Consider the following 55,749-nt stretch of genomic DNA (forward strand, 5'->3'; position numbering starts at 1 on the left):
CCAACAACCCGATGTGGTGCTCACCGCCATGGACGCCGATGTGATCAAGACCTATGTGGAGTTGGGCATGGGTGTGGGCATCGTGGCCTCCATCGCGCTGGATGACAAGCAAGAGGCGCTGGAGTACATCGACGCGGGGCATTTGTTCCAAGTGAACGTGACCCGGCTAGGCCTGCGCAAAGGCGCATGGCTGCGCAACTACGCCTACGAGTTCATCCAAACCTTTGTGCCCACGCTCAAGCCCGAGGTGGTGCGCCAGGCCCTGCAAGAGGCCAACAGCGGCGATGGAGCCGATGGCGAAGACGCCCTAGAAAACGCGCTGGCGATTTAGCCTTGGCATACACGCCGCCTATTAGCAAAGGTACGACTCGGTAAACCGTGCCTCTGGTGCGGTGCGCAGAACCATGTTGCTGGCTTGCCACTGGCACTGCACGCCATGGGCTAGCTGCAATTGCAGTAGCAAAGGGCCTTCTGTCTGCACGCTACCGCCCAGCACCAAAGCGCACGCTTGCGTGTGCTGCGATGGCTCGCTGTGTGACAGCACAGTCAGGCTGCCTTGCGCCACGCGCCCCAAGCTATCTGCATCCACCTATTGGCTGTGCACGCCGTGCAGCAGTAGCTCTACGCCTTGCACAAAACCATCTTGCGGTGCGGCCATGCTGTGCTGGCGTACAGCGGCAACGGCAAAGCGCACCAGCACGCTGCCAGCCTGCGGGGTGATGCTGGCTAGTTCAGAGTCGGCAAACAGCAGGGTGTAAAACACTGCAGCTACACCCGCGCCAACCTCTGCACCGCTTGCTGCAGCGTACTATCTTGCTTGGCAAAGCAAAAGCGCACCACGCGCATGCCCTGCGGTGGCTGGGCATAGAACACCGACACGGGGATGGACGCCACGCCGTGCTCGGTGGTCAGCCAGCGGGCAAAGGTCACGTCGTCCATGTCCGGTTGCAGCGCGCTGTAATCGGCCAACTGGAAGTACGTGCCTTGCGATGGCACCAAGCCAAAGCCCGCTTGGCTCAAGCCCGCCGCCAGCAAGTCGCGCTTGGGCTGGAAGAAAGCGCTCAGCCCTTGCCAATGGCTGGCATCGGCCAAATGTGCGGCCAGCGCATGCTGGGCCGGTGTGCTGACCGAAAACACCAAAAACTGGTGCAGCTTGCGCAACTCGGCTGTGATGGCCGCCGGGGCCACCATATAGCCCACCTTCCAGCCCGTGGCGTGGAAGGTTTTGCCAAACGAATAGACCGCCACGCTGCGCTGGCGCAGTGCGGGGTGGGCCAGCACGCTGTGGTGCTGCAGGCCATCGAGCACCAGATGCTCGTACACCTCGTCGGCCAGCACCAACAGGTTGTGGCGCTCCGCGATGGCGGCCAGTTGCGCCAGGTCTTGTGTGCCCCACACGCTGGTGGACGGGTTGTTGGGGTTGTTGACGATGATGAGCCGCGTGCGCGGTGTCACCGCAGCCTCCACACGCTCCCAGTCCACGGCAAACTGCGGCGGCAGTATCGGCACGCGGATGGCTTGCGCACCCTGCGCAGCAATGGCGGGGGCGTAGCTGTCATACGACGGATCGAGCACGATGGCCGCATCGCCTGGGTGCAGCACAGCGGCGATGGTGGTGAACAGCGCCTGCGTGGCCCCGGCGGTGACGGTGATCTCGGCATCCGCATCGAACGCACTGCCGTGCTGCAGTTGCAGCTTGGCCGCTATGGCTTGGCGCAGTGCTGGCAGGCCGGGCATGGGCGCGTACTGGTTGTGCCCCAGTTGCGCCGCTTCGCCCAAGGCTTGGGTTAAACGCGGGTGACAGGGGTAGTCCGGGAAACCTTGCGACAGGTTGATAGCGCCATGTTGCTGCGCCAACGCGCTCATGACGCTGAAGATGGTGGTGCCCACATCGGGCAGTTTGGAGGTGAAAGGGAGCTGGCTCATGGTTCTTGGGTTGTGCTGGCTTGGCTGCACCTAGTCTAGCGGGGCCGCCAAAGACACCATCCTCATATGCAAACAACAATTTATTCGTTGTTCAAATAACAAGCCTTGTCGACAATCCGAACCCATCTTGTTTGGAGGCCCCATGAATTTCCATAAAAAATGCCAGCTAGCCCTTGTGCTGCTTGCCGCAAGCGCTAGCAATTTTGCAGCAGCACAAAGTCTGCTCAATGCCTCGTACGACGTGGCACGCGAGTTTTACAAAGACATCAACACCAGCTTTGTGGCCAGCTACAAAAAGAGCACAGGCAAAGACGTGAAGGTGGAGCAATCCCATGGCGGCTCCAGTGCGCAGGCGCGCGCCGTGAGCGAGGGCTTGGACGCCGATGTGGTGACCTTCAACACCAGCACCGACATCGACTTTTTGGCCAACAACGGCTTGGTAGCCAAGGATTGGACCAAGAAATTCCCCCACAACGCAGCCCCCACCAGTTCGACCATGCTGTTTTTGGTGCGCCAAGGCAACCCCAAAGGCATCAAGGACTGGGATGACTTGGTCAAACCCGGCGTGCAAGTGGTGGTAGTCAACCCCAAACTGGGTGGCAATGGCCGCATGGCGTATTTGGCCGCTTGGGGCCAAGTGCGCAAGAAAGGCGGCTCCGATGCCCAAGCAGCGGACTATGTGCGCAAGCTTTACGCCAATGTGCCGGTACTGGCCAAGGGCGGGCGCGATGCCACCACCATCTTCTTGCAGCGCAATATTGGTGACGTGCTCATCACATTTGAGTCGGAAGTGATCAGCGTGGATCGGGAGTTTGGCACTGGCAAAGTGGACGCCATCCACCCCAGCACCTCCATCGTGGCGGAAAACCCCGTGGCTGTGGTGGAGCGCACCGTGGCCAAGAAAGGCACCGGCGACCTGGCCCGCGCCTACCTGAACTACCTGTACAGCGACGAAGCACAAGAGATTGCGGCCCAGCACGCCATTCGCCCCAGCAACCCTGCGGTGCTCAAAAAATACGCCAGCACCTTCAAGCCCATCACGCTGTTCCGCGTGGAGGACTACTTTGGCTCACTGGCCGAAGCGCAAAAAGTGCACTTTGCCGATGGCGGCCAGTTCGACAAGCTCTACACGGTGAAGTAAGTCCACGCGCCAGCGTGGGTTGGGGTGCTGCGGCTATGCTGGCACCCCTATGAAACATTCTTTCTTTCGCACCGCTCTGGTATTGGGCCTGCTCTCTGCCACAGGTCCTTTTGCCATCGACATGTACCTGCCCGCCCTGCCCTCTATTGGGCAGCATCTGGGTGCCTCCATTAGCCAAGTGCAGGCCAGCCTGATGGCTTTTTTTGCCGCCATCGCTATTGGCCAAATCATCTATGGCCCGGCGGCCGACATGCTGGGCCGCAAGCCTCCGCTGTACTTTGGTTTGCTGCTGTTTGCATTGGCCAGCGTGGGCTGCGCTTTGGCTCCCAACATCGAAACTCTGGTAGCGCTGCGCTTTGTGCAGGGCTTGGGAGCCTGTGCGGGCATGGTTATTCCACGCGCCGTGGTGCGCGACTTGCACACCGGGCATGAGGCGGCGCGCCTCATGTCGCTCTTGATGCTGGTGTTCAGCGTGTCGCCTATCTTGGCGCCACTGACTGGCAGCTTGTTGATTGATGTGGCAGGCTGGCGCAGCGTGTTCTGGGCCGTGGGCTTGGCCGCCGTGCTGGGCTTGGCACTGGTAGCCACCAGCTTGCCCGAAACCCGCAACGCCGCCCAGCGGTTGGAGAGCAGCGTGGGCAGTGCTCTGCGTGGCTACGGTGTGTTGCTGCGCGATAAACACTTTTTGGGCTTGGTGTTCATTGGCGCATTTGGCATTTCCAGCTTTTTCGCCTACTTGGCCAACTCGTCCTTTGTATTGATTGATCACTACGGCCTCAGCCCGCGCCAGTACAGCGTGGCCTTTGCAGCCAATGCAGCCGCCTTTATTGGCATGTCGCAGCTCGTGGGCAAACTGGCCAAGCGCTTTGGCCTCGCCCCGCTGGTGCGCGTGGCCATGGTGGGCAATAGCACGGTTATCGGCTTGCTACTGGTTGTGCAACTGCTGGGCTTCACACAGTTGCCTGTTTTGTTGGTGTTGCTGTTCGTGGGCTTTGGTTTTTTGGGCTTGGTCATCCCCACCACAGCAGTGCTGGCGCTAGACAAGCACGGTGCTATTGCGGGCACCGCATCGGCGCTGATGGGCACGCTGCAGTTCGTGACCGGGGCACTGGTCATGGCCTTCACGGGCTTGTTTGTGGACGGAACAGCACTGCCCATGGTCGCGGGCATTGCAGCTTCGTCTGGCATTGCACTGGCGTTTGCCCTCAAAACTTTGCGTTCTGAATTGCACCCAAAACCACACTAGCTAGTAATAAGCAAACAACTAGAAAGTAGTTTGCGACCATGGGCAGGCTACGGACAATGCGCGCTTCCATCGAATTGAAAGTTCACTCTGTCCATGTCTGCCCCTGCAACGGCCCGTCGGCCGTCCCAACGCGTACTGCCCGGTTTCGGGCTCACACTGGGCTACACCTTGTTTTACCTGAGCGTGATCGTGCTGATCCCGCTCTCGGCCCTGTTCTTCAAAACCTTTAGCCTGAGCTGGGAGCAGTTCTGGGCTGCAGTGGCCAGTCCCCGCGTAGTGGCTTCCTACAAGCTGACCTTTGGCGCATCGTTCATCGCCGCCGTGGTCAACGCGTTTGCAGGCCTGCTGGTGGCGTGGGTGCTGGTGCGCTACCACTTTCCGTTTAAAAAGATAGTGGATGCACTGGTGGACTTGCCCTTTGCCCTGCCCACTGCCGTAGCGGGCATCTCTCTCACGGCTCTGCTGGCCAGCAATGGCTGGGTAGGCAGTTTGCTAGAGCCCTATGGCATCCAACTGGCCTACAACCCCAAGGGCGTGGTCATCGCGCTCATCTTCATTGGGTTGCCCTTTGTGGTGCGCACGGTGCAGCCGGTGCTGGAAGACATGGAAAAAGAACTGGAAGAAGCCGCCACCTGCTTGGGTGCCAACCGCTGGCAAACCTTTCGGCATGTGATCTTTCCGGCCATCTTGCCCGCCCTGACCACTGGCTTTGCCATGGCGTTTGCGCGCGCTTTGGGAGAGTACGGCTCGGTCATTTTCATTGCCGGCAACATGCCCATGATTTCCGAAATCACGCCGCTCATCATCATCAGCAAGTTGGAGCAGTTTGACTACCCCGGTGCCACCGCCGTGGCCGTGGTCACGCTCTTGTTCTCGTTCACCATGCTGCTGGTCATCAATGCCTTGCAAGGCTGGCAACGCAAACGCGCAGGAGGAGCTTCCGCATGAGTAGCAACAACACCCTGCGCACAGTGCGCAGTGGCACCACCGAGCCCCTGTGGGTCAAGTGGACGCTGATTGGCATCGCGCTGGCCTTTTTGGGGCTGTTCTTGGTGCTGCCTTTGGCAGCGGTGTTCACCGAAGCGCTGCGCAAAGGCTTTGACGCCTATTTTGCCGCCCTGCGCGAGCCCGATGCCTGGTCGGCCATTCGCCTGACGCTGATCACTGCGGCCATTGCCGTGCCACTCAATTTGGTGTTTGGCGTAGCGGCGGCTTGGGCTGTGGCCAAGTACGAATTCCGTGGCAAGGCTGTGCTCATTACCTTGATTGACCTGCCCTTCTCGGTCTCGCCCGTGGTGGCTGGCCTGACCTATGTGCTCCTGTTTGGCTCGCGCGGCTGGTTTGGCCCTTGGTTGGAGGAGCACAACCTGAAGGTGATTTTTGCCGTGCCCGGCATTGTGTTGGCTACGGTGTTTGTGACCTTCCCCTTCATCGCCCGCGAGCTGATTCCGCTGATGCAAGCCCAAGGCACCGACGAAGAGCAAGCCGCCCAGGTGCTGGGTGCTTCGGGCTGGAAAACCTTCTGGCACGTGACGCTGCCCAACATCAAGTGGGGGCTGATCTACGGCGTCATTCTGTGCAACGCCCGCGCCATGGGCGAGTTTGGTGCGGTGTCGGTGGTGTCGGGCCACATCCGCGGCCAGACCAACACCATGCCCTTGCACGTGGAAATCCTCTACAACGAATACCAGTCCGTGGCCGCCTTTGCGGTGGCGTCTTTGCTGGCTTTGCTGGCCTTGGTGACCTTGGTCATCAAGTCGGTGGCCGAGTGGCGGTTTGAGCGCGAAAAGCAAGCCGCCGCCAACCTGCCGCCCGAGCGCCCCATCACGGCACCCTGAACACCGACCCCCTTCTTAGAAAGCCTGCCATGAGCATCGCCATCCGCAACGTCAACAAACACTTTGGTGCTTTTCATGCCCTCAACAACGTCAACCTGGACATCGCCTCCGGCGAACTGGTGGCGCTCTTGGGCCCATCGGGCTGCGGCAAAACCACGCTGCTGCGCATCATCGCCGGGTTGGAAACAGCCGACGCGGGCAACATTCTGTTCAGCGGTGAAGACACCACCGACGTGCACGTGCGCGAGCGCAATGTGGGCTTTGTGTTCCAGCACTACGCCCTGTTTCGCCACATGACGGTGTTTGACAACGTGGCCTTTGGCCTGCGCATGAAGCCACGCAAGCTGCGCCCCAGCGAAGCGCAGATCAAAACCAAGGTGATGGAGCTCTTGCAGCTGGTGCAGCTGGACTGGCTGGCTGACCGCTTTCCAGCTCAGTTATCCGGTGGGCAGCGCCAGCGCATCGCCTTGGCCCGTGCCTTGGCCGTGGAACCCAAGGTGCTGCTGCTGGATGAGCCGTTTGGCGCGCTCGATGCCAAGGTGCGCAAAGAGCTGCGCCGCTGGCTACGCCGCCTGCACGACGAGCTGCACGTGACCAGCATCTTCGTGACGCACGACCAAGAGGAAGCCTTGGAAGTGGCCGACCGCGTGGTGCTGATGAACAAGGGCAATATCGAGCAAATCGGCACGCCGCAAGAGGTGTGGGACAACCCCGCCAGCGCCTTTGTGTACAGCTTTTTGGGCGATGTGAACCAGTTTCGCGATGGACAAACCACCACCTTTGTGCGCCCGCACGACGTGGACATTTGGCCTGTAGGTGCCAACGCCCCCAGCACAGCCTCAGCTTCCACAGGCTTTATCGCCACACTGAGCCGCGCCATTGTGGTGGGGCCAATTGCCCGCTTGGAGTTGCTGCCTAGCGATGGCGGCGCGCTGGTGGAAGCCCACCTGTACGCCGAGGAATACCGCAGCCGTGGTCTGCAAGAAGGCCAAACCGTGCACTTTGCCCCGCGCAAATCACGCGTGTTCGTGCAATCGGACAGTGACCCTGCATTGGCGATTTGACCATGTATGCAGCAAGGTGATGCGGCAGCGCATCACCCAAGCGACACAGCCAGTGCATAGATAGCATCGTTTGGTGCACAATTTGTCGTCTAACCAACCGTACACCGGAGATACCCAATGAAAAAGCTCGTCGTCGCTGCTGGTATTGCAAGCGCTGTTCTGTCCAACTCTGCTTTCGCTCAGGCAGAAAAGTTTGCAGGCTTCCAGTTGGGGGCTAGTTTGGATCTGGTGTCAGCCCGAAGCGAAGGCACAGTTACGGGCAACGATACAACCTCCAACCAGTCTAGCGGCAATGCATCGTTGATTGCGCAGTTCAACTTTGCACTCGGTTCTGAGTGGATCTTGGGCCTTGGCGGCTCTTACCAACTGGGTGAAAACAAGGCCGGTAACTGGAACATTTCCGGTGTAACGAATACTCTGAAAAACCTGTACAGCGGCTACGCTGTTGCTGGCTATGCAGTCGATAGCAATGGACTCCTGTACACCAAACTTGCTGGTTTGGGAGCAGACAGCTACGTTACTTCGTCCAGCAGCTCAACAACTTCGGTAACTGGCCGCGGAATTGGTATTGGCTATCAAGGGTTTATTGGCACTAACACGACCTTTACAACCGAGTTGATGTACAACAAATACCATGAATTCACCCCCAAGGGTTCAAGCAATACAGTCACGCCTCAATCAACCGTACTGTCGTTTATTGTTGCTCACAAATTCTAAAAATACGTTGAAACGCAGGCTTAGAACATAAGCCTGCGTGTTGTCTACAAGGGCTTGATCAGTCCAACCACGCTTTGATGCGGCCAGACAATGCGCTGGTACTGATCCCGTAGCGATCATGCAGTGTGGGCAAAGCGCCGGCATCCAAATACGCATCGGGTAACCCGGCCAATCTGAAGCGTGTTGGTTGCACACCGTTTTGCAGCAGACAGCTCGAAACGGCTTCACCCAGCCCCCCAATGACCGAGTGGTTTTCCGCTACGACCACGAGACGCGGTTTCGCCGCCACCTCGGCCAAGACAGCGGCCTCGTCAAGCGGTTTGATGGTGGGGCAATGCAGCACCGCCACTCCAATGTTGTCGGCTTTGAGGGCTTGGGCTACTTCAAGAGCACGCATGGTCATGAAACCGCTGGAAATGATGAGCACCGCATCGCCATCGACCAAGCGCTTGGCTTTCCCCAACTCAAACTGGTAATCGTATTCATCCAGCACCAATGGCACGTTGCCGCGTAGCAAGCGCATGTACACAGGGCCGTTGTGCGCTGCTATTTGCGGTACGGCCTGCTCAATGTCGAGCGCATCGCAAGGGTCCACGATGGTCAAACCCGGAATGCCACGCATCATGGCCAAATCCTCGGTTGCTTGGTGGCTAGGGCCATAACCGGTCGTCAGTCCGGGCAGTGCGCAGCACATCTTGACGTTGAGGTTTTCTTCGGCAATGACTTGGTGGATGAAGTCGTATGCGCGGCGCGTTCCAAACACGGCATAGGTGGTGGCAAACGGAACCAAGCCTTCCTTGGCCATACCGCCAGCCGCCCCCATCAGGAGTTGCTCAGCCATGCCCATCTGGTAGAAGCGCTCCGGGTAGGCTTGGGCAAACAAATGCAAGTCGGTGTATTTGGCCAAGTCGGCCGTCATCCCAACAATCTCAGGCCGATTGGCCGCTAGTTCTACCAGTGCCTTGCCAAACGGTGCCGCCTTCACACGCTGGCCTTCGCCAGCAATGGAAGCGATCATGGCAGAGGTGGTCAGGCGTGGTTTCTTCTCGGTTGCGGTGCTCATGCAGTGGCTCCTTGTGGTGCCGATTGGTCAAGAATGGCGAGGGCTTGCTGCCACTCGGGGGGATCAACCCGTATGAAGTGGTTCTTCTCGCGTGTCTCTAAGAAAGGGACTCCCTTGCCCATCAAAGTCTTGAACAAAATCACGCGGGGTTTGGGCTCTTTCAAGGCGCGTGCCGCATCAAATGCAGCCAATACAGCGGGCAGATCATTGCCATCCACCCGTTGCACATGCCAGCCAAATGCAGCCCACTTGTCATCCAAAGGCTCAAAGCCCAGCACCTTGCTGCTGGGGCCGTCGGCTTGCTGGTTGTTGATATCGACCAAACAAATCAGGTTGTCCAACTGGTGGTGAGCGGCTGACATAGCAGCCTCCCAGGTAGAGCCCTCATCGAGCTCCCCATCGCTCATGGAGTTGTAAACAAAAGCGGGGTTGCGCTTTTGTTTGAGGCCTAGCGCCATACCCACACCAATGACCAGTCCTTGGCCTAAGGAGCCACCGGAAATTTCCATGCCGGGTGTGTAGCTGGCCATTCCACTCATGGGCAGACGGCTGTCGTCGCTGCCGTAGGTTTCCAACTCTTCCTGCGCAATGATGCCCGCCTCGATCAAAGCGGCGTAATGGGCGATGGCGTAGTGACCGTGTGACAGCAAAAACCGGTCACGCCCTTCCCACATCGGGTCTTCAGGTTGGAGGTTCAGCGCGTGACCATAGGCTACGGCCAGCACATCAGCCCAGCCCAAGGCTTGTCCTATATAGCCTTGGCCTTGAACCTCGCCCATGCGCAACGCGTAGCTGCGAATGCGGTGGGCGCAAGCCTGTAGTTGTTCCAAATTACTCATTGAAATACTCTCCTAGATACTGCTTAGTGGATCGTGAGCCAAGGCAGGTAGGCAAAGCCCAGCAGCAAACCAATAGCGACGATGTAGAAGGGAATCAGCTCCATCACGACATCGCCAATGCGTACCTTGGCAATGGTGCTGGTGATAAACAGCGTGGTGCCGATGGGCGGGTGGTACAGCCCGATTGATAGGTTCACGATCATCATGATGCCCAGCTGGATGGTGTCCATGCCCACAGCCGATGCCAAGGGCACGAACATCGGTGTCAGCAGCAACACGGCAGCGGGCAGATCAATGAACATGCCGGTAGCTAGCATGATCAGGTTCATGGCCAAAATGATCAACCAAGGTGACTGCAGGGTTTCCGTGGCAAAGCGGGTGAACGCCGCAGGTAACTGCTCGTATGTGACGATCCAGCCCACAATACTGGATGCCATGATGATCAGCAGCACCACACCGCTAGAGATGCCAGCCTCTACCGCAGCATGTTTGAGCTTGGTGAGTGTCAAATCACGATAAACCAACCCCGACACCACCAGTGCGTACAAGGTGGACATCACGCTCACTTCGGTAGGGGTGGCAATGCCAAAGCGCAGAAAAATGATGATCAACACCGGCATCAGAAGGGCTGGCCCGGCTTGCAATAACTGTTGGCCTAGTGCCCCCCACTCGAAAGGCGTGGTGTCGCGCGGAAAATTGCGGCGACGCCCTTGTATGTAGCACACCAGCATGAATCCACCGCACATGAGAAGACCTGGGAGAATGCCTGCTACAAAGAGTGCACCAATCGACGCACCAGAGACCAAGGCATACACAATCATTGGGATGGAAGGTGGAATCAAAATGTCTATCGTGGCCGCTGCGGCCAATGTGCCAGCAGCAAACGGTGCCGGATAGCCCAGCTTCTTGAGCCAAGGTATCAGCATGGAACCAATTGCAGACGCATCCGCTACAGCTGAACCGGATACACCTCCAAAGATGGTGGAGGACAGTACCCCCACCTGCGCAGGCCCTCCGTGTATGCGACCTATGAGCATGCTCAGCAAATTGACCAAACTTTGGCCCAGTTTTCCGCTCACCATCAATGCCCCGGTCAGCATGAAAAAGGGGATGGCAATGAGTGGAAAACTCTGTACTTGCGCAATCATCTGTTGAACCGCTAAATCAACAGGAATGCGGCCAAGCATGAGCAATGCCCCTACCGAGGACAACACAAGCGCATGAGCAATCGGTATGGAAGCGAGTGCGGCAATAACGAACAATCCAATAATGAGTACGGTCATGGCGTAGCTCCTTGCGCATCGGTTGCGACTCCATAATTTCGCCATAACACGGGTATCTGGATCAGGGTAACGACCGCCATCAGCACAAAGCCCAGCATCAAACAAACGACCGTGACGGAGCCTGGCACTTTGAGAATGGGGGTGTATTCATCCGCCGAAATTTCCATCAGTGGCAGCGTGGCCCATGTCAGTCCGAGGTAAAGCAAGGCCACGATGGCAGCACCACCAGCAAGCACCCAACGGCGGCTAGCGCCTAGGCGTTGGGTGAGCAACACCCCCGCAATGTGGGAACCGTGCTGTGCTGCCAGCACCACGCCCGACATGATGATCCAAGGGAACATCAACTCCGGCAGTTCGGATGCCCAAGCGAGACTGGTACCGGACATGTAGCGCAACGCCACATTGATACTCAAGATAAGAAATGTGAGTGCCAGCGTGACGTACAGTACTGAGCGACACGCGTACCCAATACTGCGGTTGACCCAATCCATAAAAGTATTCATGGTGTTCTCCAGTCACCTTACTCAGCGAGCGGCAGCAATCACTTTTTTGAGGTATGGGCCAATGGGTGTCGCCAGCCATTTATCATCTACAGCGGATGTAGCCTTGGCAAAAGCCGCCTTATCTACAGTGGTCACCAACACACCCTTCGCCTTGAGCTCGACTAACAGCTTGTCGTCGGCTTCTTGGGACAGTTTGCGTTGCAGCAACGTAGCCTCTGCTGCAGCCTCTTGGACGGCTTTTCGGTCGGCATCTGACAACTTATCCCAAGTGCGCTTACTCATGAGAAAGGGTGTCATTTGGAACATGTGGCTAGTCAGTGCCAAATGCTTTTGCACTTCATACAACTTGCTTGCATGGATATTGACCAAGGGGTTCTCTTGACCATCCACCACGCCTTGCTGCAGGGCAACATACAACTCAGCGAACTTGATCTGCTGTGGATCAGCACCCAAGGCTTGCATGATGTCAACCAGCACAGCGTCAGGCGGAGTGCGCATTTTGAGCCCCTTCATATCCTCCACCTTATTGATTGGGTGCTTGCTGTTGGTCATGTGGCGGATTCCGTTATCCCAATAACCCAATACCACCATGCCTTTTTCCGCCGATTTTTGGGCTAGCTCTTGACCCAAAGGGCCATCCAGCAATTTGAAGGCTTGTGCAGGTGTTGAAAACAAAAAGGGCATGCCGTAGGCCGCGTATTCGGGTACGGCAGCGGAAACAGCACCTTGTGAATTAGCAGACATGTCCAACGCACCTGTACGCAGCGCTGTGACCATGGCTGCATCGTCCCCCAGCTGGGCAGAAGGTGCAACCTGCACTTCGATGCGGCCTGCGGTTTTCGCCTTCAGGATTTCTGCAAACTTGACAGCAGCCTCATGGCGCGGATTGCCAGGTGCTGCCCCATGGCCCAAGGTAAGTTTGATAGCTTGGGCTTGCGCTGCCATCGGCAAGGCAGCTAGCAGAGCTGTAGTGATGACCAGTGTACGGATAAATTTGTGGCGTTGCATTGTGTGTCTCCTCTTGTGTTTATGGGTCAAAAAAATCAGTGAATGAGCATGCCGCCATTCACATCCAGCGTGATACCCGTGCAATACGCCGACAGAGCGCTTGCCAAAAATACGCAGGCCCCCGCGATGTCATCAGCACGGCCCAATCGAGCAAGCGGTACTGTCTCGGCAATCTCTGCTTTCTTCTCTTCGGTGAGCTTGCCCTTGATGATGTCCGTACCAATGAGCCCTGGAGTAATGCAATTGACGCGGATGTTTTCAGGGCCAAACTCGCGGGCCATTGCGCGCGCCAAACCCAACACACCGGCCTTGGCCGCCGAGTAATGCGGTCCGCCCAAAATACCGCCGCCGCGCTGCGCGGATACCGACGAAATGCACACAATGGAACCGCTTTGCTGCGCACGCATAGTGGGTAACACGGCTTGGGACATGTAGAGCGTGCCACGCAAACTCACATCCAAAATGCGGTCATAGTCGGCACCGGTGATCTCCAGTGTCTTGACTGGTTGGGTAATGCCGGCGTTATTCACCAGGGTGTCAATACGTCCAAATGCATGCAAGACCGCCGCAACTGCTGCATCGCACGATGCCTTGTCCGTGACATCAGCTACCAAGCCGATATGGCCTGCACCCAGCTGAGCGGCCGCTTCAGCAGGATTAGCGCGCTCCAGATCCAGCACCGCTACGCGTGCACCCTGCGCGGCCATCATCCGTGCAGTGGCAAAACCCAAACCATTGACACCAGCGCCACCCGTGATGATGGCCACCTGATCTTTCAACAACATAACGCTTGTCTCCTTGGAATTGACACAGTGACAAGAGATGCCCTGTTCACCTAGCTGCGCGCCTTGCAAGGCTGTGATGCGCAGGGTCTGTCTCTTGTTCTGTGTCCAGATTCTGGGATTGGCATATCCTGATGACAAGCGATTAAATGCCAGCGTAAGATGACCGTTTGTCATTTGATGTCAGGGTTGCCACCATGTCTGCACTCCCACCAATTGCCAACTTGCAAGCCTTCGAAGCAGTGGCACGCCGCAAGAGTTTTGCATTGGCTGCAGCGGAGTTGCACCTCACCGCTTCTGCCGTCAGTCACCAGATTGCCCGCTTGGAGGCGCAACTGGACATCCGCTTGTTTGAACGCAGTGCCCACGGGGTGCGTCTGAGCCCTGCCGGGGAGCACTACCTGATGCATGTGAAAACGGCTATATCCGCTATCGCATCAGCCACCGAGGATTTGCGCAAAGGTATTCGCAATAGCCTGTATGTGCATTCCGCACCCAGCATCGCCAGCCTATGGCTCATGCCCCGCTTGCACCGCTTTGCGCAAGCCCATCCCGACATTTCTCTCAATCTCTCTGCAGCCCATACGCCCAGCGACTTTGCTTTGGGCCAAGCCGATGTGGATATACGGTACGGTATCCCGCAATGGGGTGATTTGGTCGTAGAACCCTTGTTTGAAGAGTCCATCGTTCCCTTGGCAAGTCCCGCCTTTATCAAGCGGCATAAGCTCAAGAAGATTGCCCAATTGCTGGATGTCCCCCTGATTCAAAGCAATGTGAGCGTGGTGCAATGGTCTGACTGGTTTGCCCGCTATGCCACTTTGCGTGCGCCCGATCGTTTCCCCGTGCGGTTTGACCGTGCACAAATGTCACTCGATGCCGCCACGCAGGGGTTGGGCGTGGCACTGGAAAGCGCCGTCAATGCTGGTGGACACTTGGCCGAAGGAAAGTTGATTGCCCCCTTTGGCATGGACAAAGCCATTCGGGTCAAGGCCCATTTTGCGGTTTACCCCCCCAGGCACGCCAAACGTCCCGTGGTCGAGGCGTTCCTTTCTTGGCTCCACACAGAGGCAGCAGAAGCTGCAAAAACATCAAGGTCGCCCTAGGCGCTACAAACCACACCCGCGCAGCACCAATCCCACTACGTGGTCGGTGGCGCGCTCAAAGTCACTGGCACGCAGAGTGGACTGCCCCATGACGGCGCAAATTTGCACATCAAAGTCGGCATAGGTTTGGGTGGCAGCCCAGATGGTGAAAAACAGCTGCATACCATCGACCGGGGCCATGCGGCCTTGCTCTACCCAGTACTGCACCACTGCCGCCTTCTCTAGCACCAGAAGGCGCAGCTCGGTGGCCAGCAGTTCTTGCACAACCTGCGCACCGTGCAAAATTTCATTGGCCCACACCTTGGAGGCATCGGGTCGTTCGGCCGACAAGGCCATCTTGGCGCGGATGTAGCGCTCCAACGCGGTCCTGGGGTCGGCATCGCGGGTGATGCCGTGGGCGGGCATGAGCCAGTCGCTCAGGATGCGCTCCAGCACCGCGCGGTACAGCGCTTGTTTGGAGCCAAAGTAGTAGTGCAGATTGGCCTTGGGCAAGCCACTGGCCTCGGCAATGGCGGCCATGGTGGCACCGCCAAAACCTGCGCGGGCAAATACGTGCTCGGCAGCCAAAAGAATAAGGGCCTCATTCGCTTGGCGAATTTGGCCCTTGTTGCCAGCAGGGCTGGCGCTATCGGGCGTGGATTCTGGTGGGGAAATGTCCAACGGATGTTCCATGCGCCCGATTATCAAACCACCGTTTGCTTACTTCTGCGCTGCGTCCCAAATAGCGTGGGAGTAAGCGGCTTTGCCCGGGTCTTTCTTGATGACAGGGTCGCTGCCACCGGCCAACAAGACCTTGACAGTACGCTCATACGCAGCAGGCTCTAGGTAACCAATTTTGGGCGAACCCGCATTGGTGATGAGTTTGGCCACGTTTTCCATCTGGCGCTTTTGCACCTTCACGCTGGCGCTGCCCGTGGTGTCGGCAGCCACCACGGCTTTAGCGGCACCTTCGGGGTCTTTTACGGCGTCATTCCAGCCCTTGAGGGTGGCTTTGAGGAACTTGCCCATCTTGGCCACAAAGGCGGGGTCTTTCAGGTTCTCTTCCAGCACGTACAAGCCGTCTTCCAGCGTGGCCACGCCTTCTTTTTCATAGAAGAAGGTGACCAGGTCTTTTTCCTTCACGCCCGCGTCCACCACCTGCCAGTACTCGTTGTAGATCATGGTCGAGATACAAGAGGCTTGGTTTTGCAACAGCGGATCGACGTTGAAACCTTGCTTGAGAATCTTGATGTCCGTACCGGGCTTGTAGCCCAGCTTGCTCATCCAGTTGAGGAAGGGGTATTCGTTGCCACCGTACCAAACCCCCAAAGTCTTGCCCTTGAAGTCTTTGGGAGAGGACACGCCGCTGGCCTTTTTGCAAGTCAGCATCAGGCCCGATTGGTTGAACACCTGGGCCACGTTCACCAGCGGTACACCGGCCTCACGGGCGGCCAAGGCCGAGGGCATCCAGTCCACCACGATGTCGGCTTGCTTGCCTGCAATGACTTGGGTGGGTGCAATGTCAGGGCCACCGGGTTTGATGGTCACGTCCAAGCCCGCGTCTTTGTAGTAGCCCTTGGCCGCTGCCACGTAGTAGCCCGCGAACTGGGCTTGCGGTACCCATTTGAGCTGAACAGTCACTTTGTCAGCCGCTACTGCCACCATACCAACCGTAGCCAGTGCCACAGCCAACAGTGTTTTGGAAAAACGCATGGAACTCTCCTTGAAGGGGTTAGGACAAACAGAACACACACACTCACAGAACACTGATCACCCCTCCCGCACGGAAGGGTGCCAGAACGCGGCACGACGCTCCAGCGCCACCAGCACGGCATACGCGGCAGAACCCGTGATAGCCGCCACCACGATGGCGCCCCAGACCAGCGGCATGTTCATGCGCGCAGCCTCGGTCGAAATACGAAAACCCAAGCCCGCGGTGGGCGAGCCGAAAAACTCCGCCACGATGGCGCCAATGAGGGCCAGCGTGGCATTGACCTTGAGCGCGCTAAACATGAAGGGCAGCGCGCAAGGCAGGCGTAGCGCCAGCAGCGTGCGGTGGTAGCTGGTGGCGTAGCTGTACATCAGCTCGCGCTCCAGCTTACCCGCCGCCTTGAGCCCGGCCAAGGTGGACACCAGCATGGGGAAAAACGTCATGAGCACTACCACGGCTGCCTTGGAGGGCCACTCAAAGCCAAACCACATGACGGCAATGGGTGCCACCCCCACCAGCGGCATGGCGCTGGTGAGCGAGGCCACGGGCAGCAAGCCGCGCTGCAAGAAGGGCAGGCGGTCAATGGCCACTGCCACCACAAAGCCCAAACCACAGCCCAGCGACCAGCCTATGACGACTGCTTTGAGCACGGTTTGCACAAAGTCTTCCCACAGCTTGTCGGTGTTGGTCATGAAAGACTCCACCACCAAACTGGGCGCGGGCAGCAGCACGCGTGGCACGTCAAAAGCGCGCACCAAGAGCTCCCAAAACACCAGCACCCACAGCCCAAACAGGGTGGCCGTGGCAGTAGTGCTCCAGCGTCCGCCGCCATCCCACGCGGCCACGGCGCGCACGCTCCACACAGCCAGTACCACCAGCCCGAGCAACGCGGGCCAGAACCACGGGGCCGATGCCAATCCAGTAGCCATATTGCTCATGTGTGTTCCTTCATACCCGGCCCCAGTTGCGCAGCACCATGCGCTCTGCCAGCGCCACTGCGCCCGTGAGCGCCAGCCCCAGCAAAGCCGAGACCACCAGTGCAGACCAAATTTGTACCGTCTGCCCGTAGTACGAACCCGTGAGCAAGCGCGCACCCAAACCGGCTTGGGCACCGGTCGGCAACTCGGCCACCATAGCCCCCACCAACCCTGCCGCTACGCCTACACGCAGCGCTGGAAAGAGGAAAGGCAAAGCCGCTGGCAAGCGCAGCAGCCATAGCGTTTGCCAAGGCTTGGTAGCGTAGGTGTGCAGCAACTCCATCTCTATCTTTTGCGGTGAGCGCAAGCCCTGCACCATGGCCACCGTGACGGGAAAGAAGCACAAATACGCGGCAATCATCGCCTTGGGTGCGGTGCCCGAAAAGCCCAAGCTGCCCAGCGCCACCAGCAAGATGGGCGCAATGGCCAGCACCGGCACGGTTTGCGAGGCGACGATCCACGGCAGCAGCGCCTTGTTGAGCGTGCGGCTGTGCACGATGAGCACCGCCAGCAGCAGCCCCACCAATGTGCCGATACAGAAGCCCAGCAAGGTGGACTGCCCCGTGACGGCCACGTGGTAGAGCAGGTTGCGCGGTGAATCGATGGGCCAATCGACCAGACTCTCGTACAGGTCTTGCACCACCTGGTGCGGTGCGGGCATGAGGGGGCGCTCCATGGTCATGGTGGCCACGAACAACTCCTGCTGGGTATAACCCGCTTCAGCATCCAGTACACGCTCTATAGCGCCCGGTGCATTGAGCCACCACGCGGCCCCGTACCAGGCCAACACAATGGCCAACAGCACCGTAGCAATGGGCAAGCCCCGGTGGAGCCAATGTTGCAGCGCTGTCGCCTTAGCCATGGTGCCCATCCGCCAAGGCTTCGCGCACCTCGTGGGCAATGCGCACAAACTCGGGGCTGTCGCGCAGATCCAAGTTGCGTTCATCAGGCAAGGTGGAATCGATCACCTTGACGATGCGCCCCGGGCGTGGCGACATGACGACGATCTTGCTGGACAGGTACACCGCCTCGGCAATGGAGTGGGTCACAAACACCACCGTGCGGCGTTCACGCTGCCAGAGCTGCTGCAACTGCTCATTGAGGCGGTCGCGGGTGATCTCGTCCAATGCCCCAAAGGGTTCGTCCATCATCAAAATCTGGGGTTCGAAGGACAGTGCCCGCGCTATGGACACGCGCTGTTGCATGCCGCCTGAGAGCTGCCACGGGTATTTGCGCTCGAATCCTTTGAGGCCCACCTGCTCTAGCTGCGCCAGGGCGATGGCCTGCGCCTGCGCTTTGGAGCGGCCTTGGATTTGCAGCGGTAGCGTCACATTGGCCAACACAGTGCGCCACGGAAACAAGGCTGGTGCTTGGAACACATACCCATAGGCACGATTCAAGCGCGCTTGGTGAGGGGTCAGGCCATTGACCAGCACTTGACCGGAGGTGATAGGCTCCAAATCGGCAATGACGCGCAGCAACGTGGTTTTGCCACAGCCCGAGGGGCCGATGAGCGACACAAACTCGCCATCGGCAATGCTCAGGTCGATATCGCTGAGCGCATGCACGGGCGTATCGGCTGTTTGGTAAATGACATTGGCCGCACTGACCTGCACGGCCAATTTGCTGTCAGGAGCGCCTCCCGAACGGGGCATGGCTGCGCCGGGCGCGGTAGCATCGGTATGGTTCATGAACATGCTTTGCTGTGGCCTTGTGCCGCACCAAAAGCAGGCACGGCGGTTGATTCATGATGCAAAACCTAACCATTTGGTCAGGAACTGCATCGGCTAAGCCAGAAGCGTGCCAGTATGCACCACCCATGCAAGCTCGTAATCCCTAAGCCTCGCCGTGTCCAGCCACGCCCACCACACCGCTCCCGCCATGCACACAACCCCTAGCGCCAACACCCCCCAGTTGCCTGCCTTGCTGGCCGCACTCCAGAGCCGTTTTGGCACCCAATTTTCGGCTGCGCTAGCCGTGCGTGAGCAACACGGGCGCGATGAGTCGGCGTTTGACATTGCCCCGCCCGACGCCGTGGTATTCGCCCAGTCCACACAGGATGTGGCCGATGCGCTGGCGCTGTGCCAGCAGCACCGCGTACCGCTAATTCCCTTTGGCGCGGGTTCATCACTGGAAGGGCATTTGCTGGCCGTGCATGGTGGCATCAGCCTCGATATGAGCCGCATGGACGCGGTATTGGCCATCCACCCCGAAGACCTGACCGCGACCGTGCAGCCCGGCGTGACGCGCAAGCAGCTCAACGAAGCGCTGAAAAGCCACGGCCTGTTTTTCCCCATAGACCCCGGAGCGGATGCCAGCATCGGTGGCATGACGGCCACCCGTGCCAGCGGCACCAATGCCGTGCGCTACGGCACCATGCGTGAGAACGTGCTGGCACTGGAAGTGGTGGCGGCCAATGGCGAAGTGCTGCACACCGGCACCCGCGCCAAGAAAAGCAGTGCGGGCTACGACCTGACCCGCCTGCTGGTGGGCAGCGAGGGCACTTTGGGCGTGTTCACCGCCATCACACTCAAGCTCTACCCCCTGCCCGAAGCAGTGATGGCCGCTACGTGCAGCTTTGCCACACTGGCCGATGCGGTGAACACCACCATCCAAATCATCCAACTGGGTGTTCCGATCGCCCGCTGCGAACTGCTCGATGCGCAAACCGTGGGCATGGTCAACACCCACTCGCGCTTGAACCTGCCACTGGCGCCGCTGCTGCTGATGGAGTTCCACGGCTCCCCCGCAAGCGTGCAAGAGCAAGTGGAGACAGTACAAGCCATCGCGCAAGACAACCACGTGCTGGGCTTTGACTGGGCCAGCACGCCCGAGGAACGCACACGGCTGTGGACAGCGCGGCACAACGCGTACTTTGCCGGGCTGCAATCGCGCCCGGGCTGCAAAGTGATTACCACCGATGCCTGCGTGCCCATCTCACAACTGGCGCAGGCTATTTTGCAATCGGTAGACGAAGCCAACGCCGCACAGCAACCGTACTTTCTGGTCGGTCACGTGGGCGATGGCAACTTCCACATGGGCTATTTGATCGACCCCGCCCAACCTGCCGAGCGTGTACGGGCTGAGCAACTCAACACCCAACTGGTACGCCGCGCCTTGCGCCTAGGTGGTACCTGCACGGGGGAGCACGGCGTGGGGCTGCACAAGCAAGACTTTTTGCTGGAAGAAACTGGCGCTGCTGCGGTGGGCATGATGCGCGCTATCAAACAGGCGCTGGATCCCTACGGCATTTTGAACCCCGGCAAAGTATTTGCCGGGAACTGAGTCCACGCTCAGGCAGAAAGCGGCCTGCTCTCATCCCACTCAATGCGCATGGGAGCCTTGCGTGAAAACAAGGCCACATGCTCATCGAGCACATGCTGTACACGCGCTAATAACTCCGCGCTGCTCGCTTGGCATTCAAACTGAATGTGCTCGGTACCCGCTTGCATGTGGCAATCCCCCCAATCGAAGTGCGCCGTTCCCTGTTCTTCGGTGTACTCGACCGCGATTTTTTTGCTGAAGTGGTAGCACAAGCGCACCATGATGCGACTTGCTTCTGCGGTTGGCAGTTGTCCTTTTTGGTAATACATAACTCACACTTTTTTGAAAAAATACCCCAGCAACTGGGCCATACGCTGTGGTGGTGAAGGGCTGTTTACAGTGCGCGCTCCACAATGACTACAGGCGTGTCTTGGCTGCAGCGCTCTACCCGCGCTTCTATGCCATAGGCTTGGCGCAGCAAATCGGGGCTGAGCACCTCCGCAGGGCTGCCCTGAGCCAGTAAACGGCCTTGCGCCAGCACCCACCACTGGGCGCCAAAGCGGGCCGCCAAGTTGAGGTCATGCACGGCCATCAAGCACAGGGTTTGGTAGCGCTGCACATGTGCCTGCAAAGCCTGCATCAGGCACAGCTGCCAGCGCAAATCCAGCGCACTGGTGGGCTCATCGAGCAAGAGCAAGCGTGGCGCACGCGCCAGCAACTGGGCCAGCCCCGCCATCTGACGCTGCCCACCGGACAGGGTTGCCAAAGGGCGCATGGCCAGTGCCTCAAGCTGCAAATCCAGCAGCACCGCTTGCACACGCTCCAGTGCCTGCTGCGCTCCCCACTGTGGGCAGGCGGTACGCACGGCCCCCAGTACCGACTCAAACACACTCAGCGAAGTGGTTTGCGGCAATGTCTGTGGCATGTAGGCGATGTGCCGCGCCCGCTGTGCAGGATTCCAGCGTGACAAGTCTTCACCATCGAGTAGCACGGCACCTTGCATTGTCTGCAACCCTGCCAAAGCTCTGAGCAGGGAGGACTTGCCGGCTCCATTGGCTCCCACCAGGGCCACCATAGCGCCCTGCTGCTGGGTTTGTGCATGCACGTCTTGCAATACGGTGTGACCACCATAGGCTACGCCCAAGCCTTGTAACACCAAACTCATGCCAGCCCCCGTTTTTGGTGGCGAATGATCAGCGCCATGAACACCGGCACTCCGACCAAGGCCGTGACAATCCCTATCGGCAATATCACGCCAGGCACCAAGGCTTTACTCAAAATAGATGCCGCACACAGCATGCAGGCACCGGCCAATGCGCTGGCGGGCAAATAAAAGCGGTGGTCTTCACCCAGCAACAAACGGGCGATGTGCGGCCCAACCAAGCCCACAAAACCAATGGTGCCAACAAACGCCAATGCCGTTCCGCTGAGCAAGCACACACGCAGCAAGCTCAACAACCGCAAACGCTCCACCTGCACCCCACTACTGCGGGCTTGGTCTTCGCCATTGCGCAGGGCTGTCAATGCCCAAGATTGGGATTGCGCCCACAGCGCACAGACCCCCACCACCCCAGCCAGTATGGCAATGCGCGGCCATGTACTGCGCCCCAAACTCCCCATGGACCAAAAAACGATTTGCTGCAGTGCATTGGCATCAGCCAAGTACTGCAACAACCAGAGCAAAGCCTCAAAGCAAAACATCAGGGCAATGCCGAACAGCACCACCGCGTTAACCGATGCTCCCCAGCGCCACGCCAGCAGGTGGATCAAGGCCGCGCCAATGGCTGCGCCAGCAAATGCACTCAGGGGCAAGGACAGATTGCTGTCCAACCCCCAAAAGGTAAAGCCCGTAACGATGGTCACGGAGGCGCCCACCGTAGCTGCAGCCGACAAGCCCAAAGTGAAGGGACTGGCCAAGGGGTTATTGAGCACCGTTTGCATTTGCGCCCCAGCCAGCCCCAAAGCTGCCCCCACCAACATGGCCATGCAGGCTTGGGGCAAACGCAGATCCAGCAAGATGACTTGGCTGCCTTCATCCAGTGCACTGGGATTCAGCACGGCTGTCCACCACGAGGACAACGGCAACGCCGCTGGACCCGTGCTCAAATCCACCCCCACCAGCAACAGCAGCACCGCCAACAAGGCCAGCAACCCCAGAAGGCGATAGCGTTGGATAACGCTGTATTGCTGTAACAAATTCCCCCGTCCTGCTGGCACCAGCTTCATGCCGAGGCTCCCGCCGGCAAGCTGGTCCAGTACACGCCATCCAGTGGCACGGCTTGGTAACGGGTATACAGCGTCGCCAAGGTCTTGTGCGGATCCAAATCGGCAAACAAGCGTGGGTGAAACCATTTGGCAAACGCCTGTACAGCAGCCACGTTGAAAGGTGAGTTGTAAAAGTGATGCCACACCGCATGGGCATGCCCATTGCGCACCGCGGGCAGACTGCCAATGCCCGGGCGTTGCAAGGCACGCTTGAGCGAGGCTTGCGCCGTGGCTTCATCCACACCCGCCCCCAGTACGATGCGCTTGGGCATGCGTTCCACCGTTTCGCGTGCACCAATAGCGGTGCCAATGTATATCTGCGGTGGATGGCTAATGAGTTGCTCCAAACTCATGGTGCCAAAAGCACCGGGCACCAAGCCCACCGCCACATTGCGCCCCCCTGCAGCGTCAATAAAACGCCCCATCAAGCCATCGCTCATGGTGGCGCAGCACTCTTCACTCAAACCCACCCGGTTCTCGATGAACACCGTGGGCTTGTCGGGCCGCGCTTGCTGCAAGCGGCGGCTCACCACCTCCATAGCGGCCCTGTAATCACGCACAAAAGCGTTGGCCACCGCTTGCTGCTGCAGCAACTGTCCCAGCAGCAACATGCTGGTAGGGGTGTTGAGCAGTGGCTCGCGACGCAAATCGATAAACACCACCGTGATGCCCGCCGCTGACAGGCGCGCTAATGTCTCGCGGTCGTGCACCGAGGGGCCATGCCCCTCCAATCCGAAGATAGCCACATCGGGCTTGAGTGCGATGGCTTTTTCCACGCTGAAACTGTCACCCGTAGTGCGCCCGGTGCGCGCTACATCGCGCAACTGTGGGTAGCGGCGCAAGTACTGGGCATAGCCGGCTGGGTCGAGCTGCTCAAAGTCCACCGGCATGCCCACCAAACGCTGGCCCAAATCCTCGCGCAACACAATCGACAAGGCCGGGATCAAGCGCGCCTCGCCCAACAAAATGCGTTGCGTGCGTTCTGGGCGGCGCAGGCTGCGGCCCGCCAGATCGGTGATGTAAGGCACATCACCCGCTTGTGCGGCACCAGCCAAGGTGCTAACCGCACTGGCCAATCCCCACGACAGTAATTGGCGTCGCTGGTGTGCGAGGGGGCTCTGGATGGATGTTGGCATGGTCATCAGAAAGTGTAAGTGGCCGATGCGTACAAGGTACGACCCGACTCGTTATACGTGTTGGCCCCGGCCCCAAGGTTGGTAGTGGAGTTGGTTCCCAGATTCCTCACACCGACGGCATTGCCCGAGCGCCAATGGCGGATGTCAAACACGTTTTTCAACCCCACGGTCATGTGCAAGTCTTTTTTCACCGTGTATTTACCGCTCAAGCTGACGATGTTGTAGGGCGCCACCGATTCAGCGGAAGTGCCCGAGACCAAATTGCCGTTGTAGTCGTACTTCATGGCATGCTGCACGCCATAGAAGGTAATGGTTCCGGTCATGACCCATTTGGGTACACCACGCCACTCCAGCGAAGTGTTAATGGTGTACTCAGGAATAATGGACAGGTAGTCATCGTTGGTCTTGTTGCGGTGTTCCAGCATGTATGTGAAGTTATTGGACCACTCGATGGTTTTGCCCAAGGGCATGCGGTAGGAGCCCTCAATACCTTGAGACACCGCTTCGGGAACGTTTACCCACTCGTATACAGCCGCTGTACTGGAGACCGAGGTAGTGCCTGCCTGTATTTTGTTGCGGTAGTCGTTGTGGAACCAAGTGATGGAAGCCACCACGCCTTCGTTTTTGTACTCCACACCCAGCTCTTTGTTGATGCTGGTTTCAGCCTGCAAATCAGCATTGCCAACCAAATAGCAAGCAGTGCCAACAGCCGTAACACAGCCATTGCCGGCGCTGTACAAAACGTAATCTGAATTGGTTTGGTACAGGTTGGGGGCTTTGTAGGCACGTGCTATACCGCCCTTGAAGGTGATGGTGTCGCTGTAGTAGTGGCTGACGCTGACTGCGGGACTCCAGTTGGCCCCCGTTTCACTGTGGCTGTCCAAGCGCAGGCTGGGGGTTACGAATGTCTTGTCGGTGACTTCCATATTGTCCTCAGCAAAGACAGATGCAATGCTGGCTTCCGTATCCGTTCTGCGGCCTGTCCGACCGATGTTAGATGCTTGCGTTACGGTAGTTGCTGTTGGGTCATACAAGGACTGGCGACTGAACTCTGCGCCCACGGTCAGCACTTGGTTCAAGCCCCCAATCTTGTGGGGCATTTCCCATTCGGTGTGCACCAAGTTATCCACCAACTGGTTGGTCGTGTAGCCCCTGGTATTGATGAGACCTTCTTGCGCCCCCACCAAACCTTCACCCAAGCGGGTGTTGTCGGTGACGATGCGCTGGATATAGCTGGTAGAGGTACCAAAGTCGTATTTCCCTTTGTGCGTCAAAGCCAAAGTATGGCGTTCCATCACATTGGTTTCTTTGCCGTACATGGATTCCGCGATTGCGGCTTGACTACCGCCTGTATTGTTCTGGGAGTCGCCCGCATAGATATTGCCTTGGCGGTTGTAACCCACATCCAAATCCAAGGTGTGGCCCGTCATGAACTTCCAGCTCAGCAGGCCCGTGAGGTCTCGGTTGTTCACCCCCTCACGGCCTGCGGGCATGCTGGTGGCCCACGCTGCAGCTTGGTGTCCGGCGTTGATATAACGCCCATCGGCAGCCGTGTTGTTGGCATTGCCGTTGATGCGCAAGCTGAACTCTTCGCTCACGGGGCCTGACAAGCTGAAATTGCCGCGGCGCGTTGAACCCTCTTCGCCATGCTGGTGCGCATCGGCGTACACCGATACTTGGCCGCTGATTTTGTCTGTGGGTTTTTTGGTGACGATGTTCACCACCCCGCCCATGGCGCCGCTGCCATAGCGCGCTGCGGCAGGGCCACGCATCACTTCAATGCTCTCGATCTGCTCGGCCGGCACCCAGTTGCTGTCACCACGGCTATCGCGTTCGCCACGCCAGCCCATGCGCACGGCATTGCGGCTGGATGCGGGCTTGCCATCGATCAGGATCAAGGTGTTTTCTGGGCCCATGCCACGCAGGTCGATTTGGCGGTTGTTGCCCCGCTGGCCGCTGCTGGAGTTGCCCGTCAGGTTCACGCCGGGCATGGTGCGCACGATTTCCGAAATATCGTTGGCCGGTGGTGCCCGCTCCAAATCTTCTGCCGTGATGGTCGATACCCCCAAGGCTTGCTTGGCCACATCCTCGGCACTGTCAATCACCTTCATCTCGCGCAAAACCGGAGTCGCCCCCTCGGTGGTTTGCGCTTGGCTGGCAGCAGCACTGCATAGCAGTGCCACAGCCCACATACGGGCGTGCAAAGGAAAAGAGTGGGATAGGTATTTCATAGGGGTTGAACCAACAAATCAATTAAGAATAGTTTTCATTTAGAATTGGAGTGTCTTGGTTAATTGCCTTTGCGTTTTTTGTCTGAACAAAAAAAATGTTTGCGCCGCCGCCTTCCCTTCACCACACCACAAAGACCGGCATGACCTCGGTCAGTGAAGCTATTGATGGCACACGGCTGCGCAACCAAGTAGGCAAGCACTTGCAACTGGTTGGCCCCAGCACGCACAACACCAATCCATTGCTGCAAGGCAGCTTCACCATGGCCAAATTGCGCCCCGGCCTGTCCTTGCATTGCACCGATGTCATGCACTTGCGCGATATCTGTTCACACATGCTGGTGGAACAACCCTGCATCAAAGTGTTGCTGCGCTTGGAGGGCAATGCCCAAGTGGAAATTGGATGTCGCAATCTGCCTTTGAATGCGGGATTGGGCACACGCGCGGCCCCTCTTGCTGCCATGGTGTCCATCTGCGAGCCCGAGACGCTAAAGCGCTATTCACAAGCTGGCACGCGCCAGCGCATGGTGGTGCTCACTCTGCGCTCCGATTGGTTGGAGGAAGCTGGCTTCACCGAAAGCCCTTTGCAAGAGCACCTGTGCATTCAATCGTGGCGTCCTTCACGCCGTGCCATTGCACTGGCCGAGCAACTGATCCATCCACTCGGGCCCAGTGGCCCTTTGCAACGCCTGATACAAGAAAGCCGCGCTCTGGAACTGGTGAGCGAAGCCTTCACCCACCTCAGCAGTCAAAACACGGATGCCTGCATGCTCACGGCGAGCGAAACACACCGCATCCGGCGCTTGCAAGAACTGCTGGACAGCGGCGAGGCCGATTTGCTGGACATGAGCGGCATTGCCAAGCAAGTGGGCTGCAACGTCAGCACCCTGCAGCAGCAATTCCGCGCTGTATATGGCATGACCATATTCGACTACCTGCGCGAACAGCGCCTGCAACGTGCCGCCCATGCCTTGCAACACGATGGCATCAGCGTGGCGCAGGCCGCCGATATCGCGGGCTACAGCAGCCAAGCCAACTTTTCCACCGCCTTCCGACGCCGCTACGGCGTCTCGCCCAAGCACTACCGCAATCAGCTCTAGCCCACTAGGGTGCTGCCCATGCCAGCGCTGCGGCATAGCCCGATGGCACATCGGTCAGCGCCTGCACTTGCATGGGTGCATGCGCTACAACCCCATCTAACCGATACCCTTGAGAGTGGCCGATGAGCGAAATACTGCGCCACTCCTGCGCAATGCCTAGGCCCCAAGCTTTGAAGAGCGCTTCCTTGCCAGTCCAAATGCGGAAAAAGGCAGCCCGCCCATCGGCTTGCTGCTGGCAGTAAGCCTGCTCCGCCTCGGTCAGTGCAGGCAGCACAGACTGCCACGGCATCGCAGTGTCCATGCACTCGATATCAATGCCAACGGGGCTACTTGCCGACAAGGCAAACACCGCATGACTGGCGCTGTGGGAGATATTGAAATGCCAACCCGATGCCGGCATCGTCGGTTTGCCGTAGGGCCCTTGCACGATGTCATGTGCCAATACAGCTTTCCCGGTGTACTGATGCAACAAGGCACGCAGTGCCAAACGACAACAGGCGAAGCGCACTCGATCGGGCATGCGCTGGTAGGCCATGCAGCGGGCACGATCCTGGGCTGGCAAATGCGGCCACACATCCTGCATATCCGCAATGTCCACGCTCTGCAGGTTCAGCGACCACAGATGCACCCCATCTGGAGCCTGCAAAGCCTGCAAAGAAGCGTGTATGGATGCGAGAACCCCCATTGGCTCACACACCCAAAGTGGCGCCACCATCAACACACAGCTCATGCATGGTGATGTGGTTGGCTGCATCGCCCAGCAAAAAGAAAACCGCCTTGGCAATATCTTGCGCACTGGCAATGCGCTGCAAGGGTATGCCCGTGCGGTAGCTGGACAAAGACCCCTCAATCACCCGCTGTGCATCGTGATCAGACGTCCACAACTGGCGCTGCATCGCCGTGTCGGTAGAGCCTGGTGCAACCACATTGCAACGGATCCCATAGGGTGCCAACTCCAAACCCAAACACTTGGTGAAATGGCTTGATGCGGCTTTGGATGCGGCATAAGCGGCCATTTGCTGCCGGGGAACAAAAGCCGCGTTCGATGCCACGGTGACGATGCTGCCAACAGCGCGCTCGCGCATGCGTTTGGCAACCGCTCGGGACACATAAAACACCCCTTGGGTATTGACACCAAAAGTCGCCTCCCAATCGGCATCGCTGTAATCGCACACAGCCCCCAAACGCAAAATGCCCGCCGTGTTGACCAGCATGGCAATAGGCCCCAACTCCTGCTCCACCACCTCCACAATGCCATTGACCGAGGTACTAGAACGCACATCGCCTGGATAGGCATAAATGCGCCCCGGCCATTGGGCTGCCAAGCTATGCAAGCCTTGGGGCTGCACATCCATCGCCGCCACGGTGATGCCGTTCTGGGCCAACAACTCTGCCACCGCGGCACCAATGCCTTGCGCAGCCCCCGTAACCAAGGCTATTTTTTCAGACTTCACACCCATTCCTCCACACACCCCAAGCGCGCTGCCAAGGTCTTACCAATCAGGGCCATGGGCTGGGGATCGCTCATGCCGAAATGGTTGCAATCCAAATGCACCACCGCCACTTCGCCAGCCACATATGGCTGCCAACTGGCCGCTTGCGGGGCGTGCTGCGCCGCTTGCTTGGCACGGAACAACAGCACATCACCGTGGTAAAGGGGGGTAGCGCTTTGCCGAAACAACTGCATGGCCTGCAATGCCCGCTCACCCATGGCTTGCACACCACTGCGACCTAGGACAGCAAACGGACTGCCCGGCTGCAGCAAGCGTGTGTAAACAGCCGCTGCATCGGGCGCATCAACTTCCCCATTCACACTGAGCAGCGTGATGAGCGCATCCATCAGCTCTGGGGCTCGCCATTGTGAAAAGCTCGCTGCTGGATAGCTGTCCATCATGGCCACCAGTTCCACCGTTTCACCCAGCTGCTGCAGGCGCGCAGCCATGGCGTGGGCCAAAGCCCCGCCCAGTGACCACCCCAGCAAACGGTATGGTCCGTTCGCTTGGAGTGCCCGAATGCGCGCCACATACACATCCACCCACGCAGCAAAATCATGCAGGGGCAACTCCCCAAAGGCCTGCACGCCATGCACCGCGATGCCAGGCAAATAGCGTGTCAGCGCTCCATAACACCACGACAAACCTTCCGCCGGATGGATGCAAAACAGACCCGGCGAACTGCCCGTTTGCAGCGTGAGCACAGGGGAGAAAGCCTGCATTTCCCACTGGGCCTGGGGTTTGTGGGCCACAGGTGCAGCCAAGCTTTTGGCCAATGCCTGTACCGTAGGGTAGTGGAACAAAGCCGATACGGGCACCTCTCGCTGTAGCAAACGGCTCAAACGCACCGACACTTGGATGGCTTGCAAAGACTTACCGCCCATATCAAAGAAATGGGCTTGCACATCGGCCGGTGCTGTGCCCAAGACCTCGTGCCAGACTTGGAGTATTTGCTGCTCCACGGCATTGGCTTGCACGGGTGGTGTGGCATGCGCCATTTGCACCTCCTCGCACAATCGCTTGCGGTCAATTTTTCCGTTCACATTGCGCGGCAACTCGGTTGGAAAATGCCACAAGTCTGGGATCGCAGCCATAGGCAACAACAAGGCCAAGGCACTGCGCAACTGGGCAACGCTGACTGGCTGCTGCACCACCACAAATGCCGCCAATTTGGTGCTGGCACCAGGGCTGGGCAATGCCGTTACCGCTGCTTCCCGCACTGCGGCATGGGTGAGCAAAGCGTTCTCCACTTCCGCTGGTGTGATGCGCACGCCACTGATTTTTATTTCGTCATCCAAGCGCCCCAAAAAATGCAACTGCCCATCGCGATAAACGACCCGATCTCCGGTGCGATAGGCCCGCATGGCGTGTGTACCCACACCTTGGATAAAACGCTGCTGGGTGAGCCCCTCTTGCTGCCAATAGCCTATGGCCAAGGCATCACCACACAGAAGCAACTCCCCTGCTTGGCCTTGCGCCACAGGGTGTAATTGCTCATCGACCACCACGGCGACTACACCGGGACGGGGCAATCCAATAGGCAACGGGCCTTCTCCTGACCACACGGCCTGCGGCCCCCCCACTACGGCTGTAGTAGCAATCACCGATGCTTCGGTCGGGCCATAGCTGTTCACCAGCACTTGGGCTGGCAGCAGCGCACGCCAGCGCAACACCCGCTCTGCCAACGCGGCCTCGCCCCCAATAATGGTCAAGCGCACACTGGACAAGGCCTGCACCTGCTGCGGCTCTAGGGCAAAGGCCAGTTCATGCCAATAGGCCGTGGGCAAATCCAGCACCGTCAAACGCTGGCGTTGCACAAAGTCTATGAATGCAGCGGTGGAGTCCAGCGCCTTGTCTTCACGCAGCACCAAGGTGGCTCCATGGCACAAACTCAGAAACACCTCTTCCACGCTGGCATCGAAATGCAAAGGCGCAAACTGCAACACGCGGTCTGCAGCATCGATGCGGTACAAGCCCCCTGCACTGGCCACAAAGTGGTTGAGCGCCCCATGGCCCACCAACACGCCCTTGGGCTTGCCCGTACTGCCCGATGTGTAGAGCAAGTAGGCCGGATGCTGGGCATCGGGTGTGGCATAGCCCTCCCCCATCTGGCCCATGGGATGGCTAACAGGATCGTCTAAGTACAGCACCGAATGCCCATGCAGCTTGTCGCTCCAACGGCGCTGGGTGATGGTGCATGCGGCTTGCGAATCCTCCAGCACCACCTGCAAGCGGGTAGCTGGGCCTTGGGGATCCAGTGGCACGTAGCAAGCGCCAACCCACACACATGCCAGCAAAGCCACAATGGCCTCTGCCCCATTGGGCAGCAAAAGCACCACCCGATCACCTGCCACCACACCGGCTTGGTGCAACTGCTGCGCGCGTGCTTGCACCGCTTGCCATAGCTGCTGGTAGGTCCAATGCTGATCGCCCTGCTCTAGGGCAATACGCTCGGGCTGGCGCTCGACCATGGCGTGCATGCGTGCCAATACAGGCCTTGGCGCTGTCGCCAAATCAGCCCCTTGCACCATGGCAAGCGCAGGCAAATCGTCCAGCAGCGGTGCCAAGGCCTCGGTCTGCGGATGCGTTGCCAACCGGTGCAAAAAGGTGAGCAAATCATCCAGCAAAGCTTGCAGACGTTCTGCTGCGTAAGCATTGGGATTGGCTTCGAGCAAGACGCGCCATTGCTGATTGAGAACCGAGACACTGATATTCAAGTCCTTCACTGGCCCGGCACTGATCGCGTGCAAGCGCGTCTGCAGGCCAGCAAAAGGGGCATGCCTATCAAAAGGCATGATGTTGACGGCTTGGTTGAACAAATGTTTGCCCACTTCCAGCAAGCCCAAATCCCCACGTATCCAGCCATAGCGGTAGTACAGATGGGGGCGTATCTCGCGCATCCGCTGCGCCATCTGGTGGCTCATATCGGCCATAGAAGCACTGTGCGACACATGCACCGCCATGGGCACGATGTTCATGGCCATGCAGGGAACACCCAATGCGGGTGTCCCCAACCGATTCATAACGGGCAGGCCAAAAGTCAAATGGTGCTGTCCCGATTGCCTGGCCAACCACAGGCCTATGGCCGCCAACAACCAACTGCCCCAGTCTTGTCCGCAACGTTGGGCTGCCGATTGCAGATGCGCAATCGCCCCGCTATCGAGCAAGGCTTCTTGGCGCAACACCGCATCGGAAAACTCAGCCAACTCCGCTACTGTGGCCAAAGCAGGTGCCTGCTGCAAATGCTGCTGCCAAAACGCTTTGTCGCGGGCATAGCGTCCATTGGTTTTGTAGTTTTGTTCGGCTTGCACCAGTGGCTCAATGCGCCAATCGGGCAATGGCGGCAGAGCCTGCCCTTGCACACGGGCGCTGTAGCGCTGCGCTATGGTCTGGCAAACCAAGGCATAGCCATAGCCGTCGAGCACGATGTGGTGCACCTGCAAGAACCAGAGATAGCTTTGCTCGGCTACCTGCAGCAAGGCCGTGCGAAACAAGGGGTCGCGCGTTAAATCACACACCTGTGACAAAGACTGCTGCATCCACGCAAATGCCGCTTGGCTAGGGTCTGCAAACGCCCGCATGTCGAACACTTCGAGCTGCGCTGCAATGGTCTGAGGGAGTTGCCACAACCCTTCTTCATCCATGCAAAAGCGCACGTGCAGGCCATGGGCGTTGTGCAGCACTTCCTGCACGGTATCGATTAGTGCGGCCAGATTCAACTCGCCCTGCAGTTCTATGGCTTCCCCGGTCCAATAACTCGGACTTTGCGGCACCATTTGCTGGGCCATCCAAATTCCATACTGTGCCGATGTGGTGTGCATGCGTTGGTTTGATGCGTTGTGCGTCATCACTCTCTTCCTCACGGTGCAAATGCAAATGGCACCACCTGGCGGACGCCATACATCAGCATGTCGTGGTGGTCATGCGCTGGTAAAACCACCACAGACACCGCCACACCGGGCTTACTCTGCGCAGTCAACTGTTGGGCAAATCCCTGCACCCGTTCAACCATGGCACGCTCTTGCAGGTGGGCCAAACGCTCGGGTGGCAAGTTGGCGCTGGGGAATTGCTCTTCCTGTCCCACGGTCAGCATCACACGCAGCGCTGGCGAGTACTGGCGCAGGCTTGCGAGGCCTTGTTGCCAATTGCGCATCACCTCTCCTTGCCCAAACCACAGCGAAGGACTGGCCGCCCAATAGCGCTGGAAATGCTGCGGTGCCGTGACCAAGGTGTTCACAGCAAACAAGCCCCCGTAGGAAAAACCAAACAAGGTGTGCCGTGTGGCATCCATGGGGAAATATTGCGCCAGGTAGGGGCGCAGCTCTTCGGTCAGAAAGCGCAAAAAGGCTGCCGAACCACCATGCTGCTTAGACAACAAATCCCCCGTTGGCCCTTGGGTAGGTGGGGTGTAGTCCTGTGCACGGGCATCGTTGTCAAACGGCTTATCACTGGCATAGCCCACCGCCACGATCAAGCCCGGCAACATGGGATCTGCTTTTTGTCGCCCCGGTGGCGTATCGGCCACGCTGGCTGAGCGCGGACGCACATACTCCATGATGGGGAAGGATGCTTGCCCATCCAACATCCACAGCACAGGGTAACCTTGCTCTGGTGCGGGTTTGCTGGGCAAGCCCAGCCAAATGCGGTATCGCTGCCCCGTGTAGCGCGACTCCATGTCAAAACTGGCCGTCTGCGACAGTTGCACGGGCTTCCAGTCTGCTGGCAAACTTTTACCCGCCATTGCCACCTGTCCTTGCGCTGCTGTCGCCATAGACATGGTGGCCCAAAACAAACCATGCAGCCAGCCTCGCCAGCCCAATGCCCAGTGCTTGCTCATACCACCTCCTCGGCTTGTTTCTGTACCGTGGCATGCCCTTGCAGCAACGCCCACCACGCTTGCAGTGTGGGATCCTGTGCCAACTGCATGAAGCTCAACTCACACCCTGCTGCACGCCATGTCTCAAGCAGCGCCATGATGCGAATCGAGTCCAGCCCCCAATCGAGCAAACTGTCTTGTAGGCTTATCTCTTGCGCTGGTATTTGCAATTGCTGTGCAATGGTGCGGCGCAAGTCTTCAACACTCTGCGGCAACGCTGTGCGCAAGGCTTTCAAAGCATCCTGCGTGAGCAGGCTTACCCCACAGCGTTGGCTCACATACCGGGCTGCCATGGCGTGTTCTTGTTCAGAAAAGTCCGCCAACGCATCGACCACAAAGAAGGGCTGCACATCGGCCATAAAAGCTTCGGCGGCGGTCAGCATGCAACCGATGTGCGCATACACACCGCAAATAACTAGCTGATCGCGCCCCCATTGGCGCATTGTTTCGCGCAAGTCCGAGCGCTGGAAAGCGCTGTAGCGCCACTTGTCCAGCACCACATCACCGGGCTGTGGCTGTAGCAACGCTGCAATGTCTTTGCGCTGCGGATGGGCCGTCAGCCCCGGCCCCCACATGTCGTTGAGCAAAGCGCGATCGGCTTGGCTTTGCTCGGGCAATTGCGCGGTGTACACCACCGGCACTTGCTGTGCCCGCGCCCGCGCCAGCAGTTCACTGGTATTTGCGAGCAAGGTTGGTATGGGAGCAGCTAAGCGGTCATAAAAGTCCAAAAAATAGTCTTGCATGTCGTGTACCAACACGACAGCGCGCTGCGCCTCTAACGTCCATTGCACGCGGTTCTCGGGTGCTTGGGTGGGCATGGGATAGCTGGCAATTTTGGGGATGGTCATACGGTTTCCAAACTGGGATGGTGGCTATTGGGACAGTGCTTGCAGTCGCTCACTGATGGCTTGTCTGAGTTGTTTTTTGCTGACTTTTCCCACTGGGGTTTTGGGCAACTGGGCAATGAATTCAATGCGGTCTGGAATCTTGTAAGCGGCTAAACCCTGCTCGCGCAAAAAACGTGTCAGTTCAATAGCACGCAAGGTGTCGTCGCGCCGCACGACAAAGGCACAGCTTTTCTCGCCCAAATGCACATCGGGCATAGCAACGATGGCGCAGTCGAGTACCGCACCATGCTGTCGCAGCTGGTGCTCCACCTCTTCAGCCGAGACTTTCTCGCCGCCCCGGTTGATTTGGTCTTTGGCCCGCCCTTCAACGCACACATTGCCATCCGGTCGGCGTTTCACGATGTCACCAGTGCGGTAAAAGCCGTCGTGCGTGAATGCTTGGGCGTTGTGCTCTGCTGCCTTGTAGTAAGCGCGTATGGTGTAAGGCCCTCGGGTCTGCAAATGCCCTGCTTGACCATCTGATAGCGGCCTGTCCTCATCGTCCACGATGCGCACTTCATCATCGGGTGAAATCGGACTGCCTTGGGTGTTCAGAATCACTTCCAGAGGATCATCTAAACGTGTGTAGCACACCAAACCCTCGGCCATACCAAAGACTTGCTGCAACACCGTATGGGGCAGTGCGTGTACCACCCGTTCTGCCATGGCGTAGCCAAACGCTGCGCCCCCCACTTGCAGCACCCGCCAATCGGGCAAGTCCATTGCTTGGCGTTCCATCGCATCGAGCCACACCGGCACCAATGGCGGCACCAATGCGGTCATGGTGACCTTTTCGCGCTGCATCCATGGCAACGCCACATCTGGGCTGGGGTTGGGACACATGACCACCGTGCCGCCTTGGCTGAGTACGCCCAACCAACCGGGCGAGCTCATGGCAAAGTTGTGCGCTGCGGGTATCACGTTCATGTACACGCTATCGGCACTCAAAGCACAGATACGGGCACTGGCCAGCACACTGTACAAGTAGTCGTCATGCGTGCGTGGGATGAGTTTGGGCGTCCCGGTGCTGCCCCCCGATAACTGCAAGAATGCCAGCGCATCGGACTGTGGCGCGGCTGGCAGTGGGGTATCTGGCATAGCCATTTGGTTGAGGTCAATGAACTCCTGCGCATCGCCCAAAACCAATACATGCTGCAAGCTGCTTACGCTGGCTTGCACGGTTCTGGCTAGCTGTCGGTAGTCGTAGCCAGCAAACACATCGGCAATCACATAGGCCACCGCCTCGGTATGGCGACAAAAGTGGCCAATTTCAAACTGGCGGTGCGGCGGCAACGCAAACACGGGCAAAGCCCCCAAACGAAACAGTGCAAACACCACGGCCACCAACTCAGCGCAATTGGGCAACTGCACCACCACCTTGTCTTGTGCCCGTATGCCCAAGGCATGAAAACCCAGGGCATAGCGCTCTACTTGCGCCTGCAGTTGTGCATACGTCCAGCGGCAGTGTTCACTGACCAGCGCTGTGCGCTGCGCGTGCTGCTGTACCACGTGGGCCAACATGTCATTGAAGGTTTGCCCTATCCAATAGCCTTTGTCACGGTAGCGCTGGGCCTCTGCAGCAGGCCATGGTTTCCAGTCTTCAAACATAGCTGTCCTCCCCGGCAGGCAAGCCCAACGCATGCAACATGGTGCGAAATTTGGCTCCGGTTTCTGCGGCTTCACTATCCGGGTCGGAATCGCCCACAATGCCGGCCCCTGCGTACAAGCGCACCTGCTTGTCCTTGATCTCAGCACAACGCAATGTCAGCGCCCATTCGCCGTTACCAAACTCATCACACCAGCCCACCATGCCGGTGAAATACGCGCGGTTGAAAGGCTCCAACTCCCTGATCAACTCCCGCGCTTTGACGGTGGGATGCCCGCATATGGCTGGCGTGGGGTGCAGTGCGCCCGCCACTTCTAGACAATGTGTATCGGGACTGTCCAATTCGCCCCGTATGTCACTGGATAAATGCCACATGGTGGCGGTACTGATCACACTGGGGATTTGTGGCGCATGCAGCGTTTTGCAATACCGTTGCATAGCCTGTGCTACAGCGTCGGCCACTACTTGGTGCTCGTGCAAGTCTTTGGCTGACTGCTGCAATGCGGCGCTGCGTTGCGCATCCTCTTGGGCATTGCCGCTGCGCGCAGCCGAGCCTGCCAATGGGTTGGATCGCACCTGCAATCCATCCTTGTGCACCAATAGCTCTGGCGTGGCCCCTACCAGCACGCCGCCTTCGTGGTAGAGCTTGACCGCAAAGGTATAGCCATGCTGATTTTTACTGGCCAAATGGCTCAGCACAGCGGGTACATCGATGCTGTGCTGGGTTTGGATTTCCAGCGTGCGTGACAGCACCACTTTGCTCAAAGCGCCACTTTGTATGCGCGCCACAGCCTTGGCCACTGCAGCTGCATAGTCTTGGCGGCTTGGAACGGCAACCAACTCGTACTGGTTGATGGCCCGCTTGCTCGGCGCTGTCACCGTGCCCAAACCACCAGCCAGCACCACTTGATGCGGAATACTCAACTGCATGGGTTGGCGCAAATCGAACGGGATGCAGCCCACCGCTATGGGGTAAGGATGCCCTTTGCTACGCGCTTCTTGCAAGGCCGCCTGTACTTGGATGGCCATGGTTTTCAGATCGGGGGCCCAGGGTATGTTGGCGTAGTGCCCCTGCGCCAACAGCGTGCGCTGGGGCGTTGCAAAGAAAAATGGTTCATCGCCACTGTAAGCGGCCAATAGTTTCTTAGCCTGAGCGGTGATCATGCCCTTGAAGATGTCGTTCATGCTATGGCTCCGTTGATATGAAAAAAATGTGATCTATGCCTTGGTGCTGCTTGGCAGCGGTATGCGCCCTGCCATCCATGCCGTGCTCAGCGTCACGGCGATGGCCACCCACCCTGCTGTGCTGTAACCCTGCAAACCCACGCCCGCTTGCATGTGGACTAGCTGGGCCCCGACGTAAGCAGCCACGCCACACGCCAACTGCTGCACGGCGGCATTCAGGGCCATGAAAGCCCCACGGTCAGGGGGAGCCACAGCCGACACCGCTATCGCCATGGCGGGTACCGCACGGCTGGGTGCAAAGCTAAAAAACAGGGTGCTCACCGCCAGCACCACCCACCATGCGCTGGCTGGCAAATGGGTTTGCAGCACGATGGGCACCATCGACACCAATGCCACTGTGCGATAGAGGTGCACCTTGTTCCATCGATCTGCCATGCGCCCTGCCAGTTGGGCTGTTGCAAACGCCATGGCACCGCCCAGCACGTACACCAGCGCGAGCTGCTCAGTGGGCCATTGCAGATTGCTCGTCAAATACAAGGGCATGTAGGGGATGACCACAAACGTGGCAAATGCCCCCAAACCCATGAAAGCCAGCACGCGTCGATATGCGCCGTTGCGCAGCAAATGCACTAGCACGGCGTAGCCCGCTGCCCCTGCGCGCTGCTTGTCCACCCGCACCATGGGCATTGCTACCTGCAGCAACACAATGCTCAGGACACTCAATCCCGCCGTGAACGCGAATGCGTGTCGCCAATCGCCATAGTTGATCAGCACCAGTACCAGCGGCACGCCCAGCACTGTGGCCGCAGAGGTTCCAGATAGCAGCACCCCTACAGCCCTTCCTCGCTGTTGTGGTGCAAACAAATCGCCCACCAAGGTTTGCAGCAGGGCCCCCACCAGCGCCGCACAGGCTCCTGCCGCGATGCGCCCAACCAGCAAAACAGCGTAGCTGTTGGCGCTGGCGCACACCAGTTGGGCCAGCGCCAACACTGCCAGCAGCGCCAACAGCAAACGCTTGCGTTCAAAACGGTGAACGTAGGTCGTGGCGACAACCCCACTGACTGCGGCAGCCACGCCGTACGCGGCCAACAACACCCCGTACTGGCGTGTCTGCAGCCCCCAAGCACCCATGAGCAAAGGTGCCAAGGGCAGCATGAGCATGAAGTCCAACAGGTGTGCAAACTGCACAAACCCCAACAAGCCCATCAAGCGTTTAGGGGGCGGCACCCCCGCCAATGGCGGGGCATTCAACGACGATTCACTGCGCATACGCACTCCAGCAGCGGCTTAGCCACCAATTGCAAACGATTCTTGTTTGCAATTAAGCGCGATGGCGCCACTTTTTTTGTTTGCTGGAACGAAAACTTTTTTTGCCGCTTTAGCCTTTGGCGGCTGCGCGCAGGGCCAAGGCCTTGGGGTCGCCTTTCTTGGCGTGGTAGCGCAGCGCGTGGCGCAACAGCCAGCGGCGTTCGGGGTTGGAATCGGCCAGCCAACGCTCGCACAGGGCAAACAGCAGCTCAGGGTGGTCTTTTGCGATATCGCCTAAGTGGTTGGCCACACTGCGGCGCACGTACAAGGAGGGGTCGTCTTTGAGTGCTTCGAGTAGCGGCAAGGTGGGCGATGGATCGCGCACCAAAGCCTGCAGGCGCATGCCCCAGGGCAAACGCGGGCGTGAACCTTCACTGCACAAGCGGCGCACATGCGGGCTGGGGTCGTGGATCCACAGCGCCAACTGGGCCAAGGTGCGCTGGGGCTCTTGCTGCAAAAAGGGGCGAATAGAGAACTCTGCCGTGAAGCGCTGCGTCAGTTCGTACTGGGCCTGCATGGCGGTGACAAACGGGTCTTGCCCGCCGTTGTAGGCGGCATCCAAGCCATAGCGCGCCACCCACAAGGTATGCGGCAAGTAAAAAAACACCGCCAAGCCCAAATCTTCGGTCTCTGTGTGGATGGGCGTGAGCGAGCGCTGCAACACCGCCCACGCCTGCCCAAAATGCGGCGGCAAGTGCTGCCACAAATCCTGCGCCAGCTTGTGCCCCCGCTCCATGATGCCCAAGGGCTCCAGCCCCGCCAGCGCCTGCGCGCGGAAATGCCCGGCATCGAACGCGGGATACGCCTGCACCACGTTGTGCGCCAAGCAGTCCACGGCCTCCTCGCCCAGCACGTGCTTGAGCGGTGTGCCTTTTTGGATGGAATGCGGCGCACTGGGCAAACGCAAAGACATGGAGGCGCACATAAGGTCACAGCCCCAGCATGCGGTGTTCCACCATCGTGCAAAGGTTGTGCACCACCGTCAGCCCCGCCGCTTGGGCCTTGGCCTGCGCAGCGGCATGCTGCACACCGATTTGCAGCCACAGCGTGCGCGCACCTATGGCGATGGCCTCGTCCACCACGGGTGGTACCAGCTCGTTGCTCAGGAACACGTCCACCATGTCGATGCGCCCAGCGCCCAGCGCCTGCGCCGCTGCAGCGAGCGAGGGGTACACCACCTCGCCCAAAACCTCTTTGGCTGCTGGGTGTATGGGCACGATGCGGTAGCCCTGCTGCTGCAGGTAGCGCGCCACGCGGTGGCTGTCTCGCTCAGGTTTGGGCGACAAACCTACCACCGCGATGGTGCGGGTGCTGGCGAAGATGGCGGCAAAGTCAGTGGTGGTGGTCATGGGTGTGTGCATGAGAGTGATCGTGGGAGTGGTCGTGCCCCTGAGAATGCCCAGCCAACTCGCCACCGGCTTGCCGCAGCACTTGCCACGCGCCGTGCAAGGCCAGCAGCGCCATCAGGGTGGCCACGAGCAAATCAGGCCACGCGCTGCCAGTGCCAAACACCCCCAGCGCGGCCAGCATAACAGCCACGTTGCCAATGGCGTCGTTGCGGGAACACAGCCACACGCTGCGCATATTGGCATCGCCATCGCGGTAGGCATACAGCAGCCACGCTACCCCCACATTGGCCAGCAGTGCCAGCACACCCACCAAGCCCATGGTCACGGCATTGGGCGCATCACCATGCCACAGCGACCACAGCGCGCTGCCCAAGACATACAGGCCAAAGCCCAGCATGGACACGGCCTTGAGCTGCGCCGCCCGCGCACGCCACGACAGCGCCGCACCCAGCACCGCCAGCGACAGGCCGTAGTTCATCGCATCGCCCGCAAAGTCCACCGAATCGGCCAGCAACGCCAAAGAACCCGAACCCATGCTGCCCAGCACCTCCACCGCGAACATGGCGGCGTTCACCACCAACGCCACCCATAACACGCGGCGGTAGCGGGCGGGGTTTTGCAGGGTGTGGGCGGCTGGGGTATGGTGGTTGCAGTGGGCAGACATAGGTTTTCTCCATTCAATGCTTGCATTCAAAACCCTGTAGCCACTACAGTGTCAACATGCAAATCAAAGCCCTTGCCAAGGCCACCGGGGTGGAGGTGGAAACCATCCGCTTTTACGAAAAAAACGGTCTGCTGCCCGCCCCCGCCCGGCGCGACAACGGCTACCGCGAGTACGAAGCAGCGCATTTGAAGCGGCTCGCCTTCATCCGCCACTGCCGGGCGCTGGACATGCCGCTGGCCGACATCCGCCAGCTCCTAGACGCCCTGCACACCACGCCGCCCAATGCCGAGCATGTGCACGTGGACCAGCTGATAGACGCGCAACTGGCCAAGGTGCGGGCGCGCTTGGTCAGCATGCAGGCGCTGGAGAAACAGCTATTGCGCCTGCGCGCCGCCTGCGATGGCGACCACCCCACACACAGCCACCATGACCACAAGAACGCAGCGGGCTGCGGCATCCTGTCCGAACTGGTCAGCGCCGCCCACGGCGAAGCGTGTGCGTGTCATGGCAACACTGCGTAGCCCGTGCGCAGGTTGTATTCCCAATCCAGCCGTCCCCGCGAGCGGGCCAAGTCGGCCATGGCGTGGTAGTCATAGGGCACGGTGTGCAAGCTGGCAAACCATTGGCCTGCATGGCACTCCAGTGTGGCGTAGCGTGCATCGGGCGAGCCCGTTTCCACCACATGGGGCACCGGCACATCGTCGTCGTAGGCGGGCATGCCCACGCTGCCGGGGTTGACGAGGAGCTGCCCGCTGGCAGCGCGCACCACCCGTGGCACATGCGTGTGGCCGCAGGCAATGACCGGGCTGCTGGCGGCGTCTAGTGGGCCTAATTGGCCTAGTGGGCCTTGCCGGCCCTCCAGGCGCTGGGTTATCTCCTCCGCGCTGGCCAGTCGCAGCGCGTTGCCATCCAAGGTTTCGAGGAAGTAGTGCACATCGCTATGCGGGGTGCCATGGCACAGCAGCACATCCGGGCTCCATTGCAGCGTGCTGGGCAGGCTGCGCAGCCAATCGCGCACAGTGGGCGTAAGCAGCTCATAGGCATACCGATCGCTCAGCCCCATGCGCTCGGGTGCCTGCGTGAGCAACTGCCGCTCGTGGTTGCCCGCCAAAGTGGGCCAGCCTTGCTCCATCAAATACTCGGCCGTTTCCCGTGGCAGCAAGGGGCCCGAGAGGCTATCGCCCAAATTCACCACCTGATCCACCCCATAGCGCCGCATGTGCGCCACCACGGCCTGCAAAGCCGGCAAATTACCGTGGATGTCCGAAACGATGGCTATACGCATTATTGGCCTCTAGAGCTTATGGATATTGCTGGAGCAGCTATCAAATTGATAGCAAACCAATTCAAGAGTTCTTACGACCAAATACGTACCCTGCAACAGTCCCTAAAAGACCTGCCAGCACAGGATCCATCTTGGCATTCAAAGTTGCATAAAGAGCTACACCCAACACACAAGCTAAGGTTGCTAATTGGGATAGTGTTGCTACCCAAAGGGTCTGTCTATTCAGGGAACTCGACTGGTTTTTCCAATCTTTAAAGAACTCAATTACCTCGAATGCAAGCTTGTTCCCTTGATCAGATTGAAGAAAGCCAACAATGGTTTGGGCCATTTGTAGACTGTCAGAAACTACTTCCTCCGTTTTCTTTTCTGTATCAATTGATCCCAATTTTTCTTGTTCGGACATGTAAGAACCTCCTTTGTGATTTTTTCGATAGCCCAATCGCAGCTCAAGAAATTTTCACTCCCGCGACTCCAACCGCCCCAGCTTGTGCGCCAGTTCTATGGCGGAGCTGACGCCCATCTTCTCGAAGATGTTGGCGCGGTGGAATTCCACGGTGCGCTGGGTGATGCCCAGCGTGTCGGCGATGTTTTTGTTGTAGTGGCCTTGGATGAGCTGGTCGAGCACCTCGCGCTCGCGCGGGCTGAGCGAGGCCAGTGCGTAGCGCAGGCGGTGCACTTCTTGGTTAGCGCCCATGTCGGCTTGCACGGCGGCCAGGGCTTGGGCCACGCGGTCTACCAACACGTTGTCTTGGAAGGGTTTTTCCAAAAAGTCCCACGCGCCGTTTTTGACGGCGGCCACGGCCATGCCCACGTCGCCGTGCCCGGTCAGAAAGAGCACGGGCCAGGGGCAGGCCAGCGCCTTGAGCTGGTCGAACACCTGCTGCCCATCGAGCGGGGCCATGCGCATGTCCAGCAGCACCACGCTGTGCGTCCAGTGGCCCTGCAGGCCGCGCACATGCTCCAGCAGCGCTTCGCCTTGCGCCCAGGTGCGCACGTGGTGACCGCGCGAGTCCAGTAACCAGGCCAAGCCATCGCGCACGTCGGCGTCGTCGTCAACGATGTGGATGGTGGAGGGGGCAGGATTGGTGGTCATAGTGATGGATTGATAACGGGCAACACCACGTGCAAACAGGCTCCGCCCAGCAGGGGATCGCGCTCGACCAGCAACTGGCCGCGGTGCGCTTCGACGATGGAGCGGCAAATGGCCAGCCCCATGCCCATGCCGCCTTCTTTGGTGCTGTAGAAGGCTTCGAAGATGTGCTCCAGCGCGCCCTCGTCCACCCCGGGGCCGGCATCGGCCACGCACAGGTGGGCTTTGGCACCCGTGCTGTCGTGCTGGTCTATGTGCAGGCGCACCTCTACGGTGTGCGGTGTACCCGGTGGCAAGCCGGCTTGGCGCACGGCGTCTTGCGCGTTGGAGATGAGGTTGCCCAGCAAGTGCTCCAGCAGCAGGCCATCGCCCTGCACCCATACAGGCTGGGTGGGCAAGGTGGCGTAGCTGGGTGGGCTGGTGGGCACCAGCATGGCGGCGGGCACCACGCGCTGCAGCAGCGCTTGCAGCTCCACTTGCTGCAGGGTGATTTCGCGCCGCCGCGCAATGGCGTTGACGCGCTGCACCACGCGCCCGGCACGCTCGGCCAGTGAGGCCATGCGCTCGACCACAGGTGTCATTTCCGGCTGGGTGATGGTGCCGTTGCGCATGCGGTTGAGCAAACCCGTGGCAAAACTGCTCAGTGCGCCCAGCGGCTGGTTGAGTTCGTGCGCCAGTGTGGAGGCCACTTCGCCCACCACCACCAAGCGGCCCGAGGCCTGCAAGCGCTCTTGCTGGCGTTGGGCCAGGGCTTGGGCGCGCTTGCGTTCGCTCACATCGAGCACCGAGCCAATCCAGCCGCGCTGCTCGCCGCTGGCAGTGAGCAGGGGCGCTTCGTGGATGAGCACATCGACCAAATGGCCATCGCGGTGCTGGAACTGCACCTCAATGCCGTCGCGGCTTTTGCCTTGCTCGAGCATGCTGCGGTGGCGCTGCGCGGGGCCATCGTCTTCTTCGGGCCAGTAGGGCATGGGGGCCGATTGGCCCAGCAGTTCGTCAGCGCGGTAACCCACCATGCGACAAAAGGCCTCGTTGACGTAGAGCACGCGCCCGGCCATGTCCCACGCGCGCAGACCGATGGTGACGGAGTTTTCCATCGCTTTGCGCAGGGCCACTTCTTCTTGCAAGTTGGCTTGCACTTGCAGGCGCATCTGCATATCGCGCCGCAGCAGCCACAAGGTGGCCACCAAGCCCACCAGCAGCAACAAGGCCACGCCCAAGAACAAGCGTGGCACGGTGAGCTGGGTTTGGTCGTGGGGCTGCACGTCCAGGTACAAGTCCAAGCCATTGAGGTTGAGCGCGGCGCGGTAGGGCTGGCCAGCGTCGGTTGCGGCCAGTTCGCCGCCAGCCACTACACGCACGCGGTGGTGGTCGGTAAACCAATCGGGCAGCAAAGTGTCCACGGCTTGCTGCATGGACAGCAGTGCCACGTAGCTGCCCATGTAGTGCCCGCGCTCAAAATGCGGCACGGCCAGCAACACCACGGTGTCGTCGGTGGCATGGGGCATGGTGGCAGGCGTTTGCAGTGGGCCACCGTATTCGGGACGGCGCAGCCCCTGCACCACGCGCTGCAAACTGCTCCAAATGCGCTGGTTCTCGTGCAGCTTGTCAGACTCACCCAGCCATGCTTGTAACCACGGGCTCAAGGCGTGGTCTGCACCCTGCCAGCTGTGCTGCAACACCACACCCGGCTCGCGCCAGAGTAAACCCGCTAGTTGCGTTGGATCGGAGGCGTTGCTGCGGGCGTCACTGTTATCGACAGCAACTTGCGCGTACCGGGCCATGGCTTGCATATCGGCCTCCAGTCGGCGCAGGTGAAACTGCATGGTTTGTTCCAGCCACTGGGCGTCGGCAGCGCGGCGTTTGGTGTCTTCTTCTTGTTCAAAGCGTTGCAGGTACAGCACCAGTGCAGCCGCTACCACGACCGCCAACACCATGAAGGCCCAGACCACCCACAGCAAGCGGCGGCCACTGGCAACGGGCCGCTGCTGTGTATCAGCGGCCATGATGAGGTCAAGATCGTCGGTTGGATGGCTCATGGTTTTGCTTCAGATAATAGCGAGCATGACCCGTCCCGCCAGCCGAGGCTTACCTGCGCCTTGTCCACCTGCAAGCCATGCACCGCTCAGCCCTGTGCGGCGGGCTTTGCTGGGCGGAGGTTTGTTGGCTTGCGCGATCCCCGCTGCTGCTAGCTCGGGCATGCGGGTATTGCGCTTATCGCACGTGGTGGCTCCCAACACCCCCAAAGGCCAAGCGCTGGAGCACTTTGCCCAGTTGGTGGAGCGTTACAGCCAAGGACGCATTCGGGTTCAGATTTACCCCCAGAGCACGCTCTACGGCGATGCCGACGAGGTGCAAGCCTTGCAGTTTGGGGCCGTGCATTTCATCGCACCATCGTTGTCCAAGTTTGGACGCATGGGCTTGCCAGAGTTCGAGTTGTTTGATTTGCCCTACGCATTTGATTCGTTGGAGCAAGTACGCCGTGTGATGGATGGCGTTCCAGGGCAACTGCTGCTGGAGCGCTTGCAGCGCAATGGGGTGCACGGTTTGGGCTATCTGCACAATGGTTTTAAGCACATGAGTGCCCAGCATGCCTTGCTGACACCCAATGACTACCTCGGGCTGCGCATGCGTATCCAACCTTCGCGCGTTTTGGCTGACCAGATGCAGGCCTTGGGTGCAAGCCCAGTGGCCTTGAGTTTTGGCGAAACTTACCCGGCATTGCAACGCAAAGTAGTAGACGGTACGGAAAACACTGCCTCCAATTTTTGGACCCAAAAGCTGCAGCGGGTGCAATCCGACCTGAGCCTGACGGGGCACGGCTATTTGGGATACGCTGTGGTGACTCAGCAACGATTTTGGGAAAACTTGCCCAACAACGAGCGGGCGTTATTGGATCAAGCCATGCGCGATGCCTTGCAGTGGGGCAACACTTTGGCGTTGGAGCATGAACGCAGCAGCTTGCAAGCCTTGCGTGGCACCACAGCCCTGCGGGTGCATACGCCCGGCGCGGCGCAGACACAAGCGCTGCGCCGCGCCCTATTGCCAGTGCGCCAGCAGTTGGCGCAGCGCATCGGTTCGGTGTGGATGGATCTGCTGACAGAGGCTTTGCACAGTTAAGTGCCAGCGCGCGCATTAGCGCTCAAAACAACACCTGCGGATCGCCACAGTAGCTGCGCCTCAATGGGCAGACTAGGCTGATGGGATGACCTGCTTATTCACAGTGGGCTGCTTTTATCAGTCGTTGGATGTCTATGAAAAATCTACGGTTTATTTCTCGCCACTGGGCCCGTCTGGGGCTGTCCATGGCCCTGTGTGCCGCGCTGCTGACACCCGCAATGGCGCAAAGTACGGGGCCCATCACCATCAAATTCAGCCATGTGGTCTCGCCTGAAGCGCCCAAAGGCAAAGCAGCTTTGTTTTTTGCCCGCCGCGCCGCCGAACTCAGTGGCAACAAGGTGCGTGTGATGGTGTACGCCAACAGCATGCTTTACAACGATAAAGACGAGATGCAAGCCGTACTCAGCGGCGATGTGGAGATGTTGGCCCCCTCGTTGGCCAAGTTCAGTGCGCTGGGCGTACAGCAGTTTGAAGTGTTCGATGTGCCCTACCTGTTCAGCTCTTTGACCGATGTGCACCGCATCACCGATGGCCCAGTAGGGGCCAGCCTGATGGGCAAGCTGGAGGCACGCGGTATCAAAGGCTTGGCGTTTTGGGACAACGGCTTCAAATCTTTCTCGGCCAACACTCCCATCAAGACGCCTGCCGATCTGAAAGGCAAACGCCTGCGCATTCAAAACTCGAAAGTTTTGGAAGAAGAAGTCAACACACTTGAAGCCACACCTGTTCCCATGCCTTTTTCAGCGGTTTATGGCGCCCTCAAAACAGGAGGGGTCGATGGCACAGAAAACCCCATTTCCAACTTCTACACACAGAAAATGCGGGAGGTGCAAAAGCACCTGACTTTGACCAATCACGGCTATCTGGGCTATGCCGTCATTGCCAACAAGGCCTTTTGGGATCGTTTGCCATCGGATGTGCGCAAAGCACTGGAGCAGGCTATGAAAGAAGCCACTGTCTATGCCAACAAAGTTGCCCGTGAAGACAACGAGGGCATGATGGCTGCCGAGCGTGTCAGTGGCCGCACCACTATTTACGACCCCAAGCCCGAAGAGTTGCAGGCCTTTCGCAAAGCCCTGTGGGCCAGCCATGCCAAGGCGGCACCGCGCGTGGGACAGGACTTGTTGGCCCAAATCTACAAAGAACTCGCCATCACCACTCCCTGAGCTCCCTTCCCGCCCATGCAGCCCTTGGGCGGGTTTTCCCTAGCTGTTGAAGGCCACAGTTTGCAAAGGCCTTTGCCCTGCGTAGGCTTCATGGTCATGTGCAATCCGTTTCTTTGTAGGAGACATGACTATGAAACTCAAAATGATCTTGGCCTCGGCCTTGTTGGCACTGGGCTGTGCAGCCTCTGCCCAAACCGTCATCAAGTTCAGCCACGTGGTGGCTGCAGATACCCCCAAAGGCAAAGCCGCTGACTTTTTTGCCAAACGTGCAGCAGAACTGACCAAGGGCAAAGTCAAGGTTGAGGTGTATGCCAACAGCTCACTCTACAAAGACAAAGAAGAGCTGGAAGCACTGCAAATGGGTGCGGTGCAAATGCTGGCCCCTTCGCTGGCCAAGTTCGGCCCCATCGGCGTGAAGGAGTTCGAAGTGTTCGACTTCCCCTTCATCTTTGATGACTACGCCGATCTGCACAAAGTGACCCAAGGCCCTGTGGGCGCTAGCCTGCTGGCCAAGTTGGAGCCCCGTGGCATCAAGGGTTTGGGTTTCTGGGACAACGGTTTCAAATCGTTCTCGGCCAACACCCCCATCAAGACGCCTGCTGACCTCAAGGGCAAGAAGCTGCGCATCCAGTCCTCCAAGGTGCTGGAAGAGCAAATCCGCTCCTTGGGTGCTATTCCCCAAGTGATGGCTTTCTCCGAGGTGTACCAAGCCCTGCAAACCGGCGTGGTGGACGGCACCGAGAACCCCATCTCCAACTTCTACACCCAGAAGATGCACGAAGTGCAAAAGCACCTGAGCCTGACCAACCACGGTTACTTGGGTTATGCCGTGATTGCCAACAAACAGTTCTGGGATGGCCTGCCTGCTGACGTGCGCGGCCAGTTGGAGCAAGCCATGAAAGAGGCATCGGCTTATGCCAACAAGATTGCCCAAGAAGAAAACGACTCTTCGCTGGAGGCGGTGAAAAAGAGTGGCAAAACCATGATTTACACACCCACCAAAGAAGAGCGCATGGCGTTTAAGAAAGCCATGGCACCTGTGCACATCAAGATGGCCGACCGCGTGGGCAAAGAGATGCTCAAAGAGGTCTACAAAGAAACTGGCTTTGACCCCGAGAAGCTGTAATCATGAAGTGGCTTAACCATCTCGAAGAGTGGCTGATTGGCACTCTGATGGCTGGGGCCACGCTGCTGATTTTCGTATCGGTCTTGCACCGATACGCAGCAGGGTGGAATATCCCCGGTCTGCAAGACTGGCTCTTGAGCATCAACCTGACTTGGGCGCAAGAGCTGACGATTTACATGTTTGTGTGGATGGCCAAGTTTGGCGCAGCTTATGGCGTGCGCACAGGTATCCACGTGGGGGTGGATGTACTCATCAACCGCTTGAGCCCTGAAAACCGCAACAAGTTCGTCATTCTGGGCTTGGGTGCTGGTGCTCTGTTCACCGCCATCGTGGCGTGCTTGGGTGGGTACATGGTGTGGAAGATTGGTGCGCACTATGCGTTTGCCAACGCTTTGGGTTGGTCCATGGATGGCCTGCTAGAAGGCCCCACCACGCCCGACCTCGAATGGCCCACGTGGATCTTCTATTCCGCGATTCCTTTGGGTACTGGTTTGATGTGTTTCCGTTTCCTGCAAGTGCTGGTGCAGTTTGTGCGCACTGGCGAACTGCCCCACCATGACCATGGCCATGTGGACGGCTTGGACGAAGAAGAGGGGAAAGCCGCATGAGCGCACTCATCATTTTTACGCTGCTGACCGTGCTGATGCTCACGGGCATGCCGATCTCGATCGCACTGGGTCTGACGGTGCTGACCTTTTTGTTTGGCTTCACGCATGTGCCGCTGGAGTCGGTGGCGCTCAAGCTGTTCACCGGCATTGAGAAGTTCGAGATCATGGCGATCCCCTTCTTCATTCTGGCAGGCAACTTCCTCACCCACGGTGGGGTGGCGCGGCGCATGATCAACTTCGCCACCAGCATGGTGGGCCACTGGTATGGCGGCTTGGGCTTGGCAGGCGTGCTCGCCTGCGCACTGTTTGCTGCCGTATCGGGTTCATCACCAGCTACCGTGGTGGCCATTGGCTCGATCTTGTTGCCAGCCATGGTCAAGGCAGGCTTTCCTCGCAGCTTCGGTGCGGGTGTGATCACCACTTCAGGTGCTTTGGGTATCCTGATTCCACCGTCTATCGTGATGGTGATGTACTCGGTAGCGACCAACACCTCCGTGGGTGCACTGTTCATGGCCGGCGTGGTGCCAGGCTTGGCATTGGCAGGCGTATTGGCCGGTGTGACCTGGTGGCGTGCGCGCAAGTTCGACTACCCCCGTTTGCCTAAAGCGACATGGGTGCAACGCCTGAAGGCCTTGCGCGAATCCATCTGGGGCTTGCTGTTGATCGTCATCGTCATGGGCGGTATCTACACCGGTGTGTTCACCCCCACCGAAGCAGCCGCTATGAGCGCGGTATACGCTTTCGTGGTGGCGGTGTTTATCTACAAAGACATGTCTTTGAAAGATGTACCCCGTGTGCTGCTGAGTTCGGCCAATATGTCGGCCATGCTGCTGTACATCATCACCAACGCGGTGTTGTTCAGCTTCATCATGACCAACGAGAACATTCCGCAAGCCTTGGCCGATTGGATGCTGGGCCATGGCCTGGGTGTCATCACCTTCCTGTTGGCGGTGAACGTGATCCTGCTGCTGGCGGGCAACTTCATGGAGCCCTCCTCCATCGTGCTGATCTTCGCACCGATCTTGTTCCCTGTGGCCATGAAACTGGGCATTGACCCGGTGCACTTTGGCATCATCATGGTGGTGAACATGGAAGTGGGCATGTGCCATCCACCCGTGGGTCTGAACCTGTATGTGGCCTCAGGCATTACCAAGATGGGCATTACCGAACTGACCGTGGCCGTTTGGCCGTGGTTGCTGTCCATGGTGGGCTTTTTGCTGGTGGTTACGTACTGGCCAGCGCTGACGCTGTGGTTCCCGAAAATGATCGGCGCCATGTAGTCCAAACGCTGCGCTTAACGCAAAGGGAGCTTTAGTGCTCCCTTTTTTATCTATTTTCATCCTTTTTGGGGATAGGCCCCAAACACCACCAGACCTAGACTTGTTACCAACTATTCAAGGTGGCAGGGAGATGGATCACACCAATTTACAAGCCCAAGTTGATCTCATGCTGAACAACGGCATGGATAAGCTCGCCGTATTTCGCGTGCTCACCGAGCAAAAAGGCGTTTCGCCGCGCAAAGCCGCTTGGTGCATCGCTGTGCATGCTGATGTATTCCTGATTGACCGGTATGGTGAGTTGATCGATTACCTTGTTTGGATCGTGCTGCTCCAAGCCCTTGCAGGGGCATGGCTTGGCTACCAACTCAGCCACACCCCGCTTATGCGCATGTGCATGCCACTGCTTGCAGCCTCGGTTCCACTGCTGTTTGCTTGGGGCTTTTTCCGCAATTACGCACAAGCCTATAACTTGTACCTGCTAGTAGCCATCTGCGGTGTATTGCCATATGGGCTGCTGCTGATGCAGTTCCCTTCCATGTTTGGCTTTGCCTTGTTATCTATCCATATCTTGGCAAGCGGTTACGTGTGGTTTGTACGGCGCAAAATTTTCCCCGACATTGGCTGGTGGGGCCCTCGCCTGTTTCGTCACAACAAAGGAACATTGATCGGTCAAGTTGGCTAAATTCGATTGGCCAACTGCATCCATGCTTATACGGTTTTCCATTAGTCCAACGCAGCGCTTTTGGCTATAGTCAGTTGGTCTGAATTTTTGTGAGAAAACCAGCCGTGACAAAACGACGCTCCTTTTTAACTCTGTGCACCATGGTCACCATGAGCGCTGTGCTCACCCCAGCAGTGCATGCGCAAAAACTGCCCGACCTCAATGGTCGTGTCATCGTCGCAGTGACAGAGAACGCTTACGTGCCCTTGAATTTCAAGGATCCCAAAACGGGGGCCAGCATCGGTTGGGAGTACGACGTATTCAATGAAATTGCCAAACGCCTGAACGCCAAAGTGGAGTGGAAGCTAACGAGCTGGGACACCATGATTGAGGCCGTGCGCAAGGGCCAGTTTGATGTGGGTATGGATGGCATCACCATCCAAGAAGACCGCAAAAAGCAAGTGGCGTTTTCTGACCCCTATATGGTGTCTGAGCAATTCATGATGGTTCGCGCCAACGAAAAGCGCTTTGCCGATGCTGCCAGCTTCAAACCCAACACCAAACTGCTCGTCGGCGCACAGGGCGGCACCACGAACTTCTATACCGCGGTCTATGAATTGCTGGATGGCAATGAAAAGAACCCACGCATCAAGCTGTATGAAACCTTTGGATTGTCTATGCAGGCACTCAAGGCAGGCGATGTGGATACCGTGCTGAGTGATGGCGTCTCGGCCCAAGGCTATATCAAGGCCTTTCCCAATACCTTCAAGGTTGTCGGCAAGCCCATGGGGCGCGAAGAGTTTGGCTTCATCTTCAAACCGGGCTCAGATCTGGTCAAACCCGTCAATGCCGCACTCAAGCAACTGCGCGCCGATGGCACACTCAAAGCCTTGGATCACAAGTGGTTTGTCGAATACAAACTGAACCAATAAACTATTCTTGCGTACCTGACTGCCCCGCCCACACGGCGGGGTTTGCGCTTTTATGGCCATACTGATCGAAACCAACACCAAACCCGACCGCCCCTACTGGCTGTGGGCACTCATCACCATCGGCATTGCCTGCGCTGCATTTGCGCTGGCTGATGGTCGCTATGGCTTGATTTTTGAAACATTGCTCACCGGCTTGGGCACTACCGTTCTGGTGGCCGTTTGCAGTTATGCCTTGGCCTTGTTGTTAGGACTGCTACTGGCATTGGCTAGCCGCTCCAAAACCCTGTGGTTACGGCAAGCGGCCCGCTTTTACATCGAGATTGTGCGCGGGCTGCCCGCGCTGGTGATACTGCTATACGTCACTTTTGTGGGTGCACCACTGCTAATCAATGCCTACCAATGGACAGCGCAAGCTGCTATAGCAGCAGGCTGGTTCCCCGATGTACAAGTGCGCGACATCTCCAACCTAGTGCGGGGCATCGTAGCGCTGGCATTCGCTTACAGCGCATTTTTGGCCGAGGTCTTTCGGGCTGGGCTCGATAGCATTGACAAGTCACAAAGCGAAGCGGCCTATGCGTTGGGGCTGTCCCGGTGGCAGACCTTCCGCCTTGTGCTGTGGCCACAAGCAGTGCGCAAAGTGCTGCCCGTTTTAGGCAACGACTTCATCGCCATGGTGAAAGACTCGTCTCTGGTTTCGGTGCTGGGGGTCAACGACATCACACAGCTGGGCAAACTGTATGCGTCCAGTTCATTCCTTACAGTGGAAACGTACAACACCGTGGCGGCGCTTTATTTGCTGCTCACGGTATCCCTGTCCTTGCTGCTGCGCAAGCTAGAGCAGCACTGGCGCGCCAAAGGCTACCAAAAGGACTGATTAGAAAACGGCTGTTTCAGCAATCGCGTTGGCCAGGTATTCGATGCGCTTTTGCATGTCTGCATCGGTATCTGCCAAGCGCTGCGCCACAGCACGGAATTGGGCTTGCACCGCAACAAAAGCCTGCACTACATCGGGTGCGAAGTGCTTACCACTTTGCTCCAGAATGGTTTGGCACGCTTGCTCCACACCCATGCCTTGCTTATAGACCTTGCTGGTAATAAGCGCATCGAACACATCGGCCAAAGCCACAATGCGCGCCGCCAGTGGGATACGTTCTGCCTGCAAGCCTTGGGGGTAGCCCGATCCATCCCATTTTTCGTGGTGCGACAAAGCCACTTCCATGGCCAAGTCCAACCATGGTGAGCTGTGTTTGAGCGAGCTTTTGGCCCGCCCTAATGCCTCGTGGCCTAGCACGGTATGGGTGCGCATGATGGCCACCTCTTCTGCCGTCAGACGACCTGGCTTGAGCAAAATTTTGTCGGGAATGCCTATATTTCCCATGTCGTAGATATGCGCGCAACGCTCCAAGTAGTCGATGTACTCGGGCGTCAATGTGGCGGCATACGCAGGGCTAAGGGCCATTTGCTCAGCCAGCAAGCGAATATAGGCACGAATGCGCAGAATGTGGCTCTCGGTATCGGACTCGCGCAGCTCGGCCAAAGTCGCCATGGCAAACGAGGCCACTTGGTACAGAGAGGTTTCCTCGGTGCTGCTGGTAGGGTTAAGGTTACTCATCCTGCGAATCCTCTCTAGCGGACTGTAATAAGGGTATTTCGTAAACCCACACGATTTTGCCATCGTGCAGCTCTATCTGGGCGTAAGGATCAGTGTTTGGCACCGCAAAATCGAGACTAACCAGCCAAGCACCGGGAACCAATTCGGCCAAGGCTTTGCGCCACACACGCTCCATACTTTCGGGACGCTGGAATACAAACACCATGGCATAGGCTGACCAGCCATGCTGCCACATATCCTCATCAAAAACCGTGGCCCAGCGGCAACGCCAACGGCACAAAGCAGCCAGCACCCGGCTTTTTTCTATGCCGACATGCCTGGCCAATGGATACGCCCTGCGCAGGGCTTCTAGACCATGCCCCAAGCCACACCCGGCATCCAAAACCACCGCACTCGGGGGCAAGACAGCGACGCTGGGCAAGTCATCCAACGCTCCATCGGGTGTTGGGAACAGTGGAGCATCGCGCCACGCACTCATGGGATACAGCAACAACAACAGGACCACCGGTACCAACCACAACCAAAGTGGCCACCCTGATGCATGCTCTTTCCACAACAGCGCCAACAGCAGAGAGACTGGAAACCCCGCAGCCACCCAGATGCGGCGCGAACGGCTAGGCGCAGCCCATGCCGCCCACAAGCCCAAGAGCAAAGCAAGCACCAAGGCCACTTGCGTATCCCAGAGACGCCCAAAGCTGTATACCAGCCATGACACCGCCCACACCACGATGGCGGGCAATGGCCACGCTTGGCGGTACAGCCAAGCCCACATCAGCGTTGCGCTCCGGGGTTCAGGCGTTCGATCAGGGCATTGAGCTCATCCAAAGACGAAAACTGGATGGATAGCTCTCCCATATCGTCCATGCGGCCATTGCGCTTGACGCGCTTTTTAACCCGCACCTCGACGGTGGTGGTCAGCAAGTCCGACAATTCTTCTTCCAAGCGCTTGAGGTCACGCGACTTTTCTTTGCTGGGTTTGGGACTGGTGAGGGAGAACTCTGCACCCAGTTTTTTGACCAAGCTTTCGGCTTCGCGCACCGACATGGTTTTGGCGGCGATCTGGTTGGCCGCGGTGATTTGTGTTGCGCGATCCAGAGCCAGCAAGGCACGTGCATGGCCCATGTCGATGTCACCCGCCATGAGCATGGTTTGCACCGGATCGGCCAAATTGAGCAAGCGCAGCAGGTTACTGGCCGCACTGCGCGAGCGCCCGACGGCCTGCGCGGCTTGTTCGTGGGTCAGACCAAACTCGCGGATCAGGCGCTGTAGACCTTGGGCTTCTTCCAAGGGGTTGAGGTCTTCGCGCTGGATGTTCTCAATCAACGCCATGGCCGCGGCGGCCTCGTTGGGCACCTCTTTGACCAGCACCGGCACTTCGTCCAAACCCGCCAATTTGGCGGCACGGAAACGCCGCTCCCCAGCGATGATTTCGTACTTGCCAGCGTTGTCCCCATCGTGCAATTGGCGCACGAGGATAGGCTGCATGATGCCTTGGGCCTTGATGCTCTCGGCCAGTTCGTAGAGTGCCCCCTCGTCCATGCGGGTGCGTGGCTGGTACATACCGGGCACCATGCGCTCTAGCTTGAGGCTGTGGGGCAGCTCAGCAGCCCCGCTGGTTTTGGCGGCAGAGTCCTGCACAGCGGGACCCAGCAGGGCCTCCAGACCCATCCCCAGGCCCTTGGGTTTCTTAGTCACCATGGTGAATTTCCTATTGTTGGAGTTGTTCGAGATAGCGCAGCCCTTGGGGCCAATCGCCCAGACCCGACTCGCTGTTGATATGCCCTGCAGCACCATACATCACCCACTGGCTGCCCCAGTTCTGGGCCAATGCATGGGCCCGCTCTTGGGCGCAGAAAGGGTCGTTGCTGCTACCCAGCAACACGCTGGTAAATGGCAAGGGCTGGCGCTCTATGGGCAGCCAGCTGGGCAGCAACGCCGCCAAATCGGGGCGGCTTTCCACGTCACCAGGTGCTACCAGCAAGGCACCGGCCACCCGGTGGGTGTGCTGCGAATGACTGGCCCATGCTGCTACCAGCACGCAGCCCAAGCTGTGCGCAACCAGCAGCAGGTCATCACGACCACTGGCCAGCACGGCTTCTTCAAGTTGCATCATCCAGTCGCCGCGGCGCGGGGTCATCCAATCGTGCTGCTGCACACGCTGAAAACCGTGCAACACCTCCCAGCGGCTTTGCCAATGATCCGGCCCCGAGTTTTGCCAACCCGCAAGCAACAGAACACGTTGTGGATCAATCGCCATGGCGGGCATCACATGGCTTGGATGCGTTGCACCATCTCTTGGGCAAAGCCTACAAAGGACTGCGCCCCCTT

General features: G+C 58.6%; 58 protein-coding genes (2 of these 58 cut by a window edge). 19 read left to right on the top strand and 39 right to left on the bottom strand.

Annotated elements, in window-relative coordinates; genetic code table 11:
• Window positions 1-331: the 3' portion of a CysB family HTH-type transcriptional regulator gene (locus KIK84_RS07690; RefSeq protein WP_214122485.1), read on the top strand. Its footprint begins 659 nt before the window's first position; 331 of the gene's 990 nt are visible here — the last part of the coding sequence; its start codon lies off the left edge, out of view; the stop codon is at window positions 329-331.
• 21 nt (window positions 332-352) lie between these two features.
• Here the strand turns inward: KIK84_RS07690 and KIK84_RS07695 are convergent, their stop codons facing one another.
• Genes KIK84_RS07695 through KIK84_RS07705 form a run of 3 tightly spaced genes read right to left on the bottom strand, consistent with a single transcriptional unit; the run spans window position 353 to window position 1,926 of the window.
• Window positions 353-589, bottom strand: a complete 237-nt coding sequence (locus KIK84_RS07695; RefSeq protein WP_214122486.1) for a hypothetical protein — start codon at window positions 587-589, stop codon at window positions 353-355.
• A complete protein-coding gene (locus tag KIK84_RS07700) occupies window positions 590-763 on the bottom strand; it encodes a hypothetical protein (protein WP_214122487.1) in 174 nt (57 codons plus the stop codon).
• Between the two features lie 5 nt (window positions 764-768).
• On the bottom strand, window positions 769-1,926 hold the full coding sequence (locus tag KIK84_RS07705; protein ID WP_214122488.1) for a methionine aminotransferase: 1,158 nt from the start codon (window positions 1,924-1,926) through the stop codon (window positions 769-771).
• A 142-nt stretch (window positions 1,927-2,068) separates the two neighbouring features.
• Here KIK84_RS07705 and KIK84_RS07710 point away from each other — a divergent pair, with 142 nt between their 5' ends.
• The 6 genes from KIK84_RS07710 to KIK84_RS07735 all read left to right on the top strand — a co-directional run bounded on the left by KIK84_RS07710 (window position 2,069) and on the right by KIK84_RS07735 (window position 7,932).
• Entirely contained in the window at window positions 2,069-3,067 is a 999-nt protein-coding gene (locus KIK84_RS07710; protein WP_214122489.1) for a sulfate ABC transporter substrate-binding protein, read from the top strand.
• A 49-nt stretch (window positions 3,068-3,116) separates the two neighbouring features.
• Window positions 3,117-4,313, top strand: coding sequence for a multidrug effflux MFS transporter (locus tag KIK84_RS07715; protein WP_214122490.1), 1,197 nt, complete (start codon window positions 3,117-3,119; stop codon window positions 4,311-4,313).
• Window positions 4,314-4,406: 93 nt separating this feature from the next.
• Window positions 4,407-5,261: a sulfate ABC transporter permease subunit CysT gene (gene cysT, locus KIK84_RS07720; RefSeq protein WP_214122491.1), complete on the top strand. Its 855-nt coding sequence runs from the start codon at window positions 4,407-4,409 to the stop codon at window positions 5,259-5,261.
• Entirely contained in the window at window positions 5,258-6,151 is an 894-nt protein-coding gene (gene cysW, locus KIK84_RS07725; protein WP_214122492.1) for a sulfate ABC transporter permease subunit CysW, read from the top strand. Before cysT ends, cysW begins: the two co-directional genes overlap by 4 nt.
• Before the next feature lie 29 nt (window positions 6,152-6,180).
• Window positions 6,181-7,215, top strand: a complete 1,035-nt coding sequence (locus KIK84_RS07730; protein ID WP_214122493.1) for a sulfate/molybdate ABC transporter ATP-binding protein — start codon at window positions 6,181-6,183, stop codon at window positions 7,213-7,215.
• 117 nt (window positions 7,216-7,332) lie between these two features.
• Window positions 7,333-7,932: a hypothetical protein gene (locus tag KIK84_RS07735; protein WP_214122494.1), complete on the top strand. Its 600-nt coding sequence runs from the start codon at window positions 7,333-7,335 to the stop codon at window positions 7,930-7,932.
• A gap of 58 nt (window positions 7,933-7,990) precedes the next feature.
• Here KIK84_RS07735 and KIK84_RS07740 read toward each other — a convergent pair whose 3' ends face one another.
• From KIK84_RS07740 to KIK84_RS07765, 6 genes are read right to left on the bottom strand one after another with little or no spacing between them, the layout of a single operon-like run.
• Window positions 7,991-8,995, bottom strand: a complete 1,005-nt coding sequence (locus tag KIK84_RS07740; protein ID WP_214122495.1) for a transketolase family protein — start codon at window positions 8,993-8,995, stop codon at window positions 7,991-7,993.
• On the bottom strand, window positions 8,992-9,834 hold the full coding sequence (locus KIK84_RS07745) for a transketolase (protein WP_214122496.1): 843 nt from the start codon (window positions 9,832-9,834) through the stop codon (window positions 8,992-8,994). Before KIK84_RS07745 ends, KIK84_RS07740 begins: the two co-directional genes overlap by 4 nt.
• Window positions 9,835-9,857: 23 nt before the next feature.
• Window positions 9,858-11,117, bottom strand: a complete 1,260-nt coding sequence (locus KIK84_RS07750) for a TRAP transporter large permease (RefSeq protein ID WP_214122497.1) — start codon at window positions 11,115-11,117, stop codon at window positions 9,858-9,860.
• Window positions 11,114-11,620, bottom strand: a complete 507-nt coding sequence (locus tag KIK84_RS07755) for a TRAP transporter small permease (protein WP_214122498.1) — start codon at window positions 11,618-11,620, stop codon at window positions 11,114-11,116. The genes KIK84_RS07750 and KIK84_RS07755 overlap by 4 nt, the downstream gene beginning before the upstream one ends.
• Window positions 11,621-11,641: 21 nt before the next feature.
• The gene (locus tag KIK84_RS07760) at window positions 11,642-12,628 is read right to left on the bottom strand and encodes a TRAP transporter substrate-binding protein (RefSeq protein ID WP_214122499.1); all 987 of its coding nucleotides are present in this window, start codon (window positions 12,626-12,628) and stop codon (window positions 11,642-11,644) included.
• A gap of 35 nt (window positions 12,629-12,663) precedes the next feature.
• On the bottom strand, window positions 12,664-13,413 hold the full coding sequence (locus tag KIK84_RS07765; RefSeq protein ID WP_214122500.1) for an SDR family NAD(P)-dependent oxidoreductase: 750 nt from the start codon (window positions 13,411-13,413) through the stop codon (window positions 12,664-12,666).
• A gap of 194 nt (window positions 13,414-13,607) precedes the next feature.
• Between KIK84_RS07765 and KIK84_RS07770 the strand changes: the two genes are divergently transcribed.
• Window positions 13,608-14,513 (top strand): LysR substrate-binding domain-containing protein, encoded by a 906-nt coding sequence (locus KIK84_RS07770; RefSeq protein WP_214122501.1) that lies wholly within the window; start codon window positions 13,608-13,610, stop codon window positions 14,511-14,513.
• A 3-nt stretch (window positions 14,514-14,516) separates the two neighbouring features.
• Here the strand turns inward: KIK84_RS07770 and KIK84_RS07775 are convergent, their stop codons facing one another.
• From KIK84_RS07775 to KIK84_RS07795, 5 genes are read right to left on the bottom strand one after another with little or no spacing between them, the layout of a single operon-like run.
• On the bottom strand, window positions 14,517-15,185 hold the full coding sequence (locus KIK84_RS07775) for a TetR/AcrR family transcriptional regulator (protein ID WP_214122502.1): 669 nt from the start codon (window positions 15,183-15,185) through the stop codon (window positions 14,517-14,519).
• 27 nt (window positions 15,186-15,212) lie between these two features.
• Window positions 15,213-16,205, bottom strand: a complete 993-nt coding sequence (locus KIK84_RS07780; protein WP_214122503.1) for an ABC transporter substrate-binding protein — start codon at window positions 16,203-16,205, stop codon at window positions 15,213-15,215.
• A 57-nt stretch (window positions 16,206-16,262) separates the two neighbouring features.
• Window positions 16,263-17,141, bottom strand: a complete 879-nt coding sequence (locus KIK84_RS07785; protein ID WP_214122504.1) for an ABC transporter permease — start codon at window positions 17,139-17,141, stop codon at window positions 16,263-16,265.
• Window positions 17,142-17,151: 10 nt separating this feature from the next.
• Window positions 17,152-18,042 (bottom strand): ABC transporter permease, encoded by an 891-nt coding sequence (locus tag KIK84_RS07790; RefSeq protein WP_250207850.1) that lies wholly within the window; start codon window positions 18,040-18,042, stop codon window positions 17,152-17,154.
• Window positions 18,035-18,871: an ABC transporter ATP-binding protein gene (locus KIK84_RS07795; RefSeq protein ID WP_250207851.1), complete on the bottom strand. Its 837-nt coding sequence runs from the start codon at window positions 18,869-18,871 to the stop codon at window positions 18,035-18,037. Before KIK84_RS07795 ends, KIK84_RS07790 begins: the two co-directional genes overlap by 8 nt.
• A 190-nt stretch (window positions 18,872-19,061) precedes the next feature.
• Here KIK84_RS07795 and KIK84_RS07800 point away from each other — a divergent pair, with 190 nt between their 5' ends.
• Window positions 19,062-20,465, top strand: coding sequence for an FAD-binding oxidoreductase (locus KIK84_RS07800; protein ID WP_214122505.1), 1,404 nt, complete (start codon window positions 19,062-19,064; stop codon window positions 20,463-20,465).
• A gap of 8 nt (window positions 20,466-20,473) precedes the next feature.
• Here KIK84_RS07800 and KIK84_RS07805 read toward each other — a convergent pair whose 3' ends face one another.
• The 5 genes from KIK84_RS07805 to KIK84_RS07825 all read right to left on the bottom strand — a co-directional run bounded on the left by KIK84_RS07805 (window position 20,474) and on the right by KIK84_RS07825 (window position 26,076).
• Window positions 20,474-20,773 carry a DUF2218 domain-containing protein gene (locus tag KIK84_RS07805; RefSeq protein ID WP_214122506.1) on the bottom strand — a complete coding sequence of 100 codons (300 nt, stop codon included), beginning with the start codon at window positions 20,771-20,773 and terminating at the stop codon, window positions 20,474-20,476.
• Window positions 20,774-20,838: 65 nt separating this feature from the next.
• Window positions 20,839-21,609, bottom strand: a complete 771-nt coding sequence (locus KIK84_RS07810) for an ABC transporter ATP-binding protein (RefSeq protein WP_214122507.1) — start codon at window positions 21,607-21,609, stop codon at window positions 20,839-20,841.
• Window positions 21,606-22,670, bottom strand: a complete 1,065-nt coding sequence (locus KIK84_RS07815) for a FecCD family ABC transporter permease (RefSeq protein ID WP_214122508.1) — start codon at window positions 22,668-22,670, stop codon at window positions 21,606-21,608. Before KIK84_RS07815 ends, KIK84_RS07810 begins: the two co-directional genes overlap by 4 nt.
• Entirely contained in the window at window positions 22,667-23,845 is a 1,179-nt protein-coding gene (locus tag KIK84_RS07820; protein ID WP_214122509.1) for an ABC transporter substrate-binding protein, read from the bottom strand. The genes KIK84_RS07815 and KIK84_RS07820 overlap by 4 nt, the downstream gene beginning before the upstream one ends.
• Window positions 23,846-23,850: 5 nt before the next feature.
• On the bottom strand, window positions 23,851-26,076 hold the full coding sequence (locus KIK84_RS07825) for a FepA family TonB-dependent siderophore receptor (protein ID WP_250207852.1): 2,226 nt from the start codon (window positions 26,074-26,076) through the stop codon (window positions 23,851-23,853).
• A 140-nt stretch (window positions 26,077-26,216) separates the two neighbouring features.
• Between KIK84_RS07825 and KIK84_RS07830 the strand changes: the two genes are divergently transcribed.
• Complete coding sequence (locus tag KIK84_RS07830; protein WP_214122510.1) at window positions 26,217-27,173, top strand: helix-turn-helix transcriptional regulator; 957 nt, start codon at window positions 26,217-26,219, stop codon at window positions 27,171-27,173.
• Between the two features lie 4 nt (window positions 27,174-27,177).
• Here KIK84_RS07830 and KIK84_RS07835 read toward each other — a convergent pair whose 3' ends face one another.
• From KIK84_RS07835 to KIK84_RS07885, 11 genes are all read right to left on the bottom strand, one after another.
• Window positions 27,178-27,858, bottom strand: coding sequence for a 4'-phosphopantetheinyl transferase family protein (locus KIK84_RS07835; RefSeq protein WP_214122511.1), 681 nt, complete (start codon window positions 27,856-27,858; stop codon window positions 27,178-27,180).
• 4 nt (window positions 27,859-27,862) lie between these two features.
• A complete protein-coding gene (locus KIK84_RS07840) occupies window positions 27,863-28,627 on the bottom strand; it encodes a 2,3-dihydro-2,3-dihydroxybenzoate dehydrogenase (protein WP_349815914.1) in 765 nt (254 codons plus the stop codon).
• Complete coding sequence (locus tag KIK84_RS07845; RefSeq protein WP_214122513.1) at window positions 28,624-32,514, bottom strand: non-ribosomal peptide synthetase; 3,891 nt, start codon at window positions 32,512-32,514, stop codon at window positions 28,624-28,626. Before KIK84_RS07845 ends, KIK84_RS07840 begins: the two co-directional genes overlap by 4 nt.
• A gap of 11 nt (window positions 32,515-32,525) precedes the next feature.
• Window positions 32,526-33,503, bottom strand: a complete 978-nt coding sequence (locus KIK84_RS07850) for an alpha/beta hydrolase (RefSeq protein ID WP_214122514.1) — start codon at window positions 33,501-33,503, stop codon at window positions 32,526-32,528.
• On the bottom strand, window positions 33,500-34,390 hold the full coding sequence (locus tag KIK84_RS07855) for an isochorismatase (protein ID WP_214122515.1): 891 nt from the start codon (window positions 34,388-34,390) through the stop codon (window positions 33,500-33,502). Before KIK84_RS07855 ends, KIK84_RS07850 begins: the two co-directional genes overlap by 4 nt.
• Window positions 34,391-34,414: 24 nt before the next feature.
• Window positions 34,415-36,037 (bottom strand): (2,3-dihydroxybenzoyl)adenylate synthase, encoded by a 1,623-nt coding sequence (locus tag KIK84_RS07860; protein ID WP_214122516.1) that lies wholly within the window; start codon window positions 36,035-36,037, stop codon window positions 34,415-34,417.
• Window positions 36,030-37,220: an isochorismate synthase DhbC gene (gene dhbC, locus KIK84_RS07865; RefSeq protein ID WP_214122517.1), complete on the bottom strand. Its 1,191-nt coding sequence runs from the start codon at window positions 37,218-37,220 to the stop codon at window positions 36,030-36,032. Before dhbC ends, KIK84_RS07860 begins: the two co-directional genes overlap by 8 nt.
• A 33-nt stretch (window positions 37,221-37,253) precedes the next feature.
• Entirely contained in the window at window positions 37,254-38,489 is a 1,236-nt protein-coding gene (locus KIK84_RS07870) for an MFS transporter (protein WP_214122518.1), read from the bottom strand.
• 109 nt (window positions 38,490-38,598) lie between these two features.
• Window positions 38,599-39,441, bottom strand: coding sequence for a DNA alkylation repair protein (locus tag KIK84_RS07875; RefSeq protein WP_214122519.1), 843 nt, complete (start codon window positions 39,439-39,441; stop codon window positions 38,599-38,601).
• A gap of 16 nt (window positions 39,442-39,457) precedes the next feature.
• On the bottom strand, window positions 39,458-39,877 hold the full coding sequence (locus KIK84_RS07880) for a CoA-binding protein (protein WP_214122520.1): 420 nt from the start codon (window positions 39,875-39,877) through the stop codon (window positions 39,458-39,460).
• A complete protein-coding gene (locus KIK84_RS07885; RefSeq protein WP_214122521.1) occupies window positions 39,861-40,541 on the bottom strand; it encodes a cation efflux transmembrane domain-containing protein in 681 nt (226 codons plus the stop codon). The genes KIK84_RS07880 and KIK84_RS07885 overlap by 17 nt, the downstream gene beginning before the upstream one ends.
• A 56-nt stretch (window positions 40,542-40,597) precedes the next feature.
• On the opposite strand from KIK84_RS07885, the gene KIK84_RS07890 reads away from it, so the two are divergent.
• Window positions 40,598-41,062, top strand: a complete 465-nt coding sequence (locus tag KIK84_RS07890; protein WP_214122522.1) for a Cd(II)/Pb(II)-responsive transcriptional regulator — start codon at window positions 40,598-40,600, stop codon at window positions 41,060-41,062.
• Here the strand turns inward: KIK84_RS07890 and KIK84_RS07895 are convergent.
• From KIK84_RS07895 to KIK84_RS07910, 4 genes are all read right to left on the bottom strand, one after another.
• On the bottom strand, window positions 41,044-41,826 hold the full coding sequence (locus KIK84_RS07895; RefSeq protein WP_214122523.1) for a metallophosphoesterase family protein: 783 nt from the start codon (window positions 41,824-41,826) through the stop codon (window positions 41,044-41,046). The genes KIK84_RS07890 and KIK84_RS07895 overlap by 19 nt on opposite strands.
• A gap of 61 nt (window positions 41,827-41,887) precedes the next feature.
• Window positions 41,888-42,229 carry a hypothetical protein gene (locus tag KIK84_RS07900; RefSeq protein WP_214122524.1) on the bottom strand — a complete coding sequence of 114 codons (342 nt, stop codon included), beginning with the start codon at window positions 42,227-42,229 and terminating at the stop codon, window positions 41,888-41,890.
• Window positions 42,230-42,283: 54 nt separating this feature from the next.
• Complete coding sequence (locus KIK84_RS07905) at window positions 42,284-42,919, bottom strand: response regulator transcription factor (protein WP_214122525.1); 636 nt, start codon at window positions 42,917-42,919, stop codon at window positions 42,284-42,286.
• Window positions 42,916-44,955 carry a two-component system sensor histidine kinase NtrB gene (locus KIK84_RS07910; RefSeq protein WP_214122526.1) on the bottom strand — a complete coding sequence of 680 codons (2,040 nt, stop codon included), beginning with the start codon at window positions 44,953-44,955 and terminating at the stop codon, window positions 42,916-42,918. The genes KIK84_RS07905 and KIK84_RS07910 overlap by 4 nt, the downstream gene beginning before the upstream one ends.
• Window positions 44,956-44,980: 25 nt before the next feature.
• Between KIK84_RS07910 and KIK84_RS07915 the strand changes: the two genes are divergently transcribed.
• The 8 genes from KIK84_RS07915 to KIK84_RS07950 all read left to right on the top strand — a co-directional run bounded on the left by KIK84_RS07915 (window position 44,981) and on the right by KIK84_RS07950 (window position 52,683).
• Window positions 44,981-46,036 (top strand): DctP family TRAP transporter solute-binding subunit, encoded by a 1,056-nt coding sequence (locus KIK84_RS07915; protein WP_214122527.1) that lies wholly within the window; start codon window positions 44,981-44,983, stop codon window positions 46,034-46,036.
• Window positions 46,037-46,164: 128 nt separating this feature from the next.
• Entirely contained in the window at window positions 46,165-47,202 is a 1,038-nt protein-coding gene (locus KIK84_RS07920) for a DctP family TRAP transporter solute-binding subunit (protein ID WP_502757545.1), read from the top strand.
• Between the two features lie 130 nt (window positions 47,203-47,332).
• Window positions 47,333-48,328: a TRAP transporter substrate-binding protein gene (locus KIK84_RS07925; protein ID WP_214122529.1), complete on the top strand. Its 996-nt coding sequence runs from the start codon at window positions 47,333-47,335 to the stop codon at window positions 48,326-48,328.
• 2 nt (window positions 48,329-48,330) lie between these two features.
• The gene (locus KIK84_RS07930; RefSeq protein ID WP_214122530.1) at window positions 48,331-48,936 is read left to right on the top strand and encodes a TRAP transporter small permease; all 606 of its coding nucleotides are present in this window, start codon (window positions 48,331-48,333) and stop codon (window positions 48,934-48,936) included.
• On the top strand, window positions 48,933-50,216 hold the full coding sequence (locus KIK84_RS07935) for a TRAP transporter large permease (RefSeq protein WP_214122531.1): 1,284 nt from the start codon (window positions 48,933-48,935) through the stop codon (window positions 50,214-50,216). Before KIK84_RS07930 ends, KIK84_RS07935 begins: the two co-directional genes overlap by 4 nt.
• Before the next feature lie 130 nt (window positions 50,217-50,346).
• Entirely contained in the window at window positions 50,347-50,898 is a 552-nt protein-coding gene (locus KIK84_RS07940) for a hypothetical protein (RefSeq protein WP_214122532.1), read from the top strand.
• Window positions 50,899-51,038: 140 nt separating this feature from the next.
• Window positions 51,039-51,809: a transporter substrate-binding domain-containing protein gene (locus KIK84_RS07945; protein WP_214122533.1), complete on the top strand. Its 771-nt coding sequence runs from the start codon at window positions 51,039-51,041 to the stop codon at window positions 51,807-51,809.
• A gap of 52 nt (window positions 51,810-51,861) precedes the next feature.
• Window positions 51,862-52,683 (top strand): amino acid ABC transporter permease, encoded by an 822-nt coding sequence (locus KIK84_RS07950; protein WP_214122534.1) that lies wholly within the window; start codon window positions 51,862-51,864, stop codon window positions 52,681-52,683.
• Here KIK84_RS07950 and KIK84_RS07955 read toward each other — a convergent pair whose 3' ends face one another.
• The 5 genes in view from KIK84_RS07955 to KIK84_RS07975 are tightly spaced (at most 14 nt apart) and all read right to left on the bottom strand, a layout consistent with a single transcriptional unit that may run on beyond the window.
• On the bottom strand, window positions 52,684-53,421 hold the full coding sequence (locus tag KIK84_RS07955; protein WP_214122535.1) for an HD-GYP domain-containing protein: 738 nt from the start codon (window positions 53,419-53,421) through the stop codon (window positions 52,684-52,686).
• Entirely contained in the window at window positions 53,414-54,193 is a 780-nt protein-coding gene (locus tag KIK84_RS07960) for a class I SAM-dependent methyltransferase (RefSeq protein WP_214122536.1), read from the bottom strand. Before KIK84_RS07960 ends, KIK84_RS07955 begins: the two co-directional genes overlap by 8 nt.
• On the bottom strand, window positions 54,193-55,119 hold the full coding sequence (locus KIK84_RS07965; RefSeq protein ID WP_214122537.1) for a ParB/RepB/Spo0J family partition protein: 927 nt from the start codon (window positions 55,117-55,119) through the stop codon (window positions 54,193-54,195). The genes KIK84_RS07960 and KIK84_RS07965 overlap by 1 nt, the downstream gene beginning before the upstream one ends.
• A 10-nt stretch (window positions 55,120-55,129) precedes the next feature.
• The gene (locus KIK84_RS07970; RefSeq protein ID WP_214122877.1) at window positions 55,130-55,672 is read right to left on the bottom strand and encodes an RBBP9/YdeN family alpha/beta hydrolase; all 543 of its coding nucleotides are present in this window, start codon (window positions 55,670-55,672) and stop codon (window positions 55,130-55,132) included.
• Window positions 55,673-55,686: 14 nt separating this feature from the next.
• Window positions 55,687-55,749 carry the 3' portion of a ParA family protein gene (locus tag KIK84_RS07975; protein ID WP_214122538.1) on the bottom strand. 723 nt of this gene lie beyond the right edge of the window, so the window shows 63 of its 786 coding nt (coding positions 724-786); its start codon lies beyond the right edge, outside the window — the gene reads right to left on this strand; its stop codon occupies window positions 55,687-55,689.

Origin of the sequence: Curvibacter sp. CHRR-16 (assembly GCF_018474005.1) — a bacterium.
GTDB lineage: Bacteria > Pseudomonadota > Gammaproteobacteria > Burkholderiales > Burkholderiaceae_C > Allorhodoferax.

Bases quoted from the DNA above. Each gene is read 5' to 3' on its own strand.
- KIK84_RS07705 (WP_214122488.1), bottom strand. From the start codon at position 1,926: ATGAGCCAGCTCCCTTTCACCTCCAAACTGCCCGATGTGGGCACCACC.
- KIK84_RS07710 (WP_214122489.1), top strand. From the start codon at position 2,069: ATGAATTTCCATAAAAAATGCCAGCTAGCCCTTGTGCTGCTTGCCGCA.
- KIK84_RS07715 (WP_214122490.1), top strand. From the start codon at position 3,117: ATGAAACATTCTTTCTTTCGCACCGCTCTGGTATTGGGCCTGCTCTCT.
- cysT (WP_214122491.1), top strand. From the start codon at position 4,407: ATGTCTGCCCCTGCAACGGCCCGTCGGCCGTCCCAACGCGTACTGCCC.
- cysW (WP_214122492.1), top strand. From the start codon at position 5,258: ATGAGTAGCAACAACACCCTGCGCACAGTGCGCAGTGGCACCACCGAG.
- KIK84_RS07730 (WP_214122493.1), top strand. From the start codon at position 6,181: ATGAGCATCGCCATCCGCAACGTCAACAAACACTTTGGTGCTTTTCAT.
- KIK84_RS07735 (WP_214122494.1), top strand. From the start codon at position 7,333: ATGAAAAAGCTCGTCGTCGCTGCTGGTATTGCAAGCGCTGTTCTGTCC.
- KIK84_RS07740 (WP_214122495.1), bottom strand. From the start codon at position 8,995: ATGAGCACCGCAACCGAGAAGAAACCACGCCTGACCACCTCTGCCATG.
- KIK84_RS07745 (WP_214122496.1), bottom strand. From the start codon at position 9,834: ATGAGTAATTTGGAACAACTACAGGCTTGCGCCCACCGCATTCGCAGC.
- KIK84_RS07750 (WP_214122497.1), bottom strand. From the start codon at position 11,117: ATGACCGTACTCATTATTGGATTGTTCGTTATTGCCGCACTCGCTTCC.
- KIK84_RS07755 (WP_214122498.1), bottom strand. From the start codon at position 11,620: ATGAATACTTTTATGGATTGGGTCAACCGCAGTATTGGGTACGCGTGT.
- KIK84_RS07760 (WP_214122499.1), bottom strand. From the start codon at position 12,628: ATGCAACGCCACAAATTTATCCGTACACTGGTCATCACTACAGCTCTG.
- KIK84_RS07765 (WP_214122500.1), bottom strand. From the start codon at position 13,413: ATGTTGTTGAAAGATCAGGTGGCCATCATCACGGGTGGCGCTGGTGTC.
- KIK84_RS07770 (WP_214122501.1), top strand. From the start codon at position 13,608: ATGTCTGCACTCCCACCAATTGCCAACTTGCAAGCCTTCGAAGCAGTG.
- KIK84_RS07775 (WP_214122502.1), bottom strand. From the start codon at position 15,185: ATGGAACATCCGTTGGACATTTCCCCACCAGAATCCACGCCCGATAGC.
- KIK84_RS07780 (WP_214122503.1), bottom strand. From the start codon at position 16,205: ATGCGTTTTTCCAAAACACTGTTGGCTGTGGCACTGGCTACGGTTGGT.
- KIK84_RS07785 (WP_214122504.1), bottom strand. From the start codon at position 17,141: ATGAGCAATATGGCTACTGGATTGGCATCGGCCCCGTGGTTCTGGCCC.
- KIK84_RS07790 (WP_250207850.1), bottom strand. From the start codon at position 18,042: ATGGCTAAGGCGACAGCGCTGCAACATTGGCTCCACCGGGGCTTGCCC.
- KIK84_RS07795 (WP_250207851.1), bottom strand. From the start codon at position 18,871: ATGAACCATACCGATGCTACCGCGCCCGGCGCAGCCATGCCCCGTTCG.
- KIK84_RS07800 (WP_214122505.1), top strand. From the start codon at position 19,062: ATGCACACAACCCCTAGCGCCAACACCCCCCAGTTGCCTGCCTTGCTG.
- KIK84_RS07805 (WP_214122506.1), bottom strand. From the start codon at position 20,773: ATGTATTACCAAAAAGGACAACTGCCAACCGCAGAAGCAAGTCGCATC.
- KIK84_RS07810 (WP_214122507.1), bottom strand. From the start codon at position 21,609: ATGAGTTTGGTGTTACAAGGCTTGGGCGTAGCCTATGGTGGTCACACC.
- KIK84_RS07815 (WP_214122508.1), bottom strand. From the start codon at position 22,670: ATGAAGCTGGTGCCAGCAGGACGGGGGAATTTGTTACAGCAATACAGC.
- KIK84_RS07820 (WP_214122509.1), bottom strand. From the start codon at position 23,845: ATGCCAACATCCATCCAGAGCCCCCTCGCACACCAGCGACGCCAATTA.
- KIK84_RS07825 (WP_250207852.1), bottom strand. From the start codon at position 26,076: ATGAAATACCTATCCCACTCTTTTCCTTTGCACGCCCGTATGTGGGCT.
- KIK84_RS07830 (WP_214122510.1), top strand. From the start codon at position 26,217: ATGACCTCGGTCAGTGAAGCTATTGATGGCACACGGCTGCGCAACCAA.
- KIK84_RS07835 (WP_214122511.1), bottom strand. From the start codon at position 27,858: ATGGGGGTTCTCGCATCCATACACGCTTCTTTGCAGGCTTTGCAGGCT.
- KIK84_RS07845 (WP_214122513.1), bottom strand. From the start codon at position 32,514: ATGACGCACAACGCATCAAACCAACGCATGCACACCACATCGGCACAG.
- KIK84_RS07850 (WP_214122514.1), bottom strand. From the start codon at position 33,503: ATGAGCAAGCACTGGGCATTGGGCTGGCGAGGCTGGCTGCATGGTTTG.
- KIK84_RS07855 (WP_214122515.1), bottom strand. From the start codon at position 34,390: ATGACCATCCCCAAAATTGCCAGCTATCCCATGCCCACCCAAGCACCC.
- KIK84_RS07860 (WP_214122516.1), bottom strand. From the start codon at position 36,037: ATGTTTGAAGACTGGAAACCATGGCCTGCTGCAGAGGCCCAGCGCTAC.
- dhbC (WP_214122517.1), bottom strand. From the start codon at position 37,220: ATGAACGACATCTTCAAGGGCATGATCACCGCTCAGGCTAAGAAACTA.
- KIK84_RS07870 (WP_214122518.1), bottom strand. From the start codon at position 38,489: ATGCGCAGTGAATCGTCGTTGAATGCCCCGCCATTGGCGGGGGTGCCG.
- KIK84_RS07875 (WP_214122519.1), bottom strand. From the start codon at position 39,441: ATGTCTTTGCGTTTGCCCAGTGCGCCGCATTCCATCCAAAAAGGCACA.
- KIK84_RS07880 (WP_214122520.1), bottom strand. From the start codon at position 39,877: ATGACCACCACCACTGACTTTGCCGCCATCTTCGCCAGCACCCGCACC.
- KIK84_RS07885 (WP_214122521.1), bottom strand. From the start codon at position 40,541: ATGTCTGCCCACTGCAACCACCATACCCCAGCCGCCCACACCCTGCAA.
- KIK84_RS07890 (WP_214122522.1), top strand. From the start codon at position 40,598: ATGCAAATCAAAGCCCTTGCCAAGGCCACCGGGGTGGAGGTGGAAACC.
- KIK84_RS07895 (WP_214122523.1), bottom strand. From the start codon at position 41,826: ATGCGTATAGCCATCGTTTCGGACATCCACGGTAATTTGCCGGCTTTG.
- KIK84_RS07900 (WP_214122524.1), bottom strand. From the start codon at position 42,229: ATGTCCGAACAAGAAAAATTGGGATCAATTGATACAGAAAAGAAAACG.
- KIK84_RS07905 (WP_214122525.1), bottom strand. From the start codon at position 42,919: ATGACCACCAATCCTGCCCCCTCCACCATCCACATCGTTGACGACGAC.
- KIK84_RS07910 (WP_214122526.1), bottom strand. From the start codon at position 44,955: ATGAGCCATCCAACCGACGATCTTGACCTCATCATGGCCGCTGATACA.
- KIK84_RS07915 (WP_214122527.1), top strand. From the start codon at position 44,981: ATGACCCGTCCCGCCAGCCGAGGCTTACCTGCGCCTTGTCCACCTGCA.
- KIK84_RS07920 (WP_502757545.1), top strand. From the start codon at position 46,165: ATGTCTATGAAAAATCTACGGTTTATTTCTCGCCACTGGGCCCGTCTG.
- KIK84_RS07925 (WP_214122529.1), top strand. From the start codon at position 47,333: ATGAAACTCAAAATGATCTTGGCCTCGGCCTTGTTGGCACTGGGCTGT.
- KIK84_RS07930 (WP_214122530.1), top strand. From the start codon at position 48,331: ATGAAGTGGCTTAACCATCTCGAAGAGTGGCTGATTGGCACTCTGATG.
- KIK84_RS07935 (WP_214122531.1), top strand. From the start codon at position 48,933: ATGAGCGCACTCATCATTTTTACGCTGCTGACCGTGCTGATGCTCACG.
- KIK84_RS07940 (WP_214122532.1), top strand. From the start codon at position 50,347: ATGGATCACACCAATTTACAAGCCCAAGTTGATCTCATGCTGAACAAC.
- KIK84_RS07945 (WP_214122533.1), top strand. From the start codon at position 51,039: ATGGTCACCATGAGCGCTGTGCTCACCCCAGCAGTGCATGCGCAAAAA.
- KIK84_RS07950 (WP_214122534.1), top strand. From the start codon at position 51,862: ATGGCCATACTGATCGAAACCAACACCAAACCCGACCGCCCCTACTGG.
- KIK84_RS07955 (WP_214122535.1), bottom strand. From the start codon at position 53,421: ATGAGTAACCTTAACCCTACCAGCAGCACCGAGGAAACCTCTCTGTAC.
- KIK84_RS07960 (WP_214122536.1), bottom strand. From the start codon at position 54,193: ATGTGGGCTTGGCTGTACCGCCAAGCGTGGCCATTGCCCGCCATCGTG.
- KIK84_RS07965 (WP_214122537.1), bottom strand. From the start codon at position 55,119: ATGGTGACTAAGAAACCCAAGGGCCTGGGGATGGGTCTGGAGGCCCTG.